Source organism: Azospirillum sp. HJ39 (genome assembly GCF_041507355.1).
GTDB lineage: Bacteria > Pseudomonadota > Alphaproteobacteria > Azospirillales > Azospirillaceae > Azospirillum > Azospirillum thiophilum.
In genome coordinates this window covers 57,672-115,209 of sequence record NZ_CP167913.1, presented here as the reverse complement: position 1 = coordinate 115,209, position 57,538 = coordinate 57,672, and the positions used below count along the sequence as shown (strand labels likewise).

Annotated in this window: 44 protein-coding genes (2 of these 44 only partly in view); 16 read left to right on the top strand and 28 right to left on the bottom strand. The window is 70.4% G+C overall.

Annotated features, from left to right (window positions below; translation table 11 throughout):
* The 16 genes from ABMY26_RS31890 to ABMY26_RS31815 all read right to left on the bottom strand — a co-directional run.
* Positions 1–344 carry the 5' portion of a helix-turn-helix domain-containing protein gene (locus tag ABMY26_RS31890; RefSeq protein WP_372400211.1) on the bottom strand. It extends 37 nt beyond the left edge of the window, so only the first 344 of its 381 coding nucleotides appear in the window; its start codon is at positions 342–344; its stop codon lies beyond the left edge, outside the window.
* The gene (locus ABMY26_RS31885; protein WP_372400210.1) at positions 341–592 is read right to left on the bottom strand and encodes a type II toxin-antitoxin system RelE/ParE family toxin; all 252 of its coding nucleotides are present in this window, start codon (positions 590–592) and stop codon (positions 341–343) included. Before ABMY26_RS31885 ends, ABMY26_RS31890 begins: the two co-directional genes overlap by 4 nt.
* Before the next feature lie 101 nt (positions 593–693).
* Positions 694–1,488, bottom strand: a complete 795-nt coding sequence (locus ABMY26_RS31880) for a polysaccharide deacetylase family protein (RefSeq protein WP_372400209.1) — start codon at positions 1,486–1,488, stop codon at positions 694–696.
* A complete protein-coding gene (locus ABMY26_RS31875; RefSeq protein WP_372400208.1) occupies positions 1,485–2,672 on the bottom strand; it encodes a glycosyltransferase family protein in 1,188 nt (395 codons plus the stop codon). Before ABMY26_RS31875 ends, ABMY26_RS31880 begins: the two co-directional genes overlap by 4 nt.
* On the bottom strand, positions 2,663–3,277 hold the full coding sequence (locus tag ABMY26_RS31870; RefSeq protein WP_372400207.1) for a histidine phosphatase family protein: 615 nt from the start codon (positions 3,275–3,277) through the stop codon (positions 2,663–2,665). The genes ABMY26_RS31875 and ABMY26_RS31870 overlap by 10 nt, the downstream gene beginning before the upstream one ends.
* Positions 3,274–4,404 (bottom strand): glycosyltransferase family 4 protein, encoded by a 1,131-nt coding sequence (locus ABMY26_RS31865; RefSeq protein WP_372400205.1) that lies wholly within the window; start codon positions 4,402–4,404, stop codon positions 3,274–3,276. The genes ABMY26_RS31870 and ABMY26_RS31865 overlap by 4 nt, the downstream gene beginning before the upstream one ends.
* A complete protein-coding gene (locus ABMY26_RS31860) occupies positions 4,401–5,678 on the bottom strand; it encodes a glycosyltransferase family 4 protein (RefSeq protein WP_372400204.1) in 1,278 nt (425 codons plus the stop codon). The genes ABMY26_RS31865 and ABMY26_RS31860 overlap by 4 nt, the downstream gene beginning before the upstream one ends.
* Entirely contained in the window at positions 5,675–6,991 is a 1,317-nt protein-coding gene (locus ABMY26_RS31855; protein ID WP_372400203.1) for a glycosyltransferase family protein, read from the bottom strand. The genes ABMY26_RS31860 and ABMY26_RS31855 overlap by 4 nt, the downstream gene beginning before the upstream one ends.
* Before the next feature lie 268 nt (positions 6,992–7,259).
* The gene (locus ABMY26_RS31850) at positions 7,260–8,462 is read right to left on the bottom strand and encodes an ABC transporter permease (protein ID WP_372400202.1); all 1,203 of its coding nucleotides are present in this window, start codon (positions 8,460–8,462) and stop codon (positions 7,260–7,262) included.
* Positions 8,459–9,490 (bottom strand): ABC transporter permease, encoded by a 1,032-nt coding sequence (locus tag ABMY26_RS31845; protein WP_372400201.1) that lies wholly within the window; start codon positions 9,488–9,490, stop codon positions 8,459–8,461. The genes ABMY26_RS31850 and ABMY26_RS31845 overlap by 4 nt, the downstream gene beginning before the upstream one ends.
* 6 nt (positions 9,491–9,496) lie before the next feature.
* On the bottom strand, positions 9,497–11,434 hold the full coding sequence (locus tag ABMY26_RS31840) for an ABC transporter substrate-binding protein (RefSeq protein ID WP_372400200.1): 1,938 nt from the start codon (positions 11,432–11,434) through the stop codon (positions 9,497–9,499).
* Positions 11,431–13,233, bottom strand: coding sequence for a dipeptide ABC transporter ATP-binding protein (locus tag ABMY26_RS31835; RefSeq protein ID WP_372400199.1), 1,803 nt, complete (start codon positions 13,231–13,233; stop codon positions 11,431–11,433). The genes ABMY26_RS31840 and ABMY26_RS31835 overlap by 4 nt, the downstream gene beginning before the upstream one ends.
* 109 nt (positions 13,234–13,342) lie before the next feature.
* Positions 13,343–16,408: an ABC transporter transmembrane domain-containing protein gene (locus tag ABMY26_RS31830; RefSeq protein WP_372400198.1), complete on the bottom strand. Its 3,066-nt coding sequence runs from the start codon at positions 16,406–16,408 to the stop codon at positions 13,343–13,345.
* Positions 16,409–16,514: 106 nt separating this feature from the next.
* The gene (locus ABMY26_RS31825; RefSeq protein WP_372400197.1) at positions 16,515–17,066 is read right to left on the bottom strand and encodes a class I SAM-dependent methyltransferase; all 552 of its coding nucleotides are present in this window, start codon (positions 17,064–17,066) and stop codon (positions 16,515–16,517) included.
* Between the two features lie 118 nt (positions 17,067–17,184).
* Positions 17,185–18,489, bottom strand: coding sequence for a homogentisate 1,2-dioxygenase (gene hmgA / locus ABMY26_RS31820; RefSeq protein ID WP_372400196.1), 1,305 nt, complete (start codon positions 18,487–18,489; stop codon positions 17,185–17,187).
* A 167-nt stretch (positions 18,490–18,656) separates the two neighbouring features.
* A complete protein-coding gene (locus ABMY26_RS31815) occupies positions 18,657–23,834 on the bottom strand; it encodes a filamentous hemagglutinin N-terminal domain-containing protein (RefSeq protein ID WP_372400195.1) in 5,178 nt (1,725 codons plus the stop codon).
* Between the two features lie 398 nt (positions 23,835–24,232).
* Between ABMY26_RS31815 and ABMY26_RS31810 the strand changes: the two genes are divergently transcribed.
* Together ABMY26_RS31810 and ABMY26_RS31805 are read left to right on the top strand one after the other, a co-directional pair.
* Positions 24,233–24,997 (top strand): ParA family protein, encoded by a 765-nt coding sequence (locus ABMY26_RS31810; RefSeq protein ID WP_372400194.1) that lies wholly within the window; start codon positions 24,233–24,235, stop codon positions 24,995–24,997.
* A gap of 2 nt (positions 24,998–24,999) precedes the next feature.
* Positions 25,000–25,770 (top strand): DUF3102 domain-containing protein, encoded by a 771-nt coding sequence (locus ABMY26_RS31805; RefSeq protein ID WP_372400193.1) that lies wholly within the window; start codon positions 25,000–25,002, stop codon positions 25,768–25,770.
* Positions 25,771–25,772: 2 nt separating this feature from the next.
* Here the strand turns inward: ABMY26_RS31805 and ABMY26_RS31800 are convergent, their stop codons facing one another.
* Complete coding sequence (locus tag ABMY26_RS31800) at positions 25,773–26,285, bottom strand: hypothetical protein (protein ID WP_372400511.1); 513 nt, start codon at positions 26,283–26,285, stop codon at positions 25,773–25,775.
* A gap of 280 nt (positions 26,286–26,565) precedes the next feature.
* On the opposite strand from ABMY26_RS31800, the gene ABMY26_RS31795 reads away from it, so the two are divergent.
* Positions 26,566–27,483, top strand: coding sequence for a LysR family transcriptional regulator (locus tag ABMY26_RS31795; protein WP_372400192.1), 918 nt, complete (start codon positions 26,566–26,568; stop codon positions 27,481–27,483).
* Between the two features lies 1 nt (position 27,484).
* Here the strand turns inward: ABMY26_RS31795 and mmsB are convergent, their stop codons facing one another.
* The 5 genes from mmsB to ABMY26_RS31770 all read right to left on the bottom strand — a co-directional run bounded on the left by mmsB (position 27,485) and on the right by ABMY26_RS31770 (position 33,170).
* The gene (gene mmsB, locus ABMY26_RS31790) at positions 27,485–28,366 is read right to left on the bottom strand and encodes a 3-hydroxyisobutyrate dehydrogenase (protein WP_372400191.1); all 882 of its coding nucleotides are present in this window, start codon (positions 28,364–28,366) and stop codon (positions 27,485–27,487) included.
* 79 nt (positions 28,367–28,445) lie between these two features.
* Entirely contained in the window at positions 28,446–29,591 is a 1,146-nt protein-coding gene (locus tag ABMY26_RS31785; protein WP_372400190.1) for an isobutyryl-CoA dehydrogenase, read from the bottom strand.
* Between the two features lie 83 nt (positions 29,592–29,674).
* Positions 29,675–31,174: a CoA-acylating methylmalonate-semialdehyde dehydrogenase gene (locus ABMY26_RS31780; RefSeq protein ID WP_372400189.1), complete on the bottom strand. Its 1,500-nt coding sequence runs from the start codon at positions 31,172–31,174 to the stop codon at positions 29,675–29,677.
* Between the two features lie 132 nt (positions 31,175–31,306).
* Positions 31,307–31,705: a response regulator gene (locus tag ABMY26_RS31775; protein WP_372400188.1), complete on the bottom strand. Its 399-nt coding sequence runs from the start codon at positions 31,703–31,705 to the stop codon at positions 31,307–31,309.
* A 10-nt stretch (positions 31,706–31,715) separates the two neighbouring features.
* A complete protein-coding gene (locus ABMY26_RS31770; protein WP_372400510.1) occupies positions 31,716–33,170 on the bottom strand; it encodes an RAD55 family ATPase in 1,455 nt (484 codons plus the stop codon).
* A 393-nt stretch (positions 33,171–33,563) separates the two neighbouring features.
* Between ABMY26_RS31770 and ABMY26_RS31765 the strand changes: the two genes are divergently transcribed.
* On the top strand, positions 33,564–36,179 hold the full coding sequence (locus ABMY26_RS31765; protein ID WP_372400187.1) for a PAS domain S-box protein: 2,616 nt from the start codon (positions 33,564–33,566) through the stop codon (positions 36,177–36,179).
* Positions 36,180–36,197: 18 nt separating this feature from the next.
* Here the strand turns inward: ABMY26_RS31765 and ABMY26_RS31760 are convergent, their stop codons facing one another.
* Positions 36,198–37,277, bottom strand: coding sequence for a ParA family protein (locus ABMY26_RS31760; RefSeq protein WP_372400186.1), 1,080 nt, complete (start codon positions 37,275–37,277; stop codon positions 36,198–36,200).
* 201 nt (positions 37,278–37,478) lie between these two features.
* Complete coding sequence (locus ABMY26_RS31755; RefSeq protein WP_372400185.1) at positions 37,479–38,753, bottom strand: MFS transporter; 1,275 nt, start codon at positions 38,751–38,753, stop codon at positions 37,479–37,481.
* Between the two features lie 125 nt (positions 38,754–38,878).
* On the opposite strand from ABMY26_RS31755, the gene ABMY26_RS31750 reads away from it, so the two are divergent.
* The 3 genes from ABMY26_RS31750 to ABMY26_RS31740 all read left to right on the top strand — a co-directional run bounded on the left by ABMY26_RS31750 (position 38,879) and on the right by ABMY26_RS31740 (position 42,580).
* Positions 38,879–39,622 (top strand): ArsR/SmtB family transcription factor, encoded by a 744-nt coding sequence (locus ABMY26_RS31750; protein WP_372400184.1) that lies wholly within the window; start codon positions 38,879–38,881, stop codon positions 39,620–39,622.
* A gap of 373 nt (positions 39,623–39,995) precedes the next feature.
* Positions 39,996–41,456, top strand: a complete 1,461-nt coding sequence (locus ABMY26_RS31745; protein WP_372400183.1) for a hypothetical protein — start codon at positions 39,996–39,998, stop codon at positions 41,454–41,456.
* Positions 41,457–41,488: 32 nt separating this feature from the next.
* A complete protein-coding gene (locus ABMY26_RS31740; RefSeq protein WP_372400182.1) occupies positions 41,489–42,580 on the top strand; it encodes a TAXI family TRAP transporter solute-binding subunit in 1,092 nt (363 codons plus the stop codon).
* A gap of 70 nt (positions 42,581–42,650) precedes the next feature.
* Here the strand turns inward: ABMY26_RS31740 and mgrA are convergent, their stop codons facing one another.
* The gene (mgrA, locus tag ABMY26_RS31735; protein ID WP_372400181.1) at positions 42,651–43,691 is read right to left on the bottom strand and encodes an L-glyceraldehyde 3-phosphate reductase; all 1,041 of its coding nucleotides are present in this window, start codon (positions 43,689–43,691) and stop codon (positions 42,651–42,653) included.
* A 182-nt stretch (positions 43,692–43,873) separates the two neighbouring features.
* Here mgrA and ABMY26_RS31730 point away from each other — a divergent pair, with 182 nt between their 5' ends.
* The gene (locus tag ABMY26_RS31730; RefSeq protein WP_372400180.1) at positions 43,874–44,587 is read left to right on the top strand and encodes a TetR/AcrR family transcriptional regulator; all 714 of its coding nucleotides are present in this window, start codon (positions 43,874–43,876) and stop codon (positions 44,585–44,587) included.
* 86 nt (positions 44,588–44,673) lie between these two features.
* Here the strand turns inward: ABMY26_RS31730 and ABMY26_RS31725 are convergent, their stop codons facing one another.
* On the bottom strand, positions 44,674–45,630 hold the full coding sequence (locus ABMY26_RS31725; protein WP_372400179.1) for a LysR family transcriptional regulator: 957 nt from the start codon (positions 45,628–45,630) through the stop codon (positions 44,674–44,676).
* A 159-nt stretch (positions 45,631–45,789) separates the two neighbouring features.
* On the opposite strand from ABMY26_RS31725, the gene ABMY26_RS31720 reads away from it, so the two are divergent.
* The 8 genes from ABMY26_RS31720 (at position 45,790) to ABMY26_RS31685 (ending at position 55,138) form a co-directional block, all read left to right on the top strand.
* On the top strand, positions 45,790–47,271 hold the full coding sequence (locus tag ABMY26_RS31720; protein WP_372400178.1) for an MFS transporter: 1,482 nt from the start codon (positions 45,790–45,792) through the stop codon (positions 47,269–47,271).
* A gap of 143 nt (positions 47,272–47,414) precedes the next feature.
* A complete protein-coding gene (locus tag ABMY26_RS31715) occupies positions 47,415–48,224 on the top strand; it encodes an ABC transporter permease (protein WP_045583768.1) in 810 nt (269 codons plus the stop codon).
* Between the two features lie 108 nt (positions 48,225–48,332).
* Positions 48,333–49,349 carry an ABC transporter substrate-binding protein gene (locus ABMY26_RS31710; RefSeq protein WP_372400177.1) on the top strand — a complete coding sequence of 339 codons (1,017 nt, stop codon included), beginning with the start codon at positions 48,333–48,335 and terminating at the stop codon, positions 49,347–49,349.
* A 51-nt stretch (positions 49,350–49,400) separates the two neighbouring features.
* Complete coding sequence (locus tag ABMY26_RS31705; protein ID WP_372400176.1) at positions 49,401–50,225, top strand: ABC transporter ATP-binding protein; 825 nt, start codon at positions 49,401–49,403, stop codon at positions 50,223–50,225.
* Between the two features lie 171 nt (positions 50,226–50,396).
* Entirely contained in the window at positions 50,397–51,773 is a 1,377-nt protein-coding gene (locus ABMY26_RS31700) for a hypothetical protein (RefSeq protein ID WP_372400175.1), read from the top strand.
* Complete coding sequence (locus ABMY26_RS31695; RefSeq protein WP_372400174.1) at positions 51,770–52,921, top strand: Gfo/Idh/MocA family protein; 1,152 nt, start codon at positions 51,770–51,772, stop codon at positions 52,919–52,921. Before ABMY26_RS31700 ends, ABMY26_RS31695 begins: the two co-directional genes overlap by 4 nt.
* A 175-nt stretch (positions 52,922–53,096) precedes the next feature.
* On the top strand, positions 53,097–54,257 hold the full coding sequence (locus tag ABMY26_RS31690) for a dihydrodipicolinate synthase family protein (protein ID WP_372400173.1): 1,161 nt from the start codon (positions 53,097–53,099) through the stop codon (positions 54,255–54,257).
* Entirely contained in the window at positions 54,257–55,138 is an 882-nt protein-coding gene (locus ABMY26_RS31685) for a sugar phosphate isomerase/epimerase family protein (RefSeq protein WP_372400172.1), read from the top strand. The genes ABMY26_RS31690 and ABMY26_RS31685 overlap by 1 nt, the downstream gene beginning before the upstream one ends.
* A 48-nt stretch (positions 55,139–55,186) precedes the next feature.
* On the opposite strand, the gene ABMY26_RS31680 is transcribed toward ABMY26_RS31685, so the two are convergent.
* A complete protein-coding gene (locus tag ABMY26_RS31680) occupies positions 55,187–57,235 on the bottom strand; it encodes a methyl-accepting chemotaxis protein (protein WP_372400171.1) in 2,049 nt (682 codons plus the stop codon).
* Positions 57,236–57,471: 236 nt separating this feature from the next.
* A protein-coding gene (locus ABMY26_RS31675; RefSeq protein WP_372400170.1) for an SDR family NAD(P)-dependent oxidoreductase crosses the window boundary here: on the bottom strand, positions 57,472–57,538 show its 3' end. The gene runs 734 nt beyond the window's last position; 67 of the gene's 801 nt are visible here — the last part of the coding sequence; its start codon lies beyond the right edge, outside the window; its stop codon occupies positions 57,472–57,474.

The window sequence follows — 57,538 nt, the reverse complement described above, 5'->3', positions numbered from 1 at the left end:
GCGCCGGCGATGCGGGCCATCGCGTCGAAGCTGCCGGGCTTTTTCCCGTTCTCGATCTCGGACAGGTAGGACGGAGCCACGCCTGCGGCTTCCGCCAGTCCGCGGGCCGTGAAGCCGCGATGCTCGCGGAGCACCGTAACCGGATGCTCCCCGTCAAGGATGCGCTCCGCGACCTCGAAGGGAAACGCCTCCGTCTCCCCCGAGGCGAGCCGTGCCTTTACGGTTTCGGCGTCGGCCAAGTCGCGGGCGTCCGCCACCAGATCGGCCAAGGCCTCGAAATCGGCCCGGCTGAGGGTGACGCTGTCCGCCGTCTCGGCGATCGGCGTGATGGGCAGAGCGTTCATCGATAGACCTCCTTGCGGTTCCCGACCTTCAGCACCGTGACCAACAGCGCATCGCCATCGATCTGGTAGACGGCCCGCCAGTCGCCGTGGCGGATGCGGCCCTGCCCGCCGCCGAACGCCTTCGCCCAGGGGTGCGGGTCATAGGGAGCGGCGGCGAAGATCTTCAGCTTGTCCCGCAGCCCGGCCGCATCGCCCTTTGGCATGCGGAGCAGAACCTTCAGCGCAATGGCTTCGATCACGAGCTTCATGCAGTCATGATCGCTGATAGCGAATTTCTCGTCAAGCGGCTATTCGCTAATGGCGAACCGCTCCCTTTCGCGACAAGGGCGGTCGACACCGCCCCCAGGTTTCAGGCGGCGTTGAGGGGGGAGAATCTCGGCGAGATCGACGGCCAGACCAGCGCCGGATGGCCGGCGAGACGGTCGAGCAGCCGGTCCAGCAGATCCCAGATCGCCGCATCGTGGACGCGGTGATGGCTCAGCAGGCCGATGGGCTCGTCCGGGTCGCGCAGCCCGTCCCGCCGGCCCTCCCGCCTGTCGCGCAACTCACGCAGCAGGCCGGCGAGCAGCGCGTCCGGCGCCACCGCCGAGCGGCCGCCGCGCCAGTCGATCAGATCCAGGTGGGTGTTGACCCAGGCGAGGCCGTCGCGCTGCCGCGGCGCCGGGCCGAAGCCCGACACGGCATGATAGCCGGCGGCGGCCAGCAGGGCGGGCATGTCGGCGGCCATGCGGTTCCAGGGCGGCACGAACAGCGGCAGCAGCCTGTCGCCGAACAGGGCGCGCAAGGCGCCCAGGCCGCGTTCGGCATCCTCCCGGCGCACCGCGGCGGGGCGTTCGGGGCCGAACTCGCACTTCTTGGCGCCGGGGGCGGCATGGTCGGTGTGGGACCAGCCATGGACCAGCGGGGTGACGTGCATGCGGCCGGCCAGCGCCCCGGCCAGAGAAGGTTGCGCATCGGCCGGGATGACGGCGAGGCCGAGCGGGATGCCGGCATCGGCCGTGCGGGACAGCAGCCGGTCGAGCGCCGGCCCGGCGGCAACCGCGTCGTCGTCGCGCAGCCACAGCGCGCAGCGCCGGCCGAGGCCGCTCCAGCGCGCCAGCTCGTCCTCGACCGCGGTCCAGCCGTTCTCGCTCCAACCGGTCATCGGCGTTTCTCCGCCAGCAGGGTTTCGACGATCCCGACGCTGCGCGCCGTGCCGGCCAGCGAGGCCGGGTCGAGCGGCGGGATGCGCAGGCCGAGGACGGAGTGCAGGGCGCGGGCGAGGCTGTCGGGCGTCAGCTCCGCCTCGCGCAGCATGGCGATGCCGGGGCGGCGGGCCAGGATGGCGGCGCGCATGGTCTGCTCGACCTCCTTGCCGTCCTCGAAGGGACAGAAGACGCTGGGGACGCCGACGGTGAGGCAGTCGAGCGCGGTGTTGTAGCCGCAGCGCCCGACCGCGGCGGCGGCACGGCCCAGCAGGGCGCGGAAGTCGGGGCGCACCGGCTCCACCGCCAGCCGGCCGGGCGGCGCCATCGCGCGCAGCCGGGCGGCCAGCGACCCTTCGCCCGTCCAGTCGCCTTTTGGCACCAGCAGGCGCCAGCGATGGGGAAGCGCGCCGGAGGCGGCGCAGCGGGCGGCGGCCTCGAACAGCGGGCGGCCGACCGGCCCGCCGCCGGCAGTGACCAGGATCTCGCCCTGCCCGTCCGTGCCGCCGTCCGCTGCCGGCGGCGGCGGGACGACGAAGCCGGTGTAGCGCAGCAGCGGCCGCATCGCCGGGGTCAGCGGCCAGCTGTCCTCCAGCGGCACGACGGCGGGATCGGAATGGACCAGCACCCCGTCGTAGAAGCGCGCCAGCCGCCCTTCCGTCTCCGCCACCCGCGCCGGCTTGGAGGGCGGAGCCAGGATGTCGCGCACCGACGCCAATGTGAGCGGTGGGCTGGTTTGCGCGCGGGCGCGCTCCAGCAGGGCGTCGAACTCGGCGGCGAGCGCGCGGCGGCCGAAGGGGAACAGCTCGGTGATCAGCACGTCGGGGCGCAGCCGGTCGAACAGGCCGGCCAGCATCGCACGCCGCGCCGCGAAGGTGCCGGCATCGGCCGGGCTGCCGTCGGCCGCGAGCAGCGTGGCGAAGTCGGCCCCGTCGCTCGCCAGCGGCGGCAGCTGGTGCAGGGTCGCTCCGCCGCTGCCGAGCCCCCCGCTGCCGAGATGGGGGGCCGGGCGTCCGCCGCTGACGACGTCGACGCTCCAGCCCCGGCCGGCGAAGGCCTCGGCCAACGCCAGGGCGCGGCTGAGATGACCGGTGCCCAGCAGATGGGTGACGACGATCATGAGGCGCGGGGGCATCAGGCGCATGGCAGGCGCTCCCCGGTCCGCTCGCCGGCCGGCCGCAGGGTGCCGTCGGCGGCGAGCGTCATCGCATACAGCCGCTCGCGCTTGACCGGCACCGGCGGCGGGCCGCGGAAGTCCCAGCCCCAGGCCAGCGCCAGCGCCACCCGCATCACGCCGATATGGCTGACGACGAGGTGCGCGCCGGCCCCCTCCCCTGTCCCCTCTCCCGCCAGGTCCGCCAGCCAGCCGGTCAGGCGGTCGCGCAGGTCGGCCGGGCTCTCGCCGCCGGGCGGGCGGAAGTCCCAGCCCCACTGCTCGATGTCGCGGTAGCCGCTGGCCGGGTCGGCGCGCAGCGCGGCGCCGTGCCGGCCCTCCCAGGCACCCCAATCCATCTCGATCAGCCGGGCGTCGGTGCGCACCGGGCGTCCGCCGCCGAGCCGCCGCGCCGTCTCCACCGCGCGCGACAGCGGGCTGGCATGCAGGACGGCACCGCGCCACGCCTCCGGCAGGGCGAGACGGTCGAGACGGTCGCGGCCCTCCGCGTCGAGCGGGATGTCGGTGCGGCCCTGGATGCGCCCCTCCCGGTTCCAGCCGGTGACGCCATGGCGCAGGAAGGCCAGCCGGATCATGCTGCGGCCGGGACCGTCAGGCCGGACAGCAGGGCGCGCAGCCGCTCCGCCGCCGTGCCCAGGCCGTGATGCGCCTCGACATAGGCGCGGGCCGTACCGCGCAGCGTCGACAGGGTTGCCGGGTCGGCCAGCAGGTCGGCCACCGCCGCGGCATAATCGTCCGGCGAGGGGCCGGTCAGGCGTCCGCCGATGCCGTCGCGGATGACGGTGGCGGGGCCGGGGCCGTCGACGGCGACCACCGGGACGCCATGGGCCTGCGCCTCCAGATAGACCATGCCGAAGGCCTCGTTCAGGCCGGGCCACAGCATCAGGTCGGCGGCGCGGTAGTGCCCGGCCAGCCCGTCGGGCGGACAGGCGCCGTGGCGGCGCACCCGCTCGCCGAAGGGGGCGAACAGCGCCGCCACCTCCCACGCCGCGGCGCCGTCGCCGACGATGTCGAGGGTCCAGGGCAGGTCGGCCAGCCGGGCGAGCGCGCTCGCCAGCAGCCGGTAGGAGGCCAGCTTGTCGCCCGGCCGCATCATGGCGACGGTCAGCAGGCGCGCGGGCCGGGGCTGCGGCGGCGGATCGGAGGGAACCGCGGCGGGCAGGTCGAGGAAGGGGGGCAGCATCGCCACGCGCTGGCCGGGCGGGGCGTAGTCCTCCACCGCCCGACGGTCGCGGGCGCTGACGCAGAGCACGAGGTCGGCCGCCTCGACGGCCGCCTCGGCGGCGGCGGCGAAGCCGGCCCAGGGACCGGTCAGCCGCTTGCGGGCGCGGGTCGCCTCCACCACCACATAGGGGATGCCGAGCGTGCGCGCCATCGCCGGCCCGATCAGGTCGGGCGCCTTGTAATAGACATGGTAGCTGAGCCACAGCGCCGGGCGCCGCGCCGGATCGGCGGCATAGAGCGCCCGCAGCCGGTCGCGCTCGACCCCGGCGGCGACCTTCAGGCTGGCCTGGACCACCGCGTCGCCGCTGCCGTCATAGACGCGCAGGCGGCTTGCCACCTCGACGGCGGCGCCCGCCCGCTCCAGCGCGCGCAGGATCAGCCGCGCCATCTGGCGGTCGCCGGAGGGCACCGGATGGTCGATCGGCTTCAGCGGGGCATAGAAGGCGACGGGGGACTGATAGGGGACGGAACCGGTCACGCCGCGGCCTCCTCCAGCCGGCGGACCAGACGGTCGATGCCGGCGGTCATGCCGAACTCGGCGCGCAGCCGGTCATAGGCGGCGTCGCCCAGGCGCCGGCGCAGCGCCGGGTCGGCAGCCAGCCGTTCGAGGCCGGCGGCGACGGCGGGCGGGCTGCCGTCGGTCAGCAGGCCGTGCACGCCGTCGGCGATGAATTCGGGGATCGCCGCCACCGCGGTCGACAGGATGGCGAGGCGCTGGCTCGCCGCCTCCATCAGCACGTTGGGCAGCCCGTCGCGGTCGCCGTCGCCGGCAACCACGCTGGTCAGCACGAACAGGTCGGCCCGCCGCAGCGCCGCGATCACCGCCGCCTGGTCCTGCGAGCCGCGCCAGTCGATGCGCTCCGTCAGCCCCAGCCGCTCGGCCTGCGCGCGCAGGGCCTGCTTGAGGTCGCCCGAGCCGATATGGACCAGCCGCCAATGCAGGCCGTCCGGCAGCATCGCCAGCGCGTCGAGCAGCCGGTCGTAGCCCTTCTTCTCCACCAGCCGGCCGACCGACAGGATTTCCACCGCGCGGTCGGGGGCGGAGCCGTCCTGCGGCAATGCGGCGGCCGCCCGGTCGGGCGGGGCCGGGAAGCGGCCGAGGTCGAGGCCGTGGTAGACGAGGTCGATGCGCCCCGGCTCCGCCGCCAGCCCGCGCAGATGGGCCGCCCCGACCGCGGTGCAGGTGACGCCGAAGCGGGCGTCGGCCAGCTTCTCGCGCTTCTCCCACTCCGGCGTGGTCCAGATGTCCTTGGCATGGGCGGAGAAGCCCCAGCCGATGCCGCGGATCGCCGCGGCATAGCGCCCGACCGAGGCCGGCGTGTGCAGGAAATGGGCATAGATGAACGGGGTGCGGGCCGGCAGCTCGGCCGCCAGCACCAGCGCCTGACCGAAGCGGCGTACCCGGTTGGCGCTGCGGTCGCGCATCAGGTCGCGCAGCCACAGCAGAGCCGTCCGCCCGAGGCGGGCCGGATGGCGGCGGACCAGCAGGCCGAGCGCGCGCAGCACCCGCCGCGGCTCGTCGCGCAGATATTCCGGCAGGTAATGGACCGGGGCGGTGATGCGGTCGTGCAGGGCGTGGCGGCGGGTGTCGGTCGGATGGCGCAGCGACCAGATCGCCAGATCGATCCCGCGCTCCTGGAAGGCGAGAAGCTCCTGGGCGATGAAGGTTTCCGACAGGCGGGGGTATCCCTTCACCACCACGGCCAGCGGCGACCCGGATGCCCGGCCGTCCGTTCCCTGTCCCGGCATCATGCGCGGCTGCCCAGGCCCGCGCGGGAGAGGCTGACCGCGGCCCGGCGGATCGGCGTCACGGGGGCCGCGTCCGCGGCATCGGCGCCCAGCAGCTCGCGGGTCAGCGCGACGATGCGGTCCAGCCCGCCGAGCAGGCCGGGCAGCGGGCTGGCCGTGGGCGGCGGCTGGCCGGGCAGCGCGCGGATGGCGGCGGCCATCGCCAGCGGGTCGGCGCCGTCGCGGTCGCTGTCCAGCGTGCGCAGCAGGCCCAGCGCCTCCGCCGCCTCGGCGCGGATGCGCTGTTCCAGCCGCGGGCGGGTGCGCGGGGCCAGCACCGACGGCTTGTCGAAGGACAGGATCTCGCAGAAGGTGTTGTAGCCGCCCATCGCCACCACGCCGACCGCGCCGGCATAGAGATTCTCCATGCGGGAATGGAAATCCAGCGCCTCGACCCGCCCCTTCAGCCGGCGGATCCGGCGGGCGAACTCCCTGCGGCGGGAATCCTCCAGGAAGGGGCCGTAGACGATCAGGGCACGGGGCTCCAGGCCGGGATCGGCCTCATAGGCGGCGATGGTCCAATCCACCAGGGCGGCGCCGTCGCCGCCGCCGCCGGGCGTCACCAGCACATAGGGCTCTCCCGGGGGCTCGCCCACGGAGTGATCCCCGGCCCGGGCGGCGGCGCCCTCCGTCGGCTCGCGCCGCAGATAGCCGGTGTAGCGCACCCGGCCGGCGATTTCCGGCGGCAGGTCCAGCCCGTCGAGCGGGCGGTAGATCTGCGGCAGGCCGTAGATCCACAGCTGGTCGTAATAGCGCTCGACGGCGGCCATCGCATCCTTGCGCTCCCATTCCGGCTGGAGCGCTTCGGGCGCGTCCAGCACGTCGCGCAGGCCGAGCACGATGCGGGTGTCGCCGGCCGCCCGCATCTCCTCCAGCGCCGGCAGGAACTCGCCGTGCAGGCCGGTCGGCTCCTTGTCGACGATGGCGAGCGTCGGGCGGAAGGCGCGGGCCGTCGCCCGGATGATCTCCGCCCGGATGCCGGTGGTTTCCTCGATCGGCAGTCCCAGGTTGCGGGCGGTGTAGCCGCCATCCTGCGTCTTGACCACGCCCGGCAGCCGGACATGGTCGACCCGCTCCGGAAAATCGAAGCGGCCGGCGACGGGGGACCCCGTCAGGATCAGCGCCGATGCGTCGGGAAAGGCCGAAACCAGGGCCTGGGCGATCGTCCGCGACCGCCGCAGATGCCCCAGTCCGAAGGTGTCGTGGCTGTAGAGCAGGATGCGCGGCGGCGTCCGGTCGGGATGGATGGACCGAAGGGGGGGCTGTGGCTGGTGCATGCTCGGACACTCCGCTTCAGCTATGCTTCGGAACCGAAAATCCGTTGCAGAACAAATCGCTGCGTTCGTCTGAGGACCGGCTCGGCCCTGGTGGTTGCGGGGGTTGTCCAGGCACCGGCGGCAGTGCTCCAGCCTGGACAGAACCCCTCACATGGATTGTGCTGCGCATCAAGCTGACTTCCGGCCGAGTCGTAGCAAACCACCTATGCCTTTTTGCATAGATGCGGTGTCCGGTCCGCGCCGCCCCCGCCGTCCCCCCGCCCCGCTTTCAATCGCCATGATAGGGATCCAGCGCGTCACGCAGCCCGTCGCCGAAGAAGTTGAAGGACAATACGACGAGGATCACCGGGAGCATCGGCAACGACACCCAGGGATAGGTTTCCACCGCCATCAGGTTCTGGGCGTCGTTCAGCATCACCCCCCAGCTGGTCGCCGGCGGGCGCAGGCCGAGCCCGAGGAAGGACAGCGCCGTCTCGCCCAGGATCATCGCCGGGATCGACAGGGTGGCGCTGGCCAGCAGGTGGCTGGCGAAGTTGGGCAGCAGGTGGCGGCGGATGATGCGCGCCGGGCTGGCGCCCATCAGCTCCGCCGCCATGACGAAATCCTCCTCGCGCAGAGCCAGGAAGCGCGAGCGCACCGCGCGGGCCAGCGACGGCCAGTCGAGCAGCCCGAGGATGACGGAGATGCACAGGAACACCGTCACCGGGCTCCATTGCGCCGGCACCGCGGCGGACAGCGCCAGCCACAGCGGCAGCTCCGGCAGGGATTTGAGGATCTCCGACAGGCGCTGCACCCCGGCATCGATCCAGCCGCCGAAATAGCCCGCCATCCCGCCCAGCGTGATGCCGATGGCGAAGGACACGGCGATGCCCAGAAGCCCGACGGTCAGCGACAGCTGCGCCCCGATGGCGAGGCGCGACAGCATGTCCCGGCCCAGCCGGTCGGTGCCCAGCAGGTGCAGGGTCGCCCCCTCCGGCGGGCAGACCAGCCGCATCCGCGCCTCCACCAGCCCCAGGAAACGGTAGGGGGCGCCCTGGCAGAAGAACTCCAGCGGCATCGGCCGGCTGTCGTCGACCTCGTAGCGCCAGCGATACTCCTTCAGGTCGGGCCGGCCGGTGGTCGGATAGACGAAGGGGCCGACGAAGCGGCCCTCGTGGAACAGGTGGACCCCCTGCGGCGGGGCGTAGAGATGCTCGACGTCGCGTTCGTTGGCGCCGTAGGGGGCAAGGAAGTCGACGAAGGGCAGGCTGAGGTAGGAGAATCCCAGGAACAGCGCGGCCAGCACCGCCAGCCGGTGGCGCAGGAAGCGCCGCAGCATCAACCGCCCGGCCGAGGCCTGCGCGTCGAAGCGGGTCGCCGGCCCGTCCGGCCGTTCCGGATCGGGATAGGGCCGGCTGTCGACGTAATGGGTCCAGCCGCCGCCCGTGCCCGCGTCCTTCATGCCCGGGTCCTTCATGCCGGTGCCTTTCATGACCGCGCCTTCCTTCCCTTGCCGAGCCGGATGCGGGGGTCGAGCAGGGCAAGCGCGATGTCGGAGATCAGCATGCCGACCAGCACCAGCAGCGAGATGAACATCAGGATGAAGCCCGAGAGGAAGATGTCCTGCGCCCGCAGCGCCTCCAGCAGCGCCGGCCCGATGGTCGGCAAACTCAGCACCACCGAGATCAGCACCGATCCCGACACCAGCGACGGCAGCAGCGAGCCGATGTCGGAGACGAAGGGGTTCAGCGCCATGCGCAGCGGATAGCGCGCCAGCCGGCGCAGCGGCGGCACGCCCTTGGCCTTGGCGGTGACGACATAGGGCTTGCCCAGCTCGTCCAGCAGGTTGGCGCGCAGGCGGCGCACCATCGCGGCGGTGCCGGACAGGCCGATGACGATGGTCGGCACGATCAGGTGCTCCAGCACCGAGCCGATCTTGGCCCAGCTCAGCGGCTGGTCCTCGAAACCGGCATCCATCAGCCCGCCGATCGGCAGGCCGAGCCATTTCTGGCCGTAATAGAGCAGGATCAGCGCCAAGAGGAAATTGGGGGTCGCCAGCCCGATATAGCCGATGGTGGCGGCCAGGTAATCGACCCAGCTGTTGGCGCGGATCGCCGCCAGCGATCCCAGCGGGAAGGACACCAGATAGACGAACAGCACGGCGGCGAGGTTGAGGATGACGGTGAACCACAGGGTTTCGCCCACCACCTCGGCCACCGGCCTGTTGAACTCGAACGACCAGCCGAGGTCGCCCTGCAGCAGGCCGTTGAAGCCGTTCGGCCCCGGCCAGAGGCCGACCCAGATCAGGTACTGTTCCGCCAGCGGCCGGTCGAGCGCGTATTCACGGCGCAGGAACTCCGCCTTGGCCAGCCCGGCCTCCTGGCCGGTCGCCCGCAGCTCGGCGATCTGGTTGGACAGATAGTCGCCGGGCGGCAGGTTGATGACGGTGAAGATCAGCATCGACACCACGGCCAGCGTCGGCACCATCACCAGCAGGCGATGCAGGATGAAGCGCAGCATGGGCGGTCAGTCCTCCCGCCGGTGGAAGCCGGCCGGCTCCGGATCGGCCGGGCGGGCGTCGGCGAAATAGAACTCGTCGGGCCGGTAGATGCCGAGATAGGCGCCGGGATCCCACAGCCACAGCCCTTTGTCAGGCACGTTCAGCAGCCGGTTGGACACTGCGATCGGTTGCGGCGTCTTCGACACCACGCCGATGGCGAAGATCTGGTCGGCGTGGATGTCGAGCAGCGCCGACCACAGGGCGCGCCGCCCGGTCTCGTCGGTGGTGTGGCGCCAGCGCCGGGCCAGATCCATCAGCTCCTGGGCGATGGGCAGGTCGATGGGTTCGCCGGCGCTGCCGGAGGTCTGGTAATACTGCCCCCATTTCGGCCAGCTGAAATTCTCCTGGGTCATCGGGGCCAGCTCCTCCGGGCTGCTGTGGGGGTCGGGCACGCCGTTGTCCCAGCCTCCCCACACCGCCATCATCGTCTGCCCGGCATAGACCCGGTTGCGCAGCACGTCGCGGTCGACCGTGCGCACCAGCAGCCGGACGCCGATGTCGCGCCAGGTTTCGGCTATGATCTGGAGAGCGTCCGCAACCTCCGGCTTCTCGCCCGCCGTCTCGACGATCATCTCCAGCGGGCGGCCGTCCGGCAGGTCGCGGTACAGCTCGCCGCGCTTGCGCTTCAGCCCGATGGCGTCCAGCAGGGCGGCGGCCTGCTTCGGGTCGTAGCCGGTCCACACCCCCCGGCGCTCCGGCTTGTAGAGCGGGCTGACGGGAAGCACGTCGACGCCGCTCTCGTAGGCCAGCCCGAAGAAGAGCGAGCGGTTGACGATGCGCCGGTCGATGGCCATCGACAGGGCGCGGCGGAACCGCACGTCGCGCAGCAGGGTGCGCCAGACCGGGTCGTTGTAGTTCAGGTTGGGGTAGAGCGCGATCTCCGCCGCCTTGCCCTCCGGCCACAGCAGGGTGCGGTAGTTGCCGCCGCCCTCCCCCGCCACCAGGACCGGCACCTGCGAGAAGGTCAGCCCCTCGGCCTGGAGGTCGGCCTTGCCGGTGGCGACCTGCGCCGGGATCAGCCCGCCGCCCATCACCGTGATGTCGAGCCCGTCGGCATAGGGCAGCTGCATGCCGCGCGCGTCGAAGCGGTGGTAGTAGGGGTTGCGCTGGAACAGCAGATGGTTGCCGGTGCCCTTCGACAGCGCCATCCAGGGCTGGAGCGTCGGTTCCTCCGGGTTCTCCATCCGGAACATGTCGTCGCGGGCGTTGTGCAGGGCCGCCCAGTTGCGGACCTTGTATTTGGCCAGCAGCGGCGCCAGCTCCGCCTCCGCGGTGTAGCGGGCGTGGAAGCGCTTCAGGTAATGGGCCGGGCGGTAGATGAAGGGCGGGCGGGCGGCGGCCAGCGTGGGCAGGAAGAAGGGGTTGGGCTCCTGCCAGCGGAAGCGGGCGGTGACCGCGTCGGGAAAGCTGACCTCCGGCGGCTTGCCGTCGACCAGCATGAAGCGCGGCGGACCCGAGGGCGACAGCATCGGGTCGTTGGCGATGTCCTCCCACCAGTAGCGGATGTCGTCGCTGGTGAAGGGGGCGCCGTCGGACCAGCGGTGGCCGGCGCGCAGGGTGAGCGTGAAGTCGCGCCCGTCCACCACGGTCACATCCTTCAGGATGTCGGGCACCAGCTCGCGGTTCCGGTCGTAGCCGACCAGCCGGGCATAGCCGTAGAGCACGGCGATGCGGCTGTTGCGCCGCTGGGTGATGAAGCTGCGGATCCAGCCGCCGGAGCGGCCGAACTCCCGTCCCTTGGCGGCGAGGTCGACGATCAGCGGCTCGTCCGGCATGCGCTGGCGGACCGGCGGCAGCAGGCCGTAGATCACCTGGTCGCGCAGCAGCGCCGGCTCCTGCGGGGTGAAGGCGGCGGCGGGGGTCGCGAGGGCGAGGAGCAGGAGTGTGAGGAGGAGGCGTCTCATGCCGCCCGCCTCGTCAGATGGCCCCGGACGAAATGGCCGGGCGCCGTCTCGACCAGGGGGGGCGGGGCACCGCCGGGGGAGGTGCGGAACGGCTCGGGCCACAGGTCGGGGGCGCCGGCGCCGAGCGCGACGGTCGCGATGTCGATCGGGCGGTCGACGTCCGGCTCCGGCGAGGCGGCGATCAGCGCGCGGGTGTAGGGGTGCAGCGGGGCGGAGAACAGGATGGCGGGCGGCGCCTGCTCCATCACCCGGCCGGCGCGCATCACCGCGACCCGGTCGGCCAGCCGCGCCACCACCGCCAGGTCGTGCGAGATGAACAGCAGGCTGAGGCCGAGCCGCCGCTTGATCGATTCCAGCAGGTCGAGCACCTGCGCCTGCACCGACACGTCGAGCGCCGAGGTCGGCTCGTCGCAGATCAGCAGCCGGGGCTCCAGCGCCAGCGCGCGGGCGATGCCGATGCGCTGGCGCTGGCCGCCGGAAAAGGCATGCGGGTAGCGGCTGGCACAGGCGGGGTCGAGCCCGACCTGCTCCATCAGCGCCCGCACCCGCAGGCGCCGCTCGCCGCGGTCGCAGACGCCGTGGATCGCCAGCGGCTCGGCGATGATCTCGCCGACGCTCATGCGCGGGCTGAGGGAGGCATAGGGATCCTGGAACACCATCTGGGCCCGGCGGCGGTAGGCGGTCAGCTCCGCCCCGGCGGCGGAGAGCAGGTCGAGCGGCGGTTCCCCGGCGGATGCCCGGAACAGCAGGCGGCCGCCGGGATCGGGCCGCTCCGCCAGCATGGCGAGCCGGGCCAGCGTCGTCTTGCCTGATCCTGACTCGCCGACGATGGCCAGCGTCTCGCCCCGGCGGACCGACAGGTCGATCCCGTCCAGCGCCCGCACCCGCGCCGCGCCGCGCTCGTAGGTCTTGGCGACGCCGTGGAATTCCAGGATGGCGTCGGGCGGGCCGTCGTCGGGGAGCGGGCAGACCATCTCGGGGATCGAGGGGGCGGCGGCCATCAGCTTGCGGGTGTAGCCGTGCAGCGGCCGGCCCAGCACGTCGGCGCAACATCCCGATTCCATCACCCGGCCGGCGCGCATCACCACCACCGCGTCGGCCATGTTGGCGACCACCCCCAGGTCATGGGTGACCAGCAGCACCGCCATGCCGGTTTCGGCCTGGAGCGCCTTGATCAGTTGCAGAACCTGGGCCTGCAGCGTGACGTCGAGCGCGGTGGTCGGCTCGTCGGCGATCAGCAGCTGCGGCCGGGCGACCATCGCCATGGCGATCATCGCCCGCTGGCGCAGGCCGCCCGACAGCTGGAACGGGTAGGAACGGAAGGCGCGGTCGGGATCGGGGAAGCCCACCCGCTCGAACATGGCGAGGCAGCGCTCGCGGGCGGCGGCGCGGGTGCAGTGGCCGTGCAGCCGCAGCACCTCCATCGTCTGGTCGCCGATGGTGTGCAGCGGCGACAGCGCGCTCATCGGTTCCTGGAAGATCATCGAGATGCGGCTGCCGCGGATGTCGCGCAGGCCGGCGCGGGACAGCCGCAGCAGGTCGGCGGCATCCTCCCCCTGGCCGAACCGGATGGAGCCGCCGCACGGCTCCGCCCCGCGCGGCAGGATGCCGAGGATGCTGCGGCAGGTCAGCGTCTTGCCCGATCCGGATTCGCCGACCAGCGCGATGCTCTGCCCCGCCCCGACCGAGAAGCCGACGCCGTCCACCACCGGCCGGCCGGCCGGGGCGTTGCGGAACCGGATCGACAGATCCTCCACCTTCAGCATCGTGCCGCCGTCCCGCAGAGTCCCCTGCCCCATCGCCCGTTCCTTCCTGCCGCCGGTGCCGCACCGCCGCGACCGGCCCCCGATACCCGATTTGTGTTACAGACCGAACCGGCGCCGTTCCGCCTGCCGTTCGGCCCGCCGATCAGGTCGGCGGCGCCTCGCTGGTCAGGCGCTTGCCGATCTGCTGGATGACCCGCATCGGCAGGTCGGGAACCGACGGCAGCAGGCGCAGGATGGTCGCCCCGTCGAGCCGCAGCAGGCGCAGGTCGGTGCGCGCCCGCATCGTCGAGAAACGCCGCACCCCGGCCAGCAGCTCCACGTCGCCCATCACCTCCGGCGGCTTGATGTAGGCGATGTGCAGCGGCGGCTGGTTGTCCGGCATCAGGCGGACCAGCTCCGCCTCGCCGTCCGCCAGGACGAAGACGAACTCCGATTGCTCGCCGCTGCGGTAGATGAAGTCGCCGGCCGAAACGGTGCGCCATTCCGACGCCGCCAGCAGCCGGCGCAGCATCGCCTCCGGCAGGTCGGAGAAGACGGAGGAGCGCGACAGCAGGCGCAGCGCCGGCTCGTCGGTGTCCTCGGTCTCGCCGGGCATGGTGTCCTCGTCCATGTCGGCACGCCGTTGGCCGCGCGGCACCAGCCGGCCGTCCTCCAGGTCGTAGAGCGCGTCGAAGGCCGGGTGGTCGGCGATGCGCTCCTCCAGCACGATCAGGGTCATCGCCGGCAGAAGCTCCTTCATGCGCAGGAAGATGCGCAGCCGTTCGTCCGGATCGTAGCTGTTCAGCGCCTGGTAGATCACGAAGATGTCGGGCTTCTTCGTCAGCCCGCGGACCAGCTGCAACCGCTGCCGCACGCTGATCGGCAGCAGCGAGCCGCCGATCCCGACCTCGCCCAGCGTCACCAGGATCAGCACGAAGGCCCGCGCGTCGGTCCGCTCCAGCGCCTCGTCCACCAGGGAACGGAGCTGGGTGATCGACCGCGGATCCTCGGTGGTGATGCGGCCGAACAGCAGGTTGTCCATCACGTTCAGGCGCGGGTGGTAGAGATCCGGGTCGAAGATCGCGACCTTGCCGCGCAGCTCCTGCGGCATGTCCGACAGCAGGCGGCGGCGGATCGTCATGATCGTTTCGCGTTCCGGCGGGGGTGCGAAGTCCATGCCGTCGCGCTTGGGCACGATCATCAGGAACATGGTGGCGAACAGCAGCGTGTCGGGCTCCTGGTGGAGGCGTTGCGGCCGTTCGCCGCGGCGCTTCAGGCGGGTGACCGCCTCCACCAGCTCCTCGAACAGGGCGTCGTCGATGTGCGGATAGCGCATGATCATGACGTCGCCGTCGGCGCTGTCGCGATAGACGCCGACCACCCGCATGGCGAAGCGGCGGCCGATGCGCACCGCGGTATCCCACAGCCCGTGCGCCTCCATCAGGGCGCGGATGGTGGGGTCGGCGACCATGCGGGCGACGGTCAGCCGCCTGCCATCCGGCAGGCCGAACAGCATGTTCTCCGCCAGGCTGGCATAGGGGTTGAAGCGGTCGCGCTCGAACCGGGCCAGCAGCGTGTCCAGCCCGCGTTCGGCGATCGCGTCCCGCAGCCAGTGGCGGGCGCGCAGCAGCGGCTGGGCGACGAAGGGGTAGTCGTCGGGGTCGAACACCTCGCGCAGGCCGCGCTGGTAGACCGCGGCCTCGCCGCCGGTCGCCGCCAGGCATTGCATGAACCAGGGGCGCATGCTGGCCCAGTCGGTGGCGCCGACCATGGCGAAGTCGGTCCAGATCCCGTCCATGCTGTCGACGGAATTGCCGGACGCCTCGGCCTCCTCGATCTCGCGCCGGCGGGCGGGGGTCATCGTCTCCGGATCGTCGGGCGGCGGGCGGTGGCGCAGGCCGTAGGTGATGTTCTGCATCATGCTGCCGGCGAACATGCGCGGCTCCGGGCTGGCATAGGCCATGCGGCGCCCCAGCAGCTCCAGCGGAATGGCGTCCAGCGGCTGGTCGCCGATGACGATCCGGCCGGAGGTCGGCGGCGACAGCCGCACCAGCACCTCGGCGAGGCGGCGGAGCGCCAGGGCGTTGGTGCCGGCGATGCCGACCAGCGCGCCCGGCGGCACCTCCAGCGACAGCCGGTGCAGCATGCGGTCGCCATACTCGTTGGCCCAGGTCACCGCCTCCAGCCGCAGCGGCGCCTTGAGGTCGGGCGGGGTGGCGGGGGTCGGCGCGGCCCAGTCGAACAGGAAGGGGGGCGAGAACTGGTCGGAGATCTGCTCGTACTTGATCTGGGCGTCGATCATGTTCTGGTAATAGTCGAGCAGCTCCTTCCAGGGCGCCGTCAGGTCCTTGAAGGCCGACAGCGCGGCGACCAGCGCGCCGATGGTCAGGTCGCCCTGCAACACCAGATAGCCGCCGATGGAGAACAGGAAGAAAGGCGTGATCTGGTTGATGAAATTGTTGAGGAACTTGACGAAGTACTTGCGCTTGTAGATTTCGAGCCTGATCCAGTAGATGCTGCCGAGATACCGGGAGAAGTCGGCCAGGACGTAGCGGATGGTGCCGTTGACCCGGACCTCGCGGATGTTCTCGACGCTTTCGCCGATGCGCTCGGACAGTTGACGGACCTTGCGCACCCGATCCTTTCCCAGCATCTTCACCTTGATCTGGAGTTTCGGGATGATGTAGGCCTGCACCGGGATGAGGGCGATCGACACCAGCCCGATGGTCGGCTGCTGGATGAACAGGAACAGCAGGATCGTCAGCATCGTGCCGCCCTGGTAGAGCGGCTGGGCGAAGGCGTCGCCGATGAAGCCGGCCAGCGGTTCCGTCTCCGCCGCGACGGTGGAGATCAGTTCGCCCTGGCTGACCTTGGAGAAGTGGGGCAGCGGGAAGCGCAGCATGCGGTCCAGCAGCATGAAGCGCAGGCGCCGCACCTGCCGTTCCCCAACCACCCCCTTGAAGGTGTTGATGCGCATCTTGAAGGCGCCGTTGGCCAGCACCAGCGCCAGGAAGCCGCAGCACAGCACCAGCAGGTAGGTCACCGGCCCCATGGCGACGCCCAGGATCGTGCGTTCGGGCTGGGGGTCGGACAGCGCCTGGTTGACGATGATCTTGGGCAGTTCCAGCGAGGCGTAGAGCACCGGGAAGGAAGCGATGGTCAACAGGGCGAGCAGGACCTGCTGGCGGCCGCTGTACTTCCAAATGAACTGAAAAATATTGCGATCCATCAATGGCCTTCAGCATCGCGGCCGGAGCCGGCCGCCTCGACGGGCGAAATTGCGCGGCAAGGAAGATTGGCGTAAGGCCTGCCTTTTGCCAGTGCGGCGGTCCCGGTCAGCCCTCCACCCTCCAGGCATGGTAGGTCCAGCGCCCGTCGGCCGGCAGGTCGAGCCGGGTCCAGCCTGGCCGCTCGAGCGGGCGGTCGGACAGGACGATGCCGCCGGGCAGCATCAGCGCGTCGATCAGCGGCGCCAGCCATGCCGCCTGCCTTGCGTCGTGGCCGCGGTCGGTGCTGCCGAAATCGGCATGGGCCAGCCGGGCGCAGCGGCCGAAACGCTCCGCCGCCGCCGGCATGGTCGCCTGGAAGTCGCCGACGAACAGCCGGTCGCCGTCCGGGGTCAGCTCCGGCGGCACGCGGACCCACATGTCGAAGACCAGGATGTCGCGCGGCGGGAACAGGTGGCGCAGATGGTCGAAGGTGCGGCCCTTGCCCAAGCCCACCTCCAGCACCAAGCCGTCGCGGCCGGCGACGGCACGCTCCGCCCAGGCCAGCGCGTCGCGCTGCACCGTCAGCCGGTCGATCATCCGGTCGAGCAGCGAACGGGCGTCGCCCCCGCCCTCCGCACCGGCTCCACCATCGTCGGCCCCACCATCGTCGGTCGCCATACGCCCCCTCCCCTGCCTGTCCCAAGGATCGGCACCGGCGCAGTGTGAAAGGCCGCGCGCGTGCCGTCGAGACAAAACGTCGCGTGACCTGGGCGAGGCGGCGGCTCCCCGCCTTGGCTCAAGGCCGGGTCGGATCGAAGCGCTTCGCCAGCCCCTGCCAGCAGCGGTGGTAATCGTGCTGGAGCTCGGCGGTTTCCAGGGCGTGGCGCGTCGGGCGGATGACGGCGCGGGTTTCGATCATGAAGGCCATGGTGTCGGCGATCCGCTGCGGCCGGCTGGTGTCGGCGGCGGTGGCCTTGGCGAAGGTCTCGGCATCCGGGCCGTGGCCGCTCATGCAATTGTGCAAGGACGCGCCGCCGGGCAGGAACCCCTCCTCCTTGGCGTCGTAGACGCCATGGATCAGGCCCATGAACTCGCTGGCGACGTTGCGGTGGAACCAGGGCGGCCGGAAGGTCTCCTCCTGCACCAGCCAGCGCGGCGGGAAGACGACGAAGTCGATGCTGTCGACGCCGGGCGTGTCGCTGGGCGATTGCAGCACCAGGAAGATCGACGGGTCGGGATGGTCGAAGCTGATCGAGCCGATAGTGTTGAAGCGGCGCAGGTCGTATTTGCAGGGCGCGTGGGTGCCGTGCCACGCCACCACGTCCAGCGGCGAATGGCCGATGCGGGCGCTCCACAGATGGCCGTCGAACTTCGCCACCAGCTCGAAGTCGCCGTCGATGTCCTCGTAGCGGGCGACCGGGGTGAGGAAGTCGCGCGGGTTGGCCAGCCCGTTGGAGCCGATGGGGCCGAGGTCCGGCAGGCGGAAGGGGGCGCCGAAATTCTCGCAGACATAGCCGCGCGCCGTCCCGTCCGGCAGCTCGACCCGGAAGCGCAGGCCGCGCGGCACCAGCGCGACCTCCTGCGGTTCGACCTCGATGGCGCCCAGCTCGGTGAACAGGCGCAGCCGGCCCTGCTGCGGCACGATCAGCAGCTCGGCATCGGCGTCGTAGAAGAAGCGGCCCTCCATCGACCGGTTGGCGGCATAGAGATGGATGCCGCAGCCGGTCTGCGCCGAGGGACCGCCGTTGCCGCCCATGGTGACGAGGCCGGCGACGAAGTCGGTCGGCTCGTCGGGCATCGGCGGCGGGTTCCAGCGCAGCTGGGTGGGCGGGGCCGGCACCTCGTCGAAGCGGCCGGCCAGCCGGCCGGACCCGAGCGGGCGGAACGGCTCGTGCATCACCGCCGGGCGGATGCGGTAGAGCCAGGAGCGGCGGTTGTGCGCGCGGGGGGCGGTGAAGGCGGTGCCGCTGATCTGCTCGGCATAGAGGCCGTAGGGCGGACGCTGCGGCGAGTTCCGGCCGGCCGGCAGCGCGCCGGGCAGCGCCTCCGTCGCGAATTCGTTGCCGAAGCCGGACTGGTAGATGAAGGCGGGGGACGTCATGCGGTCAGCTCCCATGGCCGGTGGGTGGGCGATGCGGGGCGGCCGGCGGGCCGCGACCATTTGCCGCTCATATAGTTTCTTTTGAAACTATGCGCCAGGGAAAATTGGGGGGTGGATGCGGTGGATGCTGTGGCGGATGCCCCCTCCCTAACCCTCTCCCGCTCCGCTCAGTTCATCGCCCGGTCCGGCAGGTCCAGCAGGAAGTCGCCGCCCTCGTCGTAGCCGGCGGTGCGGATCACGCCATATTGCGGGGTCTGCGGGGCCTCGCGGGTCACGTCCTCGCGGACGGTCTGGTACAGCGCGTAGCCGTTGCTGTCCTTGGGCAGGGCCTGCACCCGCTTCATCAGCGCCGTGGCGAAGGGGGAGTTCACCTCGCCGTCGGCCACCGGCTCGTCGCCGCCCGACGACAGCGCCATGACGGAGCGGCGCTGGCGCATCTCCTCCCCGCTGGCGAGGCGGGCGGCGTCGATTTTCTGTTCCTTGGTGAAGGCGCCGGAATAGCAGCTGTCGGACACCACCATCACATGCTTGGCCGGCATGCGGCTGAGGAAGCGGCCGATGTCGTTGTTCGACACCCAGTTGCGGGCGCTGGTCGTCTCGGCGTCGGCCGGCAGCCAGTAGCCGGTCCCGGTCTCCGCCAGCTCATAGCCGTGGCCGGCATAATAGACCATCACCTGGTCCTGCTCGCCGACCTCGCGGCCGAGCTTGCGCAGGGCCTCGCCGATCTGCGCCTTGGTCGGGTTGCGCAGCACCCGCGTCTCGTAGCCGAGATGGTCGTTCAGCGTCCGGCCGACCGCCTCGATGTCGGCGTCCGGCGTCGCCAGGGCCGGAATGGCGCCGTCGCGGTAGCTGTCGACCGCGATCATCAGCGCGATCTTGCGCGGCTTCGGCGGGGCGGCCGGATCGGGGGCCGTCGCGGCGGCGTCGATGCTGATGCGCTGCTCGGTGGTCGCCCCGGTCTCGTCCGTCATGGTCAGGGTGGCTTCGGTGGCGCCCGGCTCCACCGGGATGCTGGTGCGGAACTGGCCCTGTTCGTCGATGAAGACCCAGCGGCCGTTCACCCGCGCCTCCGCCAGGTTGGCGCTGTCGGCGACGATGCCGCGCAGGGTCATGGTGCCGCCGCGGGTGCGGCCGCCGCGCGCCTGCCGCAGGCTGGGCAGGGCCGAGGACGCGCCCGGCCGGCCGAACATGTCCGCCGCCGACGGGTCGGCGGCCAGCTGGCGGAGCGCGCCGGACAGGGTCTGCGTCCGCTGCTCGCGCTCAACCCGCTGCACCATGGCGAGGTAGGTGCGCGCCACCTCGGGCGGCAGGTTGGCCTGGGTGACCGCCGCCCGCACCTGGGCGTAGCCGCCGGACGCGCCGGATGCGGTGCCCTGCAGGATGGTGCCGACAGAGGCCGCCACCGGGTCGGCGCTGCCGGTCAGGCCGCCGATCAGGGTGGCGACGGGGATGCTGGCCAGCGTCGCCCGCTGCTCGGCCAGCGACAGGCCGCCGGTCGCGAGCGCCGTCACCGCCTGGACCATGCCGCCGCTGCCGGCCGCCTGGATCAGGCTTCCCGCCGCCGCCTGGACCTGCGGCGAGGCGAGCAGCTGCGGTCCCGGCTGCGACAGGGTGGCACCGGAGGCGTAGGCTGCCGTCGCCGCCGGGCTGAAGGTGACGCTGCGGCCCGATGCCAACACGACCGTCGCCGGTTCGGGGGGCGGCGCGGGCGGCGGCGAGGTGGGGGTGCCGCCGGAGGTTTGGCCGCCCGCGTTCCGGGTGCCCTGCCCCGTCGCCTGCTGCTCGAGCGCCGCCAGGAACGTCTGCGGGCTGGTGCCGGCGGTGCTGAACCCGGATGCGGTATCGCCCGAACCGCTGGAGCCGATGCCGGAGCCGGTGGTTCCGGCGGTGCCGCTGTCGGCCGTGCCGGCCGTGCCGGCGGTCGATCCCGTGGCGGTGACGGTCGCGATCTGGGCCACCGTCTGAAGCGCCGTCTGCACGTTCGCGGCGCTCGCCACGCTTGCGGCGGTCGGGCTGGTGGTGGTTGGGCTGGTGGTGGTTGGGGTCGTGACGGTGCCGCCGCTGTCCGTTCCGCCCGTTCCGCTGCCGCCGGTTTCCGTTCCCGTGCTCGGCTCCGTCGTCGGGGTGTCCGGAACCGGTGGCGGAGGAGGAGGTGGTGGGGGTGGGGGTGGGGGTGGCGACACCGGGGTCACGGGTGTCACCGGTGTCACCGGTGTCACCGGTGTCACAGGCGTTACTGGCGTTACTGGCGGCGGCGGCGGCGGCGGAGGAGGAGGAGGAGGCGACACCGGCGCGCTGCTGATCACCACGTCGCCGTTGCTGTAAAGGTCGGTCGCGGTCTGCCCGGTTCCGGCCGTTCCCTGCGTCGTCACCTGGGCACCGCTCGATTCGATCCGGATCGCTCCGGTATCGGCGTCCAGCCCGATGCCGGCGATCTCGGCGGTGGCGGCGGAGGTTCCTGCCCTGCCGGTGATCGCGATGCCGCCGACCGAACTGACCGTGGCGGTGCCGTGGAGCTTCACGCCCCAGGCCTCGTCGGCGTTCACGGCGGTGGCGTCGCCCACGATCCGGATCGAGTCCCCCGAGGACGAGGTGGAGCGGATGGTCGGGTTGCCGTCGGCGGTGCTTGCGATGGACACGCCGGCATTCCAGCCATAGGAGGACACCGCCTTGCCGACGATGCCGATGGTTCCGGCACCGGCATCGATGCTGGAGGTGCCGGCGATCGACACGCCGTGCCCCTGGTCGTCATAGTCGGAGCCCTCGCCCCGGATCGCGATGGCGCCGCCGCCGGACTGGAGCGTACTGTTCTCGATGGTCACGCCGGCCGCGCTGTTCCAGCCGCCCTTCGCGGCGTACTGCGAGGGATCGCTGCCGCCGCCCAGCGTGATCGCACCGCCCGAGGTGGCGATGCTGCTTTCGGTCAGGGTGATCGCCCCCTGGTTCTGTCCGCTGCTGTTGCTGGCGATCGTCACCCGCGACCCGTTGGTCACCACGTCGCTGTCCGACAGCGTGACGTCTGCCGCCGCCTTGAGGGTGACGGCGCCGGAGGAGCGCAGGAGGGTGCCGCCGTCCAGCATCAGGCCGCCGGCCGATTCGATGGCGAGCGGTGCCGAGCCGGTGCCGATCTCCGCGCCGGTCACCACGATGTTGCCGTCCGATCCGCTGCCGGCCCGGATCGAGATCGCCCCGTTGCCGGACGCGGCGATGGTGGAGCTGTCGACGATCCGGACGGCATCCAGGCCGTCGTTGCTCTCGCCCCCGCCCTCCCTGCCGGTGACATTGACGGCGCCGCTTGCGGTCTGCAGCGTCGAGGCGGACAGCAGGATGCCGACATTGTTGCCGGAATAGATGCCGTTGCCGCCCTCCCCGTTCAGGGTGATCGAGCCGGCCGTCGTCTCCAGCCGGCTGTCATGGAGCGCGATGCCGTGGTTCTCGCCGCCGTCATTCTCGCCGCCCGCACCGTTGATGACGATGGCGCCGGCCCCGGTGGTGACGGTGGCATAGCGGAACGCGACGCCGGTCCGCTCGCTCACGGCAACCGGCGAATAGCCGCCTGACAGGCCGGTGGTGGCGGTCGTCGCCGGATCGGCGCCGCCGCCGACGATGAAGCTGCCGCCGTTGGTGGCGATGGTCACCGTCTTGCCCGAGACGCCGTTGATGCGGACCATGCCGTCGCCGGTGTAGGCCCCGGCATTCAGGGTCAGGTTCAGCGCGCCGGCGGTCGACCCGATGCTCTCGTTGATGATGATGTTGCGGTCGGCCTTCAGCGTCAGGGTGGCGTCGCCACCGGCCGACTTCCCGATGGCCTCGTTGACGGTGATGTCGCCGTGGTCCGTTCCGTTGCTGCTGGTCAGCAAGGTGACGCTGGTTCCGGCATTCAGCGCGGTTTCGATGGTGGTGGCGGAAATGCTGCCGGTGCCGGTCGAGACGTCGTAGAGCCCGCCGCCCAGCGTGTCGCTGCCGGTCGATTCCACCGTGATGTCGGTCGGGTCGAGCAGCCAGGACCCTGCCCTGCCCGCCCCTGCCGCCCGGGCATCGACGCTGCCGCGCACCTGCAGGGACAGCTTGCCGGAGGTCTCGACGAAGCCGCCGTCGCCGCTCCCGGTGCCGCCCTCCGCCCCGCCGCGGGCGGAGATCGTGCCGTCGAAGCGGGTGCGCTCGTCCGCCCACACCACCACCTTGCCGCCGGTCCCGCCCTGCGTGGCGTCGGCGGTGATCGAGGCACCCTCAGCCACCACGGTGACGGCGGACGGCGGCACCGGCTTGCGCGCCGGGCGGATGGCGTAGCCGGCCAGCGTCGCCGCCGATGCCTTGCCGCCCTGCACGTCGCCGCCGATCAGCACCTCCCCGCCCCCGGCGGCGCCCGACGCCTTGACCCGCGCCGTCGCGGTCAGGCCGGTGCGGTCGCCGGACACGGTGACGCTGCCGCCGGTCTGGCCGGCGCCCAGCCCGTCGGCGTCCAGCGTGCCCGACACCTCGACGTCGCCGCCGTCGCCCAGCAGGACGATGTCGCCGCCCTGCTGCTCGACCCGGCGGGCCTGGACGGTGCCGGACATGTTGACGACGCGGTCGACCAGCCCCTTGGCCGCCGATGCGGTCATCTGGACCCGGCCGCCGTCGGCGAAGATCGCGCCCTTGTTCTCGACCAGCGCGTCGACCGGCTTGCCGTCGGCGCCGATGGGCCGCGCATCCGTCTTGGCGTCCAGCGCCAGGTTGATCTTCTGGTCGCCGAACAGGTCGACGACGAAGCGCCGGCCGGAGGCCAGCGTCACCTCGCCGAGCCGCGCCTGGATGGTGCCGCGGTTGGAGACGCCGGGCGCGACCAGCGCCGCCAGCCCGGCCTCGGCCACCGTGATGGCGCCGTCATTCTCCACCGTCGCGGTCGAGCCGGCGCGGCCTTCGAAGCGGTAGCGGCCGGCCATGAAGTCGTCGTTGCGGATGTCGTGGGTGGTGGCGATCAGCCCGCCGACATCGACGCGGGCGTTCGGCCCGAACAGGATGCCGTTCGGGTTGACCAGCCAGACCTGCCCGTTGGCGGTCAGCCGGCCCATGATCGCCGACGGGTCGGAACCCACCACGCGGTTCAGCGTGATCGAGCCGGCGTCCGGCTGCCGGAAATTCGTGTGCTCGCCCTCGCGGATGCCGAAGCGCTGCCAGTCGATCACCGCCTTGGAGGTCGACTGGATGATGTCGAGCCGGCCGGGGCCGCCGGGCTGGATCGTCGCGGCGCCTTCGGTCACCGCACCGCCTTCGGGATTGGCGAGCGCCGGGGCGGGCAGGGCGACGGCTGCCGCCAGGATCGCCAGCCGGGCCGCGCCTGCCAGTGCCGTGCTGCGGCGCAATGACAGCCTGTGTCCGATCCTCCCGTGACCCGTTCCCGCGACGCCGCTCACACCCGATCCCCGCATAACCGACCCGATCCCCTGGAAAAGCCCGCGCAAGCTTGCGGGAAGGCGATACCCTGTCCGAATTCCTGGAGTGCGAAACATTTTAGCGACCGCCGGCCTGTACGGAAACATCGAAAGTGGTGACGGAATGTTTCCGTCCCGCAACGGGGGCGAAACGGGAGCGGTGGAACCGCAGGCGTTACCGGTAACGGATTTGGTGCCGAAGGCGTTACCGGTAACGGGTCTTTGGTACAGAGATCCCCTATTTCCATGGTCCAGGTCCCGCCTTTGCCCTTTCGACGCGCCAGCCGATCCGCTAAGAAGAAGGCCGTCACGCGATGCAGGGGGAACAGATGGCCGATCCGACCGCCGTCGCCACGAAACGGTCTGCGGGCAAGTCCACAGCCAGGGATTCCGGTAAATCATCCGGCCGGCAGGCGGGCCGCAATGCCGAAAGTCCGGTACAGAGCGCTGCGCAGAGGCCGGCCCGCTGGGTGGTCTACAGCGCGCCCAAGGGCGGCACCGGCAAGACGACCAGCTGCAAGAACACCGCTGTGGCCGCCGCCAGGGACGGCATGCGGGTGGCGACGCTGGATTTCGACCCGCAGCGCACGCTGGGCCAGTGGCACGAGCTGCGCCGCCCGCACGACGTCGCCGCCATCGACCATTACGAGGGCGCGCTGGAGGCCATCGACGAGGCGCTGGCCCAGATCGACCCGGCCCGCTACGACATCGTCTTCGTCGACACGCCCCCGTCGGTGGAGCTGTATCCGGAAGCGACCAAGATCCTGCTGCGCCGCGCCGACCTGGTGCTGGTGCCGACCGGGGTCGGCCGCTTCGACAAGATGAGCGTCATTCCCTGGATGGAGTTCCTGCGCGACTATGGCCGCCCGGCCGCCTTCCTGCTGAACCGGGTCAAGCGCCGGTCCGTCAGCCTGCGGGAGGCGAAGCTGGAGCTGGGGCGGGTCGGCCGGCTGGTACCGCACGAGGTGCCGGACATCGAGGACATGCACCGGGTCGACGACATCGGCTGTTCCATCGTCGATGTCGGCGCGGTGAACGGCGCCGACGAATGCCTGGGCGCCTGGTACTTCATCCGGCACGAGCTGGGGATCTGAGCATGGTCAACGTCAAGTCCTTCATGAAGAAGGCGGCGGAGCAGGGCAAGGCCGCTCCCCAGCCTGCCCCGCAGGCAGCCCCGCAGGCCGCGGCATCCCAGCTGCCCGCCCGCTCCTCCCCGGCGGCGGTGGCGCCGTCCAAGGCGGACCGCAGGGCGGCGGACATCAGCGACGCCATCGTGCCCTGCCACACCCGGCAGGAATTCGCCCAGGAGATCCGCTACCACTGGAACCGCAGCCGCAAGGAATTCCTGTCGATCGGCCGCTACCTGAACCGGGCCAAGGAGATCCTGCCGCACGGCGATTTCGAGGCGATGATCGAGAGCGACATGCCCTTCTCGGTCGAGACCGCCTTCCGCTTCCGCGCGGTGGCGGAGGCGGTGGACACCGGCCGGCTGTCGCTGGACGTGCTGCCGGGGGCGGAGAGCGTCGCCTACCAGATCGTCACCATGACGCCGGACGAGCTGGAGCGCGCCAAGGCCGAGGGGCTGGTCCGCCCGGACGTGACCCGCCGGCAGCTGATCGACTTCAAGCGCTCGCTGCGCCCGCCGAAGGACGTGACGCCGAACGACCGGCGCCGGCAGCTTCTGGCCGAATATGCCCGGCTGGGCGCGCGGATGGCCGACATCCGCGGCGAGCTGCTGCGCGACCATGGCATCGACCCGGAGCATGGCCATGGCCGCGCCAACCGCAGCGGCGTGACCATCGATGTCGAGGCCGAGGATATCGGGCCGGACGATGTGGGGGCCGGGGCGGGCGACGGCGCGTCCTGACCTCAGCGGCGATGCGACATGTGGGAGCCGGTCCCGCCGTCGCCGCGTCCCGATGACGGGCCGCTGCCCAGAAGGTCGGTCAGTGCCCGGAAGTCCCGCTGGAAATTGCTGAAGAAGTCGCCGCCGCCCCCGGTGCGCCCGATGCGGGCCGGGGAGCGTCCGGTGGCGTGGGATTCGCTGCGGCTGGAGGCGCGGCTGCGGCTGTCCGGAACCTTCGGCTTGCGCGGCGGCGTCTTCACCGAAGCGGGCAGGGATGCGGTTTCCGGCGCGCGGGCGAAGGCATCGCCGCACAGGCCGCGGTCGGCCGCCCGCTCCAGACCGTCCGGATCCAGCAGCCAGCAATCCAGCGCATCGGTCCGAGGCATGCCGGAGGTCTTCGCCGCCGCAGGGGGCGGAGCGGGCAGGGGGGCGGTGCCGTCGGGCGCGAACAGCATCGGCTCCGCCATGGCGGACGGCGCCGCGGACAGCATGGCGGCGGCGACCAGGGTGGCGCGTCCCACCCTCACAAATGCCATCGCCAAGGCCGCTCCGCTCCGCTCCGCCGTCCGGCCGTTACCCGGCATCGCCCATCCTTTTCGTTCGCCGCATCCGTATCCCTCAACAGATAAACGCCCCGGCCGGCCGGATCGTCCGTATGAAATGGGGGGGATCCGCCGTAAGGCGCGGTACTCCGTCGGGGGAAGATGAGGGGCAGCCGGCGGCTGCGGCATGGTCGCAAGGGGCAGGTTGCCGCACTTGTCAGGCGGGCGGGTTGGTGGGACAGTTCGGCCCCCATGGCATCCACGACCGGCGGATATGGCCGATTTCAACTGGAACGACCTGCGCTTTTTCCTGGCGGTGGCCCGGGCGGGCACGCTGACCACGGCGGCCCAGCGCCTGCGCGCCGATCACACCACGGTCAGCCGGCGCATCACGGCGCTGGAGGAGGCGCTGCGCGTCACCCTGTTCGAACGGCGCCCCAGCGGCTTCACCCTGACCGCGCAGGGCGAGCGGCTGAAACAGACCGCCGAGGTGATGGAAAGCGCCGCCCTGCTGGCGCAGGGGATGGTGGCCGACGGCGATCTGGCATTGGCCGGCGCGGTGCGCATCGGGGCGCCCGACGGCTTCGGCAGCTGTTTCCTGGCGCCGCGCATCGGTTCCTTGTGCGAACGCCATCCGGAGCTGGAGGTGCAGCTGGTCGCCATGCCGCGCGTCTTCAGCCTGTCCAAGCGCGAGGCCGACATCGCCATCAGCCTGTCCTGCCCGCAGGAAGGCCGGCTGTTCGCCCGCAAGCTGACCGATTACCGGCTGGGGCTGTACGGCACCGCGGCCTATCTCGACGCCCGGCAGCATATCCGCAGCCGGGCCGACCTGCGCGGCCAGTCCTTCATCGGCTATATCGACGACCTGATCTTCGCGCCCGAGCTGGACTATGTCGAGACGATCGGGGAGGTGGTGCCGCGGATCAAGAGCAGCAGCCTGGTCGCCCAGCTGAAGGCGACGCTGGCCGGGGCCGGCCTGTGCATGCTGCCCGCCTTCATCGCGGCGAACGAGCCGGCGCTGGTGCCGGTGCTGCCGGACGAGCTGACGATCACCCGGTCCTTCTGGCTGATCGTGCATGAGGATCTGCGCTCGCTGGCGCGGATCGCCATGACCGCCGACTACATCGCCGATCTGGTGCGGCGGGAGCAGGCGCTGTTCCTGCCCCCGCCGGCCAGTTCGATCACACCCTGATTTACCCTTCGCCGCGCAGCATGCGGATGATGCCCGAGAAGTCGGTGCCGCCCTGGCCCTGCGCGTTCATCATCGCGTAGAGCTGCGCCGCCGCCGCGCCCAGCGGGGTGGGGGCGCCGGCGCCCTGCGCCGCTTCCTGGGCCAGCTTCAGGTCCTTCAGCATCAGCGCCGCGGCGAAGCCCGGCTGATAGTCGCGGTTGGCCGGGCTGGCCGGCACCGGGCCGGGCACCGGGCAATAGCTGGTCAGCGACCAGCACTGGCCCGACGAGGTGGAGGAGACGTCGAACAGCGCCTGATGCGACAGTCCCAGCTTTTCCGCCAGCACGAAGGCCTCGCAGACGCCGATCATCGAGATGCCGAGGATCATGTTGTTGCAGATCTTCGCCGCCTGCCCGGCGCCGGCCCCGCCGCAATGGACGATCTTCTTGCCCATCGCCTCCAGGATCGGGCGGGCCTGCTCGAAGGCACCGGGCTCGCCGCCGGCCATGAAGGTCAGCGTGCCGGCCGAAGCACCGCCGACGCCGCCCGACACCGGCGCATCCAGCGAGGGCGCGCCGTATTCCGCCGCCTGCGCATGCGCCTTGCGGGCCGAATCCACGTCGATGGTGGAGCAGTCGATCAGAAGCGTGCCCGGCCGTGCCACCGGGGCGATCTCGCCATAGACGCCGAGGACATGCTTGCCGCCCGGCAGCATGGTGACGACCACCTCCGCCGCGGCGGCGATGGCGGCGGGCGAGGCGCCGATGGTGATGCCGGCCGCCTCTGCCGCCTCGATGGCCGCCGGCACCAGATCGTAGCCGACCACCTGATGCCCCGCCTTCACGAGGTTCGCGGCCATCGGGCCGCCCATGTTGCCCAAGCCGATGAAACCGATCACAGCCATCGTCGCGTCTCCCGTGGATTGGTTTTTATGGTGCTTCCCCCTCTCCCCCCCGGGGAGAGGGGACCAAGGGTCGTGTTGGTCAGGCCATCCGGCCGATCTCGCTGCGCGAGACGATCAGGCGCATGACCTCGTTGGTGCCTTCGAGGATCTGGTGGACCCGGAGGTCGCGGACGATCTTCTCGACGCCATAGTCGGCGAGATAGCCATAGCCGCCGAACAGCTGCAGGGCGTCGTTCGCCACCTGGAAACCGGTGTCGGTGGCGAAGCGCTTGGCCATGGCGCACAGCCGCGTCGCATCCTTGGCGCCGGCATCCAGCGCCGAGGCGGCGCGGTGGACGAAGGTGCGGGCGGCCTCCAGCTCGGTCGCCATGTCGGCGATGCGGAACTGCAGCGCCTGGAAGCGGTCGAGCGTCTGGCCGAAGGCCTTGCGCTCGGACATGTAGGTCAGCGCCTTGTCGAGCGCCGCCTGGGCGCCGCCGATCGAACAGGCGGCGATGTTGATCCGGCCGCCGTCCAGCCCCTTCATGGCGAACTTGAAGCCCATCCCCTCCTGACCCAGCAGGGCGGTGGCGGGAACGCGCGCGTCCTCCATGATGACGGCGCGGGTCGGCTGGGCGTTCCAGCCCATCTTGTGCTCGTTGGCGCCGAAGGACAGGCCGGGCGTGTCCCTGGGCACCAGGAAGGCGCTGATGCCGCCGGGCCCGTCCTCGCCGGTCCGGGCCATGACGAGGTAAAGCTCGGAGCTGCCGGCGCCGGAGATGAACTGCTTGGCGCCGTTCAGCACATAGCCGTCGCCGTCGCGCACCGCCTTCGTCCGCAGCGCCGCGGCGTCGGAGCCGGCATTCGCCTCGGTCAGGCAATAGCTGGCGAGCCATTCCATGGTGCAGAGCTTCGGCAGCCAGTGGGCCTTCTGCTCGCCGGTGCCGAACCTGTCCACCATCCCCGCCACCATGTTGTGGATGGAGATGTAGGAGGCGATGGTCGGGCAGCCCTGGCTCAGCGCCTCGAAGATCACCGCGGCGTCGAGCCGGCTCAGCGCCGAGCCGCCATGGTCCTCCGCCACATAGATGCCGCCCATGCCGAGCTCGCCGGCCGCGCGCAGGGTTTCGACGGGGAAATGCTTCTTCTGGTCCCACGCGACGGCGTTTGGCGCCAGCTCGTCGCGGGCGAAGGACAACGCCATGTCGCGGATGGCGACCTGGTCTTCGGTCAGTTCAAAGGACATGCGTCACCTCGATCAAGGCCCTCTCCCGCCTCCCGCGCAAACGAAGTTTGCGCGGGAGGCGGGAGAGGGAGGCTAGGGACCCATCACTCCATGGTCGGAATGACGAAGCTGGCGCCGTCCTTGACGCCCGAGGGCCAGCGCGAGGTGACGGTCTTGGTCTTGGTGTAGAAGCGCACCGCGTCGGGGCCGTGCTGGTTCAGGTCGCCGAAGCCCGAACGCTTCCAGCCGCCGAAGGTGTAATAGGCGAGCGGAACCGGGATCGGCACGTTGATGCCGACCATGCCGACGTCGACACGCGACGCGAAGTCGCGGGCGGCGTCGCCGTCGCGGGTGAAGATGGCGACGCCGTTGCCGTATTCATGGTCGTTCGGCAGGGCCAGCGCCTCCTCGTAGGAGTCGGCACGGACGACGGAGAGGACCGGGCCGAAGATCTCCTCCTTGTAGATGCGCATGTCCGGCTTCACCTCGTCGAACAGGCAGCCGCCCATGTAGAAGCCGTTCTCGTAGCCCTGCATGCTGAACTCGCGGCCGTCGACCGCCAGCTTGGCGCCTTCCTTGACGCCGAGATCGACGTAGGACTTCACCCGGGCCAGATGCTCGGCGGTCACCAGCGGGCCGAAATCGGCGCTGCTGTCGGTCGAGGGGCCGACCTTCAGGCCTTCCACCCGCGGGATCAGCCGCTCCATCAGCGCGTCGGCGGTCTTCTTGCCCACCGGGACGACGACCGAGATCGCCATGCAGCGCTCGCCCGCCGCGCCGTAGCCGGCGCCGATCAGCGCGTCGGTCGCCTGGTCGAGGTCGGCGTCGGGCATCACCAGCGCATGGTTCTTGGCGCCGCCGAAGCACTGCACGCGCTTGCCGGCCGCGCAGCCGCGGTTGTAGATGTATTCGGCGATCGGGGTGGAGCCGACGAAGCCGACCGCCTTGATGTCGCGGTCGTCGAGGATGGCGTCCACCGCCACCTTGTCGCCATGGACGACGTTGAGGATGCCCGGGGGCAGGCCGGCTTCCAGCATCAGCTCGGCCAGCTTGACCGGCACGCCCGGCGTGCGCTCCGACGGCTTGAGGATGAAGGCGTTGCCGCAGGCGATGGCCGGGGCGAACTTCCACATCGGGATCATCGCCGGGAAATTGAACGGCGTGATGCCGGCGACCACGCCCAGCGGCTGGCGCATCGAATAGATGTCGATGCCGGGGCCGGCGCCGTCGGTGAACTCGCCCTTCAGCAGGTGCGGGATGCCGCAGGCGAACTCGACCACCTCAAGCCCGCGCTGGATGTCGCCCTTGGCGTCGACGATGGTCTTGCCATGCTCCAGCGACAGCAGCAGCGCCAGCTCGTCATAGTCGCGCTGCACGAGGTCGAGGAAGCGCATCAGCACGCGGGCGCGGCGCTGCGGGTTGGTGGCGGCCCAGCCGCGCTGCGCCTGCTTGGCATTCTCGACCGCGGCGCGCATCTCCTCCACGCTCGCCAGCGGCACGCGGGCGCGCACCTCGCCGGTCATCGGGGAATAGACGTCGGCGAACCGGCCGGACGTTCCGGAAACCGCCTTGCCGCCGATCAGGTGCTGAAGTTCGGTGGTCATCCTATTGTCCTCCCTCGGGATTGTTGGTCACCATGTGGACCTGAGCGGCCCCGTGGATCGACCCGAAACTTTGCGCATCGGTTGTGCAGGAATGCAGGACGCCCCGGCGTCGGTGGACGGGACGCCCCGGTATCAGTTGCCGGGGGGCCTGCGGTCGACCAGCCGCTGCAGGGTGGCGACCAGGATGGGCACCTCCACGGGTTTTTCCAGGAACGCGTCGATGAGGGTCCTGAAATCCGGTTCGGACGGAACGGCGGCGGTGAGCAGCACGACCGGCAAATGCTGGAAGCCCGGTTTCGCCCGGATCTCCCGGATCATCTCGATGCCGTTCATGTAGGGCATCATGTAGTCGGACAGCACGACGTCGGGGACCGCCTCGATCAGGCAATGCAGCCCGTGGCGGCCGTCGCTCGCCTGCGTCACCTGGAAGCCCTCCATTTCCAGGACCAGCGTCATGGCAGCCCTGATTCCGGATTCATCCTCGACGATCAGTATGTGGCCTCGGGATTGCGGAGCGGAGAAGGTTGCCATCGTCGGCGGCCTAAAGGATGTTCGGAGAGACGGTATCGATTGCGGCAGATGACGTCGCTGCGCCCGATATGGTGCCTCCCATCCGGATGCCCCGGTCGGTGATGGAATATTCCCTGATGGATCGGTCGAATCCGCTCTCCCTCACCTTCACCAGCGTGAGCGTGCGGCGCATCTGGGATTGTTGTTCGACATAGCGCAGCAGGACGATGTTTTCCGCGACCGCGGAAATGCTGCCCAGCGATATGCGGTGTTCGCCGCCCATCAGGAACGGCAGTTCCATCGAATAGACGGTGGTCACGCCCTCGTCACGCAGGGTGCCGGTCAGCGCGGTGAGGAACGATGGCAGGCGTTCCTGGAAGATGACCGAGTGCGCGAGGGCGTCGACCCCGTCGACGAACAGGCGTGCCACCTTGCGTTGCCGGACCCTGTCCAGAAGCTCGTAGCCGAGCTGATCCAGCAAATTCTCGGTGGACGGATGCCAGATCATCTCCACCGCGCCTGATGCCATCAGCCCGTCGAGGTCGATCCCGTAACTCAGCGCCCTGCGCTTCAGCCTGGCGGCATTCTCGTAGAAGCCGAAGATCAGGCCGGGCTCCGACGGCGTGCATTGCGAGATGAAATGCAGGCCGAGCGTGGTCTTGCCGATGCCGGTCGGCCCCAGCATCAGGGTGGCGGAGCCGCAGGGCAGCCCGCCGTCCAGCATCCTGTCGAGGTCACCCACGCCGGTCCCGAGGCGTCCGGTTCCGACCTCGGTGTACGACGCACCCTCCAGCACGCTTTCGAACTGTGGTAGCACGCTTTCGAACCGCGGCAGCACGGTGAGGCCGGCCTCCGAGATCGTGAACATGTGCTGGCCGGCGATGAAGTCGCTGCCCCTGACCTTGTGCACGGTCAGCGTGCGGTAGGAACGGGTATCCCTGCACCGCGCCGCCAGTTCGATCCAGCCGTCCACCATGGTGTATTCCGGATTGGACGATTGCCGCGCGCTGTTGGTCAGCAGCAGGACCGTGCATCCCAGCAGGTTGGCGAGCATCGCCAGATCGTTGATGAACTTGCGGAACTCGCAGGCCGATCGGGCCGTCTCCTCCAGAACGAACAGGCCGTCGAGCACGAGCAGCGACGCCTTGCGGGACTTGGCTTCGGAAACCAGGAACTCCAGGACGCCGGGAAGCCCGTCGCGCATGAGCTTGTCGAAGCAACTCACGTAATAGATCGACGATGGAACATGCTCGCCCTGGTAGAACTCCATCGGGCTGAGATGCTTGAGCAGGCGGTCGTGGCTCTCGGCCAGCAGGGTCACATAGACCGAGCGTCCCCCGCCGGAGGCGTGCCGGAAGCAGATCTGGTTGGCCATCACCGTCTTTCCGGCGCCCGGCGATCCTTGCACGATGAACACCGAGCCAACCGGAAGGCCGCCCTGAAGGATCCGGTCCAGACCGGGTATGCCAGTGGAAATCCGTTCCATCATGCTTTGCTCGACCGTTTCCGACATCCAATATCAACGGCTTGTCGATGGTGCCCCATCGGGAGCCGTTGCCTCAATCGCCGGCGCGGGTGTCCGCCCGCCTGATCCCGCGGGCACGAACCCGCCGGCAGCCACCCGGTCCTTGACCGATGCCGCCCGCATGAGAGCTTCCGGACGCCGAGTCTCCAGTCACCCGTAAAAATTGTCAAGTGAGCCTTGGCGCAGACATCGCCGTGTCGGCGCGGCCCGAACTCCGCCGGTCCCGCCCCCCCGCATCGCCTGGATGCCGCCATCCTATCCGAAACGCCTATTACTGGATGTGAAGACGGTCGGATTGCGCAATCATTGTGCGCAACGGTATGTTCCACGGACCTGACATAGGATCGCATGTGAATGGCCATAGGCCCGACGACGCATACCCCGCCGGACCCGCGGCCCCCCAAGCTGTCGTCGCGGTCGCTCCGGATGCGGAGCTGGCTGATCCTGCTGGTGACGGCCGTGGCGGTGCCCCTCGTCCTCTTCTCCGCCGCCCTGCTGGTCTGGAACGCCAACACCCAGGCCGGGCAGACGGAACGGCAGGTGCGCGACCGGGCACGCCAGCTGGCCGAGGATGTGGACCGCGAGGTCGCCCGGCTCATCGCGGCAGCCGAGGTCCTGGCGACCTCCGAGAGCCTGGCGAAGGACGATTTCGCCTCCTTCCACCAGCGGGCCGTCGAGGTGCGCGACCGTCTCGGCACCAACGTCGTCCTGCGCGACCTGGAGAACCGGCAGCTCGTCAACAGCCGGGTCCCCTGGGGAACGGCCCTGCCGGTGAACAGCGGCTTCGAGGCCGACCGGCTGGCGGTCGAGACGCGGACGTCGCAGGTCTCCGGCCTGATCGTCGGCGGCGTGACGCGGGCACCGCTGCTGATCGTGGTCACGCCGGTGATCCGCGGCGGGGATGTCCGTTTCCTCCTGAGCCTGACCATATCCCCGGAACGGCTTCAGGCCATCGTCTCCCCCGACCGCATTCCCGCCGGTTGGCGGGCCGGTGTGATCGACCAGGACGGCACCGTCATCGCCCGGTCGCATCTTGCCGGGCAGTTCGTCGGCAAACGGCTCCCCGACACGCTGTGGAGCGGGATGCGCGAGGTGCGCGACGGAATCCACCGGGCGATCAACCTGGAGGATGTGGCCGCGTTCCAGGCCTTCAGCCGGTCCCGGACCTCCGGCTGGGTGGCCGCCACCAGCGTTCCCCAGGCACTGATGGCCGAGCCAGCGCGGCAGACGCTCCTGCTCTTCACCGGCGGCGGACTCGTCCTCTTCCTGATCGGCATCGGTGCCGCCGTCATCCTCGGACGCCGCCTGACCCGCCCGGTCGCGCAACTCGCCGAAGCGGCGGAGGCGCTGGGAGCGGGCCGCCTGCCCGCGGCCGATGCCGGGGGCGTCGTCGAGATCGACGCGGCCGGCGGCGCGATCCGGGACGCGGCTGGCCTCATCCTGCGGCGCGAAGCGGCATTGGCCGAAAGCGAGGCGCGCTACCGGGCCATCGTGCAGACCGCGGTGGATGCCATGGTGGTCTTCGACGAGGCGGGCGTCATCCACTCCTTCAACCCGGCGGCCGAACGCATCTTCGGCCATTGGGAAGAGGAGGCGGCCGGGCAGGCCGTGACGATGCTGATACCCAAGCCGTATCTCGCCGCCTTCGACAGCTGCCTTGCGGCCTGCCGTCAGGCCGGCGAATGGCGGACCGTCGGCGCCGGCTGCGAACTGGCCGGGCTGCGCAAGGACGGCTCGACCTTCCCGATCGAACTGGCGCTTGCCGGGTGGAGGTCCGGCGGGCGCCGCCTCTTCACCGGCCTGATGCGCGACATCACCGAACGCAAGCGCGGCGAGGATGCCCTGCGCGCGTCGAAAGCCGAGGCCGACCGGGCCAACATCGCCAAGTCAAAGTTCCTCGCCGCCGCCAGCCACGATCTGCGCCAGCCCGTCCAGGCCATGATGCTGTTCCAGGCGGCGCTCGAGGGGCGCCTCGACGGGCATCCGGCGTCGCCGCTGCTTGAATCCATGGGCGAGGCGATGGGCGGGCTGCGGATGCTGCTCGACAGCCTGCTCGACGTGTCGAGGCTCGATGCCGGACTGATCGTCCCCCAGCCGACGGACATGGCGGTCGGGCCGCATCTCGAGCGGCTCGGCGCCGAATACCATCTCCAGGCCGCGGCCAAGGGGCTGCGCCTGCGCATCGTCCACAGCGAAGCCACGGTCCGCAGCGACCCGGCCCTGCTGGAGCGCATCCTGCGCAACTTCGTCGAGAACGCGCTGCGCTATACCGAGCGGGGCGGCGTGCTGATCGGGTGCCGGCGGCAGGGCGGGCGATTGCGCATCGAGGTGGTCGACACCGGCATCGGCATCGAAGCCGGCAAGCACGAGGAGATCTTCGAGGAGTTCTTCCAGCTCGGCAATCCGGAACGCGACCGCGGCAAGGGGCTGGGGCTCGGTCTGGCCGTGGTGCGGCGCGTCGCCCGGCTGCTCGGTCATGACATCGCCATCCGCTCGGTGCCGGGACGGGGCTCCGCCTTCTGCGTCGAGGTGCCGATGGCGGTCAGCCGAATGCCGGTTTCCGGACGGCCGGACCCTCATGCTCCCGCCGGCACTCCGCCCGGCCTGATCCTGATCATCGACGACGAGCCCCTGATCCGCATGGGCCTGCAGGCGATGCTGGAGGGCTGGGGGTACCGGGTGCTGACGGCCGGCTCCGTCGAAGACGCCGTCCGCCATGTCGAAAGCGGGGAATGGCCGAACGCGATCCTGGCCGACTACCGCCTGCGCGGCGGAGAAACCGGACTGGATGCGATCCGGGCGGTGTACGAACGCCTCGACGCGCCGGTGCCCGCGACCGTCATCACCGGCGACACCGCGCCGGAGCGGCTGATCGAGGTCCGGGAGGGCGGCCACGCGCTGCTCCACAAGCCGATCGCCGCGCATGAGCTGCGCAACGCGGTCGCGGAGATGCTGGAGGCGGCTGACTGACGTTCAGCCGCCCAGCCTTCAGCCGCCCAGGCCCGCCAGCACCTTGCCGATGATCGGCTGCCCCAGGACGGCGCCGAGCGCGAAGCCGACCGCCAGCCCGGCGAGCCCGGCGATCAGCGCGCGGGCCGGCCGTGGCTTGGCGCCTGCCGCCGCCGGGCGGGAGCCGGTGCCGCCATAGCTCTCCTCGCCCTCGTCGGCGGTGGCGGCGGTGCCCCGGCTGCTGTAGGACGCGTCGGTTGCCTCGTGCCAGGAGCGGATGCGGTCCAGCGCGGGCTTCAGCTGCGCGTCGGTGGGCGCGGCGCCGCGGCCGTGCAGGATTTCCCAGGCCAGCGCGACGAAGCGGGCGGTGGTCCTGCCCTCCGGGCTGAAGATCGCCGCGGGCATCCGGCGGTAGGTTGCCTTCACCACGTCGACGTCATAGGGGAAGGCGGTGCGGAACATCAGGTCCGGATATTCGGCGCGCAGCTGGGTGAGCGATTCCCGCCCGACCTCGTCGTTGGTGATCGACAGCATCAGGATGCCGGCGAGCGACAGGCTGGGATTCAGCCCGTTCTGGATATGCTCCACCACCGACAGGGTGCGTTTCAGCCCGTCCAGCGCGTAGCGGCCGGGGAACACCGGCACGACCAGCCGGTCGGAGGCGGCCAGCGCGCCGGCAGCCAGATGGCCGAGTGCCGGCGGGCAGTCGATGACGACGAAGTCCGGCGGGTTGTGCGAGAAATGCAGCGCCTTGCGCAGGCCGCGCTGCGATCCGCCGCGGGAATCCAGCGCATGTTCCAGCGAATAGAGCTTGCGCGCGCCGACGATCATCGACAGCCCGTCGAAGGCGGTCGGGGAGATGGCGTCCTCGACGAAGGTCTCCTGGCGCAGCAGGTCGTTGATGCCGACCTTCGCCTTGTCGCGCAGCAGGAAATTGCTGGTGGCGCTGCTCTGCGGATCGAAATCGATCAGAACGACGCTCTTGCCCATGGCGGCCAGCGCCAGCGCGAGATTCACCGAGGTGGTCGTCTTGCCGACGCCACCCTTCTGATTGTACACCGACAGGATCGTCGGTTGCCGTGTATCCGGCGTGTCGAAGACGTCTTCGTGGCTGTGCATGTCCGTTCCGCTTCGCCGTTCTGCGGCAACCCCCCACCCCGGAACGGAGGATTCCTGCCCCGGAGCGAGAGCGCACTATAAGCATCGGGTCGGCCGGTGTCTCCACAGACATTCGCCCTGGGGCGCTGCACCGCAGCACAGGCCGCGACCCAGGGTCGTGGATCAGGCGCGCGGATCAGGCGCACGGATCAGGCGCACGGATCAGGTCTTGGGTCTGCGCCGGCCCCATGCGAGGCAGAGGACGGCGCAGCCCTGCACGACGGCGGCCAGCAGGAACAGGGCCGCGCCGGTTTCCGGCGCCGGGCCGGGATCGTGGCGCAGCAGGCCGAAGAGCGCCGGGGCGAAGGCATAGGTCGCCTGTCCGACCGCGACGGCCATCGGAACCGCCCGCGCCACGTCTTCCCGGACGAACTCCGCCTGGGCGATCAAGGGCGGCAGGGAGGTGGCGTTGCCGATGCCGAACCCGAACACCAGGATCCCCGCCACCCAGGCCCACGGCCCGCCATCGGCGGAGAGCAGCACCAGCGAGCCGGCCGCCTGGACCGCATAGCTGGCGCAGGCGACGAGGCGACGGTCGGTCGCGGGGCCGATCGTGCGGCCGGCGACGCTGCGTCCCGCCACCGCCGCCGCTGTCGCGCCGCCCAGCGCCAGGCCGGCCACCGCTTCGCCGACGGCCGGGGCCAGCAGCGAGAACAGATGGGCGAGCAGGCCGATCTGCGCGAACAGCCCGAGTGCCATGGCGGCGGCGAGGGTGACGAAGCGGCGGCTGCGCCACAGGCTCCCGCCGGGGAGCGGCCGGACATCCGCCTGGCCGGGCGGGCCGGCCGGGGCGTGCGACGGGTCGTCGCCGGCGCCGTCGGGGCGCTGGCCGAGGCCTTCGGGCGTCCGGGCGAACACCAGCAGCGCCAGCAGCGAGACCACCGCCACCATGACGCCGCCGACGGCGACCGCCGCCGTGAGGAAACCGACGGTGGAGATCAGGACCGTCCACAGCGGCGAGAAGACCACCCCGCCGATGCTGGCGCCGTTGTAGGCCATGCCCAGGGCCGAGGGCCGGGTGCGGACGAACCAGGGCGAGACGATGGCATTGACGGCGGCGGCCCCCATCGTCACCCATCCCGCCCCGCTGGCCAGCGCCGCCGCGAAGAGCTGCCCGGGCGTGGCGGCACCGGCCCAGCCGGCGACCCCGCAGGCGAGGACCAGCGCGCCGAGCATGGTCACGCGGGGAACGCCGAACGACCGGTACATCCGGGGAAGAGTGGCGATCACCAGGGCGCCGAACAGGAAATGCACGGTCACCGCCGTCGAAACCAGCGTGACCGGCCAGCCGGTCCGGGCGACAACGGCGTGGAGGTAGATCGACGGTCCGTAGAAGCCGACGCCCCAGCCGAACGCCGCCATGACGAAGGTCGCGGCGACGACGGTCGGGCCGAAGAAGGGGCGTGTGCCTGGAACTGCTGTCGCGGGGCCGGTCATCGGGGAGGGTCTCCATCGTGGAAAGACCCGGTTATCGGCCCGCGCGGCGTCGCGATGGTACGGCCGGGACCGAAGGATCGTCCGGCCGCGTTCGGCTATGCTGTCGCGGAAAGGGAGGGCGAGGCATGGTCACAGCCAACAGGATCGCCGAAGTGGCCGCCGCGGTCGGGGAGCCGGCGCGGGCGGCCATGCTGTCGGCATTGATGGACGGGCGCGCCCTGACGGCGGCGGAGCTGGCGCGGGTGGCGGCGATCACCCCGCAGACCGCGAGCGGCCATCTGGCGAGGCTGGTCGACGCCGGTCTGGTGGCGGTCGAACGGCAGGGGCGCCACCGGTATCACCGGCTCGCCAACCGGGACGTGGCGCTGATGATCGAGGGGATGATGCAGGTCGCCGGCAGCGGGGGCGGCAATGGCGGCGGTGGCGGCCCGGCCCGGCGGCTGAGGGTCGGCCCGGCCGACCAGTCGTTGCGGCTGGCGCGGACCTGTTACGACCATCTCGCCGGCCGGGTGGCGGTCGAGATCGCGGATGCCCTGGTCGCCATGGGCGCCGTCGAGATCGAGCAGGATGCCGGCATCGTGACCCCGGCCGGGCTGGCGCTGATGGAGAGGATCGGCATCGCTCTTCCCGACCCGTCCGGCCGGGCAGGGAAGGGGCGGGCGGGCTGCCGCCCATGTCTGGACTGGAGCGAGCGCCGGCCCCACCTCGCCGGCCGCCTGGGGGCGGCGCTGTGCGCCCACGCGTTCGAGCGGGGCTGGATTCGCCGGATCGAGGGATCGCGTGCGGTGACGGTCACGGTGACGGGGCGAGCGGCGTTTCATGATGCGTTCGGCATCAGGATCGCCGGCCGGTTGCGGGAAGAGCAATGAAAAGCCGGTGAAAAGCCGGTGGAGGCACCCCGTTTTTGCGGGATCGTCTATGCGACCGATAGCGGCCGTCCAGCCATCATGATGCGAATGAACATAACGAAGTAATCCACTCTTTATCGCAAAACCGACAACATCACCCATGGAATGGTTGTTTTTATCATGGTCCGTCATAGAATAAGAAGATCCTGAGAGATCGTCGAAATCTCCAAGCATCCGAAACAAACATCGGCAGAAATATCTGCTGAAATTCTTTAAAAAACATCGCGATGCTGCCTGATTGCAAAGGCGGGATTTAAGGGGTGTTGTCTGGGAGGATGTTTCCATGGACGCAACGCCATCCGGCTTTCCGCATAGCGGAGGCAGACGGAAGGGTATGTACTCGGTGTTGTCCGGCACCGGCCGCGTCCGGCCCTGCCTTGCGATACTGACCGTCCTCGCGGTTCCGGTCCGGCTGGACGACCAGTCCCTGCGGTTGGACAGCCGCGGTCCTGGCAAGGGGGCGGGGTGCTGCGTGGTGCTGGTTGAAAACACGGACCCCACGCTGGATTCCTGGCTCGGCGTGCATGAGAAGCCGGCCCCCGCCGCCGGGCCGGCCGTTGCGCCCGCCAGCCCGTCGACCAGTCCACCGGCAGCCCCGCCTGTGACGGCGGCCCGGAAGGCCGGCGGGGCGGAGGAGATGGACTGGCGGCTCATGCCGTTCCTCGCCGCGCAGGCATCCGGCGGCGGGGCGGGGCAGCCCGCTCTGCTGTCCATTGCCGTCGCCCCGCCCTATGGGCAACCGAACGCGCAACACGAGGCGATTACCTATGTGCTGATTTCCAACCTTCCACCCGGGGCCACCCTCTCGCATGGCAAGGAGGTCGGCGACGGCGTCTGGCAGGTTCCGCTGGAGGGTCTGTCCGGCCTCACCATGACCATGCCGCCCGAGGTCGCGGAACCCGTGACCCTGCACCTCGCCGCAGTGACCGATCATGGTGGCGGCGTGATCGCCAGACAGGTCAAGGAACTGACGGTTCCGGTCGGCGAAGGCAGCGCCGGCACCCTGGCCGCTGCTCCAATGGCCGCCGCTCCAATGGCCGCCGCTCCAATGGCCGTTGCGCCGTCCAACCCTGGCGAGGAGCCGCCGCCTGCGCAGGGGGGCTCGTCGCACGGGGAAGAGGCCATCGCCCTGCCGGGCGGAAGCAGGCCGGCGGACGGCGATCCGGCAGGACGCGGGACTGACGGCGTGGCGGCGGAGTCCGGAAGCTCGTCGCCGTCGCCTCCGCGACAGCCGGAGACGGTTGCCGCCGATCCCGGTCCGGCATCCACGCCAGCGCCCGCCGCCGAACCGGAGCCCCCGGAGCCAGCGGCCTCCAGGGCCGCGGTCGCGGCCCCGGACCCGACACCGGCACCGGTCGCGGAACCAACGCCGCCGCCGTCGCCCCCCGCCTCCACGGTCACGGTCGCGACGCTTCCGGCCCTGGCCGCTCCGCCATCGCCTCCGCCACCGATCCGGCAGCAGCGCGAGGAGGTCGTGCAGCGCCCGGGCAGGCTCCCCGCCGCCATTCCCGAGGCGACATTGATGAAGCGGGGGGACGATCTGTTCGCCCAAGGCGATCTGGCGGGAGCCCGGCTCTATTACGAGAGGGCCGGGGCGGCGGGCAGCGCGAAGGCGGCCTTCGCCCTGGGCAGGACGCACGATCCGCTGGTTCACGAGCAGCTGCGGGTGCGGGGGCTGTCTTCCGATCCCGCGCAGGCGGCCGCGTGGTACCGCCGGGCAATCGCCAACGGCAGCGCCGACGCCGAACAGAACCTGCAGAAATTGACTGTCTGGCTTGCCGGCAGGTCCAGGTAGCGGACAGGCCCGGAGCCACGGAGGGAGCCATCATGGGGACAGTGATCGTCCGCGTTCTGCTTCTCGGATTGTGCCTCGTCGCGGGCGGGTTTCCGGCATCGGCCGCCGATCCGCGCGGCGTCAGCGCCAACAGCGGGACCGTCGGCATCGTGTCGGGCGGGGTCGAGGGGACCTATGTGCGCATCGCCAGCGACCTGGCGTCGGTCCTGGACGACGGCGACAGGCTGCGCGTCCTGCCGATGCTGGGCAAGGGGTCGGTGCAGAACCTCAAGGACATCGTCCTGCTCAAGGGCATCGATGTCGGCATCGTGCAATCCGACGTGCTCGCCTATGCCAAGCGCGAGAAGCTGCTGCCCAACATCGGCCAGCGCATCAAATACATCACCAAGCTGTATAACGAGGAACTGCACATCCTGGCCGGCCCCGACGTGGCGCGCATCGAGGATCTCGCCGGACGCAAGGTCAACGTCGATGTGCAGGGGAGCGGCACGCAGATGACGGCGTCGCTGATCTTCGGGATGCTCGGCATCACGGTGGACCCACAGGCGAACGACCAGGCCGTGGCGTTGGAAAAGCTGCGCAAGGGGGAGATCGCCGCGATGGCCTATGTCGCCGGCAAGCCGACCCGCCTGTTCCGCGACCTGAAGGGGGACGGGGGCCTGCATTTCCTGTCGATCCCGATGACCGCCGAACTGCTGGAAACCTATCTGCCGTCGAGCCTCACCGCCGCCGACTATGACGGGCTGATCAAGCCCGGCGAGGACGTCGACACGGTCGCGGTCGGCGCGGTCATGGCGGTCTATGGCTGGGAACGGGAGCTGGAGCGGCACCGCAAGGTCGCCCGGTTCGTGGACGCCTTCTTCAGCAGGTTCGACGAGTTCCTGAAGCCGCCGCGGCATCCGAAATGGAAGGAGGTCAACCTGGCGGCGGAGATTCCCGGCTGGACCCGCTTCGAACCTGCCGAACTGTGGCTCCGCCAGGCGGGGGCGGGCAGCGGCCAGCAGTCCCCCGCCGGCAAGAAGGAGGATTTCCGCATGTTCGCGGCGCAACGCGGCATCGAGCCCCGGCAGGCGGAAAAGCTGTTCGAGCAGTTCCTGCTGTGGCAGGCGCGCTCCCAGCCATAGGGAGGCCGGAGGACCGAAACGGGCCGGGGTGAGCCGGCCCTTTCCGTCATCGGTCGCCCGGACGGGGGCGTCAGCCGGCCGCGGCCGTCGAGGAGGCCTGCCACAGGTTGATCTCGGCATCCACCGCATGGATGTCGATCTCGGCCAGCTCCTCCGGGGTGAAGGACAGAGTGTCGAGCGCATCCAGCGAGTTGTCGAGCTGCTCGACGTTCCGCGCGCCGATCAGCGCCGAGGTGACGCGCGGGTCGCGCAACACCCAGGCGATCGCCATCTGGGCCAGCGTCTGGCCGCGCCGCTTGGCGATGGCGTCCAGCGCGCGGACGCGCTCCAGGGTCTCGGGCGACAGGAAATGCGCCCGCAGCGTCCCGCCCTTGGCGGCGCGGGCATCGGCCGGCTGCCCGTTCAGGTACTTGGCCGTCAGCATGCCCTGGGCCAGCGGCGAGAAGGCGATGCAGCCCATGCCGAGATCGTCCAGCGTGTCGAGCAGCCCGCCCTCGACCCAGCGGTTCAGCATGGAGTAGGAGGGCTGGTGGATCAGGCAGGGCGTGCCGAGATCCTTCAGGATCGCGGCGGCGCGGCGCGTCATCTCCGGCGAATAGGAGGAGATGCCGACATACAGCGCCTTGCCCTGGCGGACGATGTGGTCGAGCGCGCCCATCGTCTCCTCCAGCGGGGTGCGGGGATCGACGCGGTGCGAATAGAAGATGTCGACATAGTCCAGCCCCATCCGCTTCAGGCTCTGGTCAAGGCTGGAAACCAGATACTTGCGCGAGCCCCAGTTGCCGTAGGGGCCGGGCCACATCTCGTAGCCGGCCTTGGTCGAGATGACCATCTGGTCGCGGTAGGGGCGGAAGTCGGTGGCGAGGATGCGGCCGAAATTCTCCTCGGCCGAGCCCGGCGGCGGGCCGTAGTTGTTGGCGAGGTCGAAATGGGTGACGCCGCGGTCGAAGGCCCGGCGCAGCACGGCGCGCCCGGTGGCGAACACGTCGGTCCCGCCGAAATTCTGCCACAGCCCCAGCGAGATGGCCGGCAGGTCGAGGCCGCTGCGGCCGCTGCGGCGGTAGCTCATACCCTCGTGGCGGGACGGGTCGGCGAGATAGGGCGGCTGCATGGCGATCTCCCAATGGGTTCTTAGGTGATATATCAGCATAGGGCGCCGGCATGGCGATGCGCAATCCCCGGCGCGATCCGTGGCGGCTGTGTCATCGGCACCCTTTCAAAACCGCCGGTCGACACTCTACGATGCGGCGACGACCGTTTCACTCACCCGGACAGCAGGAGCCGGCTCCCCGGATGGACAGCCTGACCGACGCCCCCGCGCCCGTGCCGCCCGCACCCGACAAAGCCGCGACCGACAAGGCCGCAACTGGCAAAACCGTGCCTCCGGCCAAGGTCACCCGCGACCCGGAGGGCACCCGCGCCCGCATCATGGCCGCCGCGACCGAGGAGTTCGCCCGCCACGGGCTGGGCGGCGCCCGCGTCGACCGCATCGCCGAGCAGGCCGGCACCAACAAGCGGATGCTCTATTACCATGTCGGCAACAAGGAGGAGCTGTATCTGGCCGTCCTGGAGGATGCCTACGCCCACATCCGCGCCACCGAACGCACGCTGAGCCTGGAGACGCTCGACCCGCCCGACGCCATCGCGCGGCTGATCGGCTTCACCTGGCAGTATTTCATCGACCATCCCGAATTCATGGCCCTGCTGAACATCGAGAATTTGCACCGGGCCGACCTGCTGAAGACCTCGGGACAGGTCCAGTCCATGCACTCGCCCTTCGTGCAGATGATCGCCGACGTGCTGGAGCGCGGGGTGGAGCAGGGGCTGTTCCGGGCCGGGGTGGACGCGGTGCAGCTCTACATCTCCATCGCCGGCCTGTCCTATTTCTACCTGTCCAACGTCCACACCCTGTCGGTCATCTTCGGCCGCGACCTGCTGGCCGAACCGGCCAAGGAGGAGCGGCTGGCCCATATGGTGGAGCTGGTGCTTCAGTCGCTGCGGGCCTGAGCCCTGGAGTTTCGTGCGTTTAATTCGTGCGTTTAATATGAAACGCACGAAACTCTAGCCTTATGTCTGGCGATCGGATTCACGCTTCAAATCGATGCCGATTTTACGCGATCCGATCTAGAGGGCCCGGTCGGCGGCGGGTCGGATGGCGGCGGGTCGGCGCACACCTCCCGCACGCAGCCGCGCAGCCAGCGATGCGCCGGATCGGCGTCCAGCCGCGGGTGCCACAGCAGCGAGATGGTGACCTCCGGCAGGACGAGCGGAAGCGGGAAGCTGTGCAGTCCGGCGCGCAGGTTCCCGGTGTAGCGCTCGGGAACGCTGGCGATCAGGTCGGAGGCGCGCGCCAGGGCCAGGGCTTCCGAAAACCCGCCGACCACCGTCACGATCTCCCGCGCCAGCCCGGTCGCGGCCAGCGCCTCGTCGATCGGCCCGCGGTCGAACCCGCGGCGGGAGACGAGGATGTGCCGGCCGGCCGCATAGAGCGCCGGCGTGACCGCGGCCCCGCACAACGGATGTCCCGGCCGGACGACGCCGACGAAGCGGTCGCGGAACAGCGCCTGCGCCCGCAACTCCGGCCCGGTGGCATCGCCGACGACTCCGGTTTCCAGGTCGACGAGGCCGTCGCGCAGTGCCGCGCTGTCGCGCTCCGGCTTCGGCACGAAGCGGAGCTGCACGCCCGGCGCCTGTTCGCCGACGCGCGCGATCAGAGCCGGTCCGAAATTCTCGACGAAGCCCTCCCGGTTCCGCAGCGTGAAGGTCCGCTCCAGCCGTGTCAGGTCGAGCGTCTCCGCCGGCCGCAGCACGGCCGCCACCTCCTGCACGAGCGGGCCGACGCGCCCGCGCAGGTCCAGCGCCCTCGGCGTCGGAACCAGGCCGCGCCCGGCCCGGACCAGCAACGGATCGCCGGTCACCTCCCGCAGCCGCGCCAGCGCGCGGCTCATCGCCGACGGGCTGAGCCGCAGCCGGCGGGCGGCCCGCGCGACGCTGCCTTCGGCGAGCAGCACGTCCAGCGTGATCAGCAGGTTGAAATCGGGGTGCGCCATGGACCGACCATAGCATGAACCGCCCGTCCGGCCATGGCGCCCGGACATGGCGTCAAGCGCACGAATACAGTGCGAACCATGCGCGTTCCGCCATCTCCGGCAAGGGGCTAGCGTTCCCGACCGTTTCGACCGAACCGAAGCCAGCAGGGAACACAGCCCATGACGACATCACCGATTGCCGGGACGAAGACCGGGGCCAGGGCCGAGGGCGCATCGGCGCCTCCAACGCCGATCCTGGGGGCGCTCGCCTGCCTGTCCCTGTGCCTGTTGCTGTCCTCGCTCAGCACCAGCAGCGCCAACATCGCCCTGCCGGCCCTGGCCGCGGCCTTCACCGCCTCGTTCCAGCAGGTTCAGTGGGTCGTCCTCGCCTATCTGCTCGCCATCACCACGCTGATCGTCAGCGTCGGACGGCTGGGCGACATCGTGGGCCGCCGCCGGCTGCTGCTGGGCGGGCTGATCCTGTTCACCGCGGCCTCGGCCCTGTGCGGCGTCGCGCCGTCGCTTCAACTGCTGACCGCCGCCCGGGCGGCGCAGGGGCTGGGGGCCGCCGTCATGATGGCGCTGGCCATGGCGTTCGTCGGCGAGACGGTTCCCAAGCACCGGATCGGCAGCGCCATGGGGCTGCTCGGCACGATGTCGGCGGTCGGCACCGCGCTCGGCCCGTCGCTGGGCGGCGTCCTGGTCGGCGGGTTCGGCTGGCAGGCGATCTTCCTGGTCAACCTCCCCCTGGGCCTGCTGGCCGCCGGTCTCGGCCGCCGCTTCCTGCCGGCCGACCGCGTGGCGCCGAAGGCGGACCGCCCCCGGTTCGACGGTGTCGGCACGCTGCTGCTGGCCGGCACGCTCGCCGCCTATGCCCTGGCCATGACGGCCGGCCACGGCGGTTTCGACCGCGTCACCGTCGTGCTGCTGCTGGCGGCACTCCTCGGCGGTGGCCTCTTCCTGCGCGTCGAGGCGACGGTGGCGTCGCCGCTGATCCGGCCGGCGGCGTTCCGCGACCCGGTGCTGAGCGGCAGCCTCGCCATGAACGCGCTCGTCTCGGCGGTGATGATGGCGACGCTGGTGGTCGGGCCGTTCTACCTCTCCGTCTCGCTCGGGCTGGGCGAGGCCCTGGTCGGGCTGGTCATGTCGGTCGGCCCGATGATCTCCGTGCTGGGCGGCGTCGTCGCCGGCCGCATCGTCGACCGGTTCGGCGCGTCCGCCACGGTCATCGCCGGCCTCGCCGCGATGGCGGCCGGCGCGCTGGCCCTGTCGGTGCTGCCGCCGCTGTCCGGCGTCGCCGGCTACATCGCGGCCATCGCCGTGCTGACGCCGGGCTATCAACTGTTCCAGGCCGCCAACAACACGACCGTCATGCGGGATGTCCCGCCGGACCGGCGCGGCGTCGTCTCCGGCATGCTCAACCTCTCCCGCAACCTGGGGCTCATCACCGGGGCGTCGGCGATGGGCGCGCTGTTCGCGCTGGCGTCGGGAGCGGTCGACATCACCGCGGCGGCGCCCACGGCGATTGCCGCCGGGATGCGGGCCACCTTCGCCGTCGCCGCCGCCCTGATCGTCGCCGCCCTCGCCATCGCCGCCCTCAGCCGCGCCGCCCTTCGCCGCGCCATCGCGACGCGCCCCCCGCTGCCGGGCGATGCGGGGTGAGCGACTGGTTCAAGCAACGAATCATCAGCCGTGACTATTTTCTGTGTTGACGGCATGGGCGGGCCGGACGTACTTTTAACCAGCCGGTTAAAACATCGCGGCCGCCTCTTCGGCCGCCCGAGCCCGCCGGCGGGAGGAGACGCATGGAACGTCGCTCACGCTCGGGCGCAGCGCTGCGCCTGCTCAATTCCGATTGGGTCCGCCCCATCCTGCTGATGGTCATCCTGCTGGTTCTGTGGGATCTGTCGGTCCGGCTGTTCGGCGTGCCCGCCTATCTGGTGCCGAAACCCGGCGACGTCGTGCTGGCGATGATCGACGAATGGCCGCGCCTGCTGGCCGAATCCGTCCCGACCTTCACCGCGACGCTGGGCGGCTTCGCCCTGTCGGTGCTGTTCGGCATCCCCATCGCCATGCTGATCGCCGGCTCGCGCACGGTGGAGGCCTATGTCTACCCGCTGCTGGTCTTCTCGCAGTCGATCCCCAAGGTCGCCATCGCGCCGCTGTTCGTGGTGTGGTTCGGCTTCGGCCTGATGCCGAAGGTGATCGCCGCCTTCCTGCTGGGCTTCTTCCCGGTCGTCGTGTCGGCGGTGCAGGGCTTCAAGTCGGTGGACGGCGAGATGATGGACCTTGCCCGCTCGATGAAGGCCTCGCGCCTCCAGACCTTCCAGATGGTCAGCCTGCCGCATGCCCTGCCGGCGATCTTCGCCGGGCTGAAGGTCTCGATCACGCTGGCGGTGGTGGGCGCGGTGGTCGGCGAGTTCGTCGGCTCCAACTCCGGCATCGGCTTCGTCCTGCAACGCTCCATCGGCAATTTCGAGCTGCCGCTGATGTTCGCGGCCCTGACCGTGCTGGCGCTGATGGGCGTCGTGCTGTTCTGGGCCATCGATGTCCTGGAGCGCTTCGCCATCCCCTGGCACGCCAGCCAGCGCCACAAGGCCGGCCTCGCCAACTGACCCCGTTCGAACTCCAAGAGTTCGCACCTCCAAGCAACCGACAAGAACCCCGACGCCGCATCCGGGCCGACGGGGCGATCCACCACCCATGGGAGGACACCGGTCGTGATGAAGAAAGCCATTGTCGCGGCGCTCTGCGCCTTTGCCGCCTCCACCTTGCCGGCGCAGGCCGCCGACAAGGTGACGCTGATGCTGAACTGGTACGTCTACGGCGAGCACGCGCCCTTCTATTACGGCAAGGACAAGGGGCTCTACGAAGCCGAGGGCATCGACCTGGAAATCCAGGAAGGCCGCGGGTCGGCGGTGACGACGCAGCTGGTCGCCGCCAAGGGCGTGACCTTCGGCTATGTCGACGTGCCGACCATGATCAAGGCGGCGATGAAGGGCGCGCCGGTGACCTCGCCGGGCGTGCTGCTGCAGACCAGCCCGATGTCGGCGATGGGCTTCACCGAGAAGAACATCCGCAAGCCGGAAGACATCAAGAACCGCATCGTCGCCATGACGCCGGGCGACAGCATGTCCCAGATCTGGCCGCTGTTCCTGAAGAAGACCGGCCTGAAGGAGCGTGACTTCGAGGTGGTGTCGGGCGACGGCCAGACCAAGCTGAACGCCGTCATCAACGGCCAGGCCGACCTGCTGCTCGGCTATGTCATGGACCAGAGCATGAAGATCAAGGACGCGACCGGCAAGTCGGTGACGCCGATCCGCTTCGCCGACTACGGCGTCAACATGGTCTCGTCGGGCATCATCGCCAACACCGAGACGCTGAAGAGCAATCCCGACCTCGTCCGCCGCTTCATGGCCGCCACCACCAAGGCGGTGGAGGAGGCGGAGAAGGCGCCGAAGGACGCGGCTGCCGCCATCCTGAAGGCCAACCCGAAGGGCGGCAAGCCCGACACCCTCCAGGAAGGCTTCGAGCTGACCATCCCGCTCTACCGGACCAAGGAAACCGAGAAGATGCGGCCCTTCCAGGTCACCGACGCCAACATGAAGGAGACGCTGGATCTGCTGGTGGAATATGGCGGGCTGGACGCGGCGGCCAAGGAGAACCCGCAGCGCTTCTACACCCGCGAGTTCCTGCCGGCCGATCCGGCCGCCAAGGCAATGAACGCCGCGGCGAAGTGAACCAAGCGTAAAGGACCCACCTTGGACCCCGCACGGAGCGACGAGGAGAGCATGGCACAGCCTCAGTTGAAACTGGTCGGCGAGGCGGAGACGCAGCGCCTGTCCGGCGAGCCGCTGATCCGCATCGACGGCGTGACCAAGACCTACCGCACCCGCGACGGCGAGGTGCCGTCGCTCCGCCCCATCACCTTCGATGTGCGGCCGGGCGAGTTCCTGGTGGTGGTCGGTCCGTCCGGCTGCGGCAAGTCCACCCTGCTGAAGATGCTGGCCGGCCTGCTGCCGGTCAGCAGCGGGAGCATCCGAATCGAAGGCGACACCGTCACCGAGCCGCACGACGACACCGGCATCGTCTTCCAGAGCCCGACGCTGCTGGCCTGGCGCTCGGTGCTGCGCAACATCATGCTGCCGGTGGAAATCCGCCGCCTGCCGCGCGAGCGCTATCTGGAGCGCGCGCACAAGCTGATCGGGATGACCGGGCTGACCGGGTTCGAGAACAAATATCCCTGGCAGCTGTCGGGCGGCATGCAGCAGCGCGCCGCCCTGTGCCGGGCGCTGGTGCACGACCCGAAGATCCTGCTGATGGACGAGCCGTTCGGCGCGCTCGACGCCATGACGCGGGAGCGGATGAATGTCGAGCTGCAGCGCATACAGCACGAAACCGGCAAGACGGTGATCCTGATCACCCACTCGATCCCCGAGGCGGTGTTCCTGGCCGACCGGGTGATGGTGATGTCTGAGCGTCCCGGCACCATCGCCGCCACCTACGAGGTGCCGCTGCCGCGCCCGCGCACGCTGGACGTCATGGGCGACCCGGTGTTCATCCAGCTGACCCAGACCATCCGCAAGCATTTCGCGGCGCAGGGACATCTGGATTAGGCGCGGCCCCCGGTTGCCCCCTCCCTAACCCTCCCCCTCTTCGAGGGAGAGGGGACTGCCGCCGCTCTGCAAATCCACCCTCTCCCGCCGAAGGCGGGGGAGGGAAGGGGCCCATGCGCCAGCATGGGAAGGGTGGGGGCAAGACACCATCAAAAGAACAAAGGACCACCCATGTCCGCCCCCCGTCTCCGCATCCGCGCCATCGAGCTGTATGAGCGGCCCGTCCGCTTCGTGAAGCCGTTCCGCTTCGGCGCGGTCACGGTGGAGGCCGCTCCGCAGGCCTTCGTCCGCGCCCTGGTCGCTGTCGAGGGCCAGGGCGAAGGCCAGCGCGAGGCCTGGGGGGCGGCGGCCGAGATGATGATGCCGAAATGGTTCGACAAGCGCCCGGACCGCAGCCCGGCCGACACGGTGGACGGCCTGCGCCGCTCGCTGATCGAGGCGCGCGACGCCTATCTGTCCGACAGCCGCCTCGACACCGCCTTCGGCCATCACGCCGCCTTCTCGCCGACGCTGGAGCCGAAGCTGGCCGCCGCCTTCGGCCCGGCGCAGATCGACAAGGCGGTGCTGGACGGGCTGCTGCGGGTGCTGGGGCTGAACGCCTTCCAGGGGCTGGGGGCCAATGCCGCCGGGCTGGACGCGCGGCTGGCGCCCGACCTCGCCGGCTTCGGGCTGGACGGCTTCCTGAACGGGCTTTCGCCGCTGCCGGCGGTCGAGCTGCGCCACACCGTCGGCCTGCTCGACGCCCCAGAAGCATTGCGCGCCCTGCTGGAGCGCTCGGCGCTGCGCTGGTTCAAGATCAAGCTGGGCGGCGATGTCGACGCCGACATCGCCCGGCTGTGCGCGCTGGCCGCCGTGCTGGAGGAGGCCGCGCCCGGCTACCGCGCCACGCTCGACGGCAACGAGCAGTATCGCGACGCCGGCCATGTCGCCGAACTGCTCGACCGGATGGACGCTGCCCCGGAGCTGGCCGGCTTCCGCAGGGCGCTGGCCTATCTGGAGCAGCCGATCGCGCGGGAGGCGGCGCTGGCCCGCCCGCTGGGCGCGGTGGCCGAGCGGGTGCCGGTGATCGTCGACGAATCCGACGACGGCTACGACGCCTTCCCGCGCGCCCGCGCGATGGGCTATCGCGGCGTGTCGTCCAAATCCTGCAAGGGTCTCTACAAGGCGATCCTCAACCGGGCGCGCTGCGCCGCCTGGGGACCGCCGCACTTCATCTCCGCCGAGGATCTGACCTGCCAGGCCGGCCTGTCGGTCCAGCAGGACACCGCGCTGGTGGCTTTCCTCGGCATCCCGCATGCCGAGCGCAACGGCCACCAGTATGGCGGCGGCTTCGCCGGCGAGGCGGAGGGGGCGGCCTTCCTCGACGCCCATCCCGGCTTTTATACCCGCGACCGCGAAGGAACCGTCAGGCTCGCCACCGCCAGCGGCCGGCTGGAGACGGCGCCGCTGTACGGCCCCGGCTTCGCGCATCTGTCCGATCCCGACTGGTCCGCCCTGTCACCCCTTTCAAACCCGACATCAGCGCTTTCCCAAGGAGTCCACCCATGAGCACCAAGCGCCTTGGCCTCATCATGCACGGCGTCACCGGGCGGATGGGCATGAACCAGCACCTGATCCGCTCGATCCTGGCGATCCGCGCCCAGGGCGGCGTCACCCTGTCCGACGGCTCGCGCGTCATGCCCGACCCGATCGTCGTCGGCCGCAATGCCGAGAAGATGCAGGAACTGGCCCGCCGTCACGGCATCGAGCGCTGGAGCGACAATCTCGACGCCGCGCTGGACAACCCGGACGACGTCATCTTCTTCGACGCCGGCACCACCCAGATGCGCCCGACGCTGCTGGAGAAGGCGATCCGCGCCGGCAAGCACGTCTATTGCGAGAAGCCCATCGCCACCAACCTGGACGAGGCGCTGCGCGTCGTCCGGCTGGCCGCCGAGGCCGGAGTGAAGAACGGCACGGTGCAGGACAAGCTGTTCCTGCCCGGCCTGGAGAAGCTGCGCATGCTGCGCGACAGCGGCTTCTTCGGCCGCATGCTGTCGGTGCGCGGCGAGTTCGGCTATTGGGTGTTCGAGGGCGACTGGCAGCCGGCGCAGCGCCCCTCCTGGAACTACCGCGAGGAGGATGGCGGCGGCATCATCCTCGACATGATCTGCCACTGGCGTTATGTGCTCGACAACCTGTTCGGCACGGTGAAGAGCATCTCCTGCCTGGGCGCCACCCACATCCCGGAACGCTGGGACGAGAAGGGCAAGCCCTACAAGGCCACCGCCGACGACGCCGCCTATGCGATGTTCGAGCTTGAGGGCGGGGTGATCGCCACCATCAACTCGTCCTGGTGCACGCGGGTCCATCGCGACGACCTCGTCACCTTCCATGTCGACGGCACCAACGGCTCGGCGGTCGCAGGATTGACCGACTGCGTGATCCAGCCGCGCCAGGGCACCCCGCGCCCGGTGTGGAACCCCGACCAGAAGCAGACCATCGACTTCTACGAGACCTGGCAGCCGGTGCCCGACAACGCCGTCTTCGACAACGGCTTCAAGGTGCAGTGGGAGTCCTTCATCCGCCATGTGGTGGAGGATGCGCCCTACAACCACGGCCTGATCGAGGGCGCCAAGGGCGTCCAGCTGGTGGAATGCGCGATGCAGAGCTGGCGCGAACGCCGCTGGGTCGACGTGGCCCCGCTGGAGGGCTGAGGCGCCGGCTGACGCTGCCCCCTCCCTAACCCTCCCCCGCTTCGCGGGAGAGGGAACTGCCGCCGCTTCGCGATCAAGTCACGTCGACAAGCGTTCTACCCCCTCTCCCACCGAAGGTGGGGGAGGGATGGGGAGGGGGCATCGGCGGCGACGACCTATCCAGGAACCTTGACCCATGCCGACCATCCGCCTCCCGCGCCCCGACCGCAGCATCGAGAGCTACACCCTGGCCCCGCCGCGTGGCTTTCCCGCCCGCACAGACCGGCCGCTGACCCGCATCGCCTTCGCCGCCGCCCACATGGTCGCCGACCCGCTGGCCGACTCCGATCCGTGGCTGGCCCCGGCCATCGACTGGGAGCGCAGCATCGCCTTCCGCGAGCATCTGTGGGACCTCGGCCTCGGGGTCGCCGAGGCGATGGACACGGCGCAGCGCGGCATGGGGCTGGACTGGCCGACCTCGCTGGAGCTGATCCGGCGGTCGCAGTCGGCGGCCAAGGCGCGCGGCGGGGTGATCGCCTGCGGCGCCGGCACCGACCATCTGCCGCCGGAGAACGCCCGCAGCGTCGACGACGTCATCCGCGCCTACGAGGAGCAGATCGAGGCCATCGAGGCGCTCGACGGCCGCATCATCCTGATGGCGTCGCGCGCGCTGGCCCGCGTCGCCAGGGGGCCGGAGGATTACGCCCGCGTCTATGGCCGCATCCTGTCGCAGGTTCGCCGTCCGGTCATCCTGCATTGGCTGGGCGACATGTTCGACCCGGCGCTGGCCGGCTATTGGGGCACCGGCGATGTCGACGCGGCGATGGATACCGCGCTGTCGATCATCGGCGACTTCGCGCCCAAGGTCGACGGCATCAAGATCTCGCTGCTCGACAAGGACAAGGAGATCGTCATGCGCCGCCGTCTTCCCAGCGGCGTGCGGATGTACACCGGCGACGACTTCAACTATGCCGAGCTGATCGCCGGCGACGGGCAGCAGCATTCCGACGCGCTGCTCGGCATCTTCGACGCCATCGCCCCGGCGGCGGCGGCGGCGCTGGCCCATCTGGCCGAGGGCGACGAGGCGGGGTTCCACGACATCCTCGCCCCCACCGTGCCGCTGTCGCGCCACATCTTCAAGGCGCCCACCCGCTTCTACAAGACCGGCGTCGTCTTCATGGCCTACCTGAACGGCCACCAGGACCATTTCACCATGGTCGGCGGGCAGGAGAGCACCCGCTCCACCCTGCATCTGGCCGAGCTGTTCCGGCTGGCCGACAAGGCCGGGCTGCTGTCCGATCCCGACCGGGCGGCGCAGCGGATGGCGGCGGTGCTGGCGGTGCGGGGGATCGCCTGATGAGCGACGTCAAGCCACGGGACTTTTCCGGCGGCCACCGCTGGCTGTCGATCAACACCGCGACCGTCCGCAAGCAGGGCAACCTGCTGGAGATCGCCGAGGCCTGCGCCCGCCGCGGCATCGGCGCCATCGCGCCCTGGCGCGACCAGGTCGCGGCGGTCGGGCTGGATGCCGCGGTGCGGGCGGTGCGCAGCGGCGAACTGGCGCTGTCCGGCTATTGCCGCGGCGGCATGTTCCCGGCCGACCCGTCCAAGGCGGCGGAGGTGCGCGACGACAACCGCCGCGCGGTGGACGAGGCGGCGGCGCTGGGCGCCGTCTGCCTGGTGCTGGTGGTGGGCGGCCTGCCGCACTATTCCCGCCCCGGCTCCGCCGTCAGCAAGGACATCGCGCTGGCACGGTCGCAGGTGGAGGACGGCATCGCAGAGCTGCTGGACTATGCCCGCAAGGCCGGCATGCCGCTGGCCATCGAGCCGCTGCACCCGATGTATGCCGCCGACCGCGCCTGCGTGAACACGATGGCGCATGCGCTCGACCTCTGCGACAGGCTCGACCCGGTACGGTCGGGGGCGCTGGGGGTGGCGGTCGACGTCTACCATGTCTGGTGGGATCCGGATCTGGAGGCGCAGATCCGCCGCGCCGGCAAGGAGAGGCTGCTGGCCTTCCATGTCTGCGACTGGCTGGTGCCGACCGCCGACCTGCTGCTCGACCGCGGCATGATGGGAGACGGCGTCATCGACATCCCGCGCATCCGCGGCTGGGTCGAGGAGGCCGGCTTCGCCGGCTGGTCGGAGGTGGAGATCTTCTCGCAGGCCAACTGGTGGGAACGCCCGATGGGCGAGGTGCTGGACACCTGCATCGAGCGCCACCGCAGCGCGGTGTGAGGACGGCGTCTCCCGATCCCGGGCCGCCGGGGGCGGGAGACGTTGGGTTCAGGCCGCCCGCACCGTCGCGATGAAGGTGCCGACCTCGTGGCGCAGCCGTTCGGCTTCGGCGGCCAGTTCGCGCGAGGTGCCGTGGACGCGGCCGGCGGCGTCGCCGGTCTCGTGCACGGCGGTGCTGACGCCGGCGATGTTGCACGACACCTCCTCGGTGCCCTGGGCCGCCTGGGTGACGCTGTTGGCGATCTCGCGGGTGGCGGCGGCCTGCTCCTCGATGGCGGCGGCGATGGCGGTGGCGATCTCGCTCATCCGGCCGATGGTTTTGCCGATCCCGCCGATGGCCTTCTGGGCGCCGCCGGTGGTCTGCTGGATCTCCTGGACCTTGGCCTGGATCTCGTCGGTGGCCTTGGCGGTCTGGTTGGCCAGCGCCTTGACCTCGCTCGCCACCACGGCGAAGCCCTTGCCGGCCTCGCCCGCCCTGGCCGCCTCGATGGTGGCGTTGAGCGCCAGGAGGTTGGTCTGCGCCGCGATGCCGCTGATCAGCTCCACCACCTGCCCGATCTTGTCGGCGGCGGCGACCAGCTCGCACATGGTGCGGTCGGCACCGTCGGCGTCGGCCACCGCCTGGCTGGCGATGCGGGTGGAGTTCTCCACCTGCTGCCCGATCTCGGCGATGGAGGCCGACAGCTCCTCGGTCGCGGTGGCGACGGTCTGCACGTTGGCCGACGCCTGTTCCGACGCGCTGGCGACCAGCAGCGACCGCTCGCTCGCGTCATGCGCGGTGGCGCTCAGCGCGGTGGCGGCGTCGCGCATGCCGGTGGCGGCGTTGGCGACGGTGTCGACGATGCCCTTCACCGTGCTCTCGAAGGTGTCGGCCATCTCCATCATGGTCTGGCGGCGATGCTCCGCCGCCTGACGCTCGGCCTCCTCATGCGCCTTGCGCAGCCGCTCCATCTCCAGCGCACTGGTCTTGAACACCTGGAGCGAACGGGCCAGCGCGCCGATCTCGTCCCGGCGCAGATCGTCGGTGACGGCGACCGTCAGGTCGCCCTGGGCCAGCCGCCCCATCGCCTGGGTGATGGTGCCGAGCGGCCGGGTGATGGCGCGCGAGATCGCCCAGGCCAGAAGCAGGCCGAGCAGCAGGGCAACCGCCGTCACCGCGGTGCCGCGCATCTCCGCGGCCGTCGCCTCGGCCGCCGCGGTGCGCTCGAGCTGGTCCAGGAAATCGGCGGAATTGGTGCGGATCAGGCCGATCTTGTCGCCGATCTCCCGGCCGGCCTTGCCCAGCGTCTCCTGGTTCAGCGACTTCAGCTCGTCGCTCAGCGTCGCGATCCGCTCGATGCCGGTGCCATAGGCGGGCAGCTTGGCGAGCGCGGCCTCCAGCCTGGTCCTGGCCGGGCCGTCGTCCATCCCGTCGGTCAGCAGGTCGGCCTTGGCGACCACCTCGCCCAGATCCTTGCGGATGCGCAGCAGATCCTCCGACTTGGTTTCCACCACGAAGCGGGCGACCAGCACGCGGACCAGCAGGAACTGTTCGCTGACCTCCGCGGCCCGCAGGGCGCGGTCCGGCTTGCCGGCGGCCTTCTCCGCCTTGACCGTGTCGCTGAGCGTCCGGCGGATGTCGGCACCCAGCGTGTTCACCACCGAGGCGACGATCCCGTCGCGCTCCGTCCGCGCGGCGACGAGGCGCTCGAAGCCGCCGGCGAAGGTCTGCTGCAGGCCGGCGATGTCCTGCGCCGCCTGGAGATCGGCGGCGCTGCTCATCCGACCGATGGCGCTGTCCAGCTTCCGGCGGAGCAGGTCGACGTCCTTGCGGAAGCGGTCGGCCACGGCGGGAGAGCCGCTGGACATGAATTCCTCGGCCGCGCCAAAGGCGTCGGCCATCGCGGTGTCGGCCTCCGCCACCGTCATGGCGACATGCGACTGGGCGGCGTGGCGCCGCATGGCATCCTGGCTCGTCCGCAGGCCGGCCCAGGATACCGCCCCCAACCCGACCAGAAGCGCCAGCGTGACCCCGAATCCGGTATAGACCTTGGTCGCGGTGCGCAGGTTGGCGAATGCGCCGACGCCGGCCGGCTGGTTCTGGATTCTGGTGTTCATGTCTGATGACCCCGACTTCTGGCGAAGGAGCGATCTTTGTTTCGCCCGTCTGTTGGGGAACACGTTACAAGAACGATGCCAAAGGACCGCTAACGGGAAAAGTGTTTTTCTGTCCTACGAAATCGCCGCCTGTTTCGGATAGTCCGGTCGGCGACCTATCGCAATTCGCCAATCCTGCTGAGATTGCTTTGCAAATTGCCATGCCGGGCACATCTCGACTGTCGGGATCCCTGCCTTTAGCCATAGAACTGCCCGCCATTCACCTCGATCACCTGTCCGGTGATGTAGCCGGCCAGCCGGCCC

Bases quoted from the DNA above. Each gene is read 5' to 3' on its own strand.
- ABMY26_RS31840 (WP_372400200.1), bottom strand. From the start codon at position 11,434: ATGAGACGCCTCCTCCTCACACTCCTGCTCCTCGCCCTCGCGACCCCC.
- ABMY26_RS31775 (WP_372400188.1), bottom strand. From the start codon at position 31,705: ATGGCAACCTTCTCCGCTCCGCAATCCCGAGGCCACATACTGATCGTC.
- ABMY26_RS31755 (WP_372400185.1), bottom strand. From the start codon at position 38,753: ATGACCGGCCCCGCGACAGCAGTTCCAGGCACACGCCCCTTCTTCGGC.
- ABMY26_RS31730 (WP_372400180.1), top strand. From the start codon at position 43,874: ATGGACAGCCTGACCGACGCCCCCGCGCCCGTGCCGCCCGCACCCGAC.
- ABMY26_RS31685 (WP_372400172.1), top strand. From the start codon at position 54,257: ATGAGCGACGTCAAGCCACGGGACTTTTCCGGCGGCCACCGCTGGCTG.
- ABMY26_RS31780 (WP_372400189.1), bottom strand. From the start codon at position 31,174: ATGACCACCGAACTTCAGCACCTGATCGGCGGCAAGGCGGTTTCCGGA.
- ABMY26_RS31850 (WP_372400202.1), bottom strand. From the start codon at position 8,462: ATGAAAGGCACCGGCATGAAGGACCCGGGCATGAAGGACGCGGGCACG.
- ABMY26_RS31860 (WP_372400204.1), bottom strand. From the start codon at position 5,678: ATGATGCCGGGACAGGGAACGGACGGCCGGGCATCCGGGTCGCCGCTG.
- ABMY26_RS31875 (WP_372400208.1), bottom strand. From the start codon at position 2,672: ATGCGCCTGATGCCCCCGCGCCTCATGATCGTCGTCACCCATCTGCTG.
- ABMY26_RS31835 (WP_372400199.1), bottom strand. From the start codon at position 13,233: ATGGGGCAGGGGACTCTGCGGGACGGCGGCACGATGCTGAAGGTGGAG.
- ABMY26_RS31855 (WP_372400203.1), bottom strand. From the start codon at position 6,991: ATGCACCAGCCACAGCCCCCCCTTCGGTCCATCCATCCCGACCGGACG.
- ABMY26_RS31880 (WP_372400209.1), bottom strand. From the start codon at position 1,488: ATGACCGGTTGGAGCGAGAACGGCTGGACCGCGGTCGAGGACGAGCTG.
- ABMY26_RS31705 (WP_372400176.1), top strand. From the start codon at position 49,401: ATGGCACAGCCTCAGTTGAAACTGGTCGGCGAGGCGGAGACGCAGCGC.
- ABMY26_RS31845 (WP_372400201.1), bottom strand. From the start codon at position 9,490: ATGCTGCGCTTCATCCTGCATCGCCTGCTGGTGATGGTGCCGACGCTG.
- ABMY26_RS31710 (WP_372400177.1), top strand. From the start codon at position 48,333: ATGAAGAAAGCCATTGTCGCGGCGCTCTGCGCCTTTGCCGCCTCCACC.
- ABMY26_RS31680 (WP_372400171.1), bottom strand. From the start codon at position 57,235: ATGAACACCAGAATCCAGAACCAGCCGGCCGGCGTCGGCGCATTCGCC.
- ABMY26_RS31715 (WP_045583768.1), top strand. From the start codon at position 47,415: ATGGAACGTCGCTCACGCTCGGGCGCAGCGCTGCGCCTGCTCAATTCC.
- ABMY26_RS31740 (WP_372400182.1), top strand. From the start codon at position 41,489: ATGGGGACAGTGATCGTCCGCGTTCTGCTTCTCGGATTGTGCCTCGTC.
- ABMY26_RS31870 (WP_372400207.1), bottom strand. From the start codon at position 3,277: ATGATCCGGCTGGCCTTCCTGCGCCATGGCGTCACCGGCTGGAACCGG.
- ABMY26_RS31810 (WP_372400194.1), top strand. From the start codon at position 24,233: ATGGCCGATCCGACCGCCGTCGCCACGAAACGGTCTGCGGGCAAGTCC.
- ABMY26_RS31795 (WP_372400192.1), top strand. From the start codon at position 26,566: ATGGCCGATTTCAACTGGAACGACCTGCGCTTTTTCCTGGCGGTGGCC.
- ABMY26_RS31725 (WP_372400179.1), bottom strand. From the start codon at position 45,630: ATGGCGCACCCCGATTTCAACCTGCTGATCACGCTGGACGTGCTGCTC.
- ABMY26_RS31770 (WP_372400510.1), bottom strand. From the start codon at position 33,170: ATGGAACGGATTTCCACTGGCATACCCGGTCTGGACCGGATCCTTCAG.
- ABMY26_RS31885 (WP_372400210.1), bottom strand. From the start codon at position 592: ATGAAGCTCGTGATCGAAGCCATTGCGCTGAAGGTTCTGCTCCGCATG.
- ABMY26_RS31785 (WP_372400190.1), bottom strand. From the start codon at position 29,591: ATGTCCTTTGAACTGACCGAAGACCAGGTCGCCATCCGCGACATGGCG.
- ABMY26_RS31695 (WP_372400174.1), top strand. From the start codon at position 51,770: ATGAGCACCAAGCGCCTTGGCCTCATCATGCACGGCGTCACCGGGCGG.
- ABMY26_RS31805 (WP_372400193.1), top strand. From the start codon at position 25,000: ATGGTCAACGTCAAGTCCTTCATGAAGAAGGCGGCGGAGCAGGGCAAG.
- ABMY26_RS31825 (WP_372400197.1), bottom strand. From the start codon at position 17,066: ATGGCGACCGACGATGGTGGGGCCGACGATGGTGGAGCCGGTGCGGAG.
- ABMY26_RS31700 (WP_372400175.1), top strand. From the start codon at position 50,397: ATGTCCGCCCCCCGTCTCCGCATCCGCGCCATCGAGCTGTATGAGCGG.
- hmgA (WP_372400196.1), bottom strand. From the start codon at position 18,489: ATGACGTCCCCCGCCTTCATCTACCAGTCCGGCTTCGGCAACGAATTC.
- mgrA (WP_372400181.1), bottom strand. From the start codon at position 43,691: ATGCAGCCGCCCTATCTCGCCGACCCGTCCCGCCACGAGGGTATGAGC.
- ABMY26_RS31690 (WP_372400173.1), top strand. From the start codon at position 53,097: ATGCCGACCATCCGCCTCCCGCGCCCCGACCGCAGCATCGAGAGCTAC.
- ABMY26_RS31720 (WP_372400178.1), top strand. From the start codon at position 45,790: ATGACGACATCACCGATTGCCGGGACGAAGACCGGGGCCAGGGCCGAG.
- ABMY26_RS31830 (WP_372400198.1), bottom strand. From the start codon at position 16,408: ATGGATCGCAATATTTTTCAGTTCATTTGGAAGTACAGCGGCCGCCAG.
- ABMY26_RS31760 (WP_372400186.1), bottom strand. From the start codon at position 37,277: ATGCACAGCCACGAAGACGTCTTCGACACGCCGGATACACGGCAACCG.
- ABMY26_RS31750 (WP_372400184.1), top strand. From the start codon at position 38,879: ATGGTCACAGCCAACAGGATCGCCGAAGTGGCCGCCGCGGTCGGGGAG.
- mmsB (WP_372400191.1), bottom strand. From the start codon at position 28,366: ATGGCTGTGATCGGTTTCATCGGCTTGGGCAACATGGGCGGCCCGATG.
- ABMY26_RS31765 (WP_372400187.1), top strand. From the start codon at position 33,564: ATGGCCATAGGCCCGACGACGCATACCCCGCCGGACCCGCGGCCCCCC.
- ABMY26_RS31800 (WP_372400511.1), bottom strand. From the start codon at position 26,285: ATGGCATTTGTGAGGGTGGGACGCGCCACCCTGGTCGCCGCCGCCATG.
- ABMY26_RS31745 (WP_372400183.1), top strand. From the start codon at position 39,996: ATGTACTCGGTGTTGTCCGGCACCGGCCGCGTCCGGCCCTGCCTTGCG.